This window comes from Parafrankia sp. FMc2 (assembly GCF_041008525.1).
GTDB lineage: Bacteria > Actinomycetota > Actinomycetes > Frankiales > Frankiaceae > Parafrankia.
This window is the reverse complement of the sequence record NZ_JBFLUG010000010.1, coordinates 1-54,748: the sequence shown is the minus strand read 5'-3', so window position 1 is coordinate 54,748 and position 54,748 is coordinate 1. Positions and strand designations below refer to the sequence as shown.

Sequence of the window (54,748 nt, the reverse complement as noted above, 5' to 3'; positions counted from 1 at the left end):
TTCTCGGTCGTCGCGCGCCGCACGTCCTCCCAGCCGCTGCGTCGTGCGAGTCCCCGGGCGCCTCCGCGCCACCTCTCGACGTCCAGCCTCGCGTCATCGTCACCGATGGCCGGGAAGGTCGCTACCTGGCATGGCTGGCCAGGCTCTCGACGGCGCCAACAACGCGACCAGCCGCGACCGGCCGGTGGGCCGGCCGCGGCGTTCCGCGGTGCGGTGCGGGGTGGATCTGGCGCGGAGCCGAGGCTCAGGGCATCGCTGGCTCGCCGCCCGTCAGCGCGGCGGCCTGCCGCCGATGCGTGCCCGCCTCCTCCAGCCGGTTCTGCCGCTCCAGAGTCCGGGCGAGCACCATGTGCGCGTAGGGCTCGACCGGGTCCTGCGCGAGGACGGTGCGCAGCTCGGTCTCGGCGTGGTGCAGCTGGGCGGAGTGAAAGTAGGCGCGGGCGAGCAGCAGTCGGGCCGCCAGGTTGCGGGGCTCCTCGGCGACGACACCGGCCAGGATGCGGGCCGCGCCGGCGAAGTCCTGCGCGTCGAAGAACAACGTCCCGCGCTGGTACTCCTCGGCCAGGGTTGTGTGTGTCATGAAGTTCGTCGGTCCCTTCCCGGCGTGGTGGTGTTCTCTCAGGGGCTGGGTTCGGCGGCGGGGACGAGCCCCATCCGGCCGGCGTTGTAGTCCTCGATGGCCTGCACGATCTGTTCACGGCTGTTCATCAGGAACGGCCCGTAGTGGGCGATCGGCTCCCGCAGCGGAAGCCCGCCCAGCAGCAGGATCTCCAGGTTCGGGGAGTCCTCCGGCTGCCGGTCCGCGGCGCCGACGGTGACGGCGTCGCCCGGGCCGAACACGACGAGCTGGTGCGCCTCGACCGGCCGGCGCTCCGCCCCGGCGTAGCCGCGGCCGGTGAGCACGTAGGCCAGCGCGTTGAAGTCCCGGTTCCAGGGGACGTCCAGCCGCGCTCCCGGGCTCACGCTGGCGTGGGCGTAGGTGATCGGAGTGTGCGTGACCCCGGGACCGCTGTGGTCGCCCAGTTCACCGGCGATGAGCCGGACCAGCGCCGCCCCGTCGTCGCTGCGCAGGAGGGTCAGGCGGTTCCCGGTGATCGCCTGGTACCTCGGCGGGGCGAACTTCGACGCCGCTGGCAGGTTGACCCACAGCTGAACCCCGTGGGAACGGCCCCCGGCGCGGGCGAAGGCCGTCGTCGGCACCTCGTCGTGCAGGATCCCCGCCCCGGCGGTCATCCACTGGGTGTCACCCTCGCCGATGATTCCACCACCGCCGTTCGAGTCGTGGTGCTCGACGACGCCGTCGAGCAGGTAGGTCACCGTCTCCATGCCACGGTGCGGATGCCAGGGTGCGCCTACCGCCCGCAGCGGGCCGTAGTCGACCGGGCCCAGCTGGTCGAGCAGGAAGAACGGATCGGCGAGGCGCGCGTCGACCCCTCCGGGGAACGGCCGCCACACCTCGAACCCCGCCCCCTCGACCGCGTGGTGCGCGTCGACGACCTGCGCGACCGGCCGGGCCACGGCCTCCGCCGGCGGCCGGTCGATGCGCGGAAGGACCAGCGGATTGTCCACAGTGATGGCAGGCATCGGATCTCCTCGGCGGCCAGACCGACATTTGGTTGACGTGTCATGCACACGCCCCAACCGCTGTGCGGTCGTGGACATTCCGCCGGTCGTTGGCCGCCAGGAGGACGGTGGGGATACCTGCTCTGGACCGGCTCAGGCTCTCTGGTGGCTGGCGAGGGTCTCCAGGCCGAGTGCGAGGAGACGATCAGGGTCGACGATGGCGTGGATCCCGGCTATCCGTTCGCCGGTCACAGCGAATCCCATGACCGAGGTCGGCTGGTCGTCGATCGTGATCAGTGCACCGGCGGCGCCGTTGACCAGTGCGGGGTGGATGACCGCCGTGGGCTGGGCGAACATGAGCGCCCTGCGGGCGACGGCGGCTGCTCCGCGGACCACTGCCGAGGCCTGCGGCCGGGCGGCGCCGCCGTCGGCGCGCAGGACGATGTCGGGATCCAGCAGTTCGACCAGGGCGGCGAAGTCGCCGTCGCGAGCGGCGGCGAAGAAGGCCTTGACCACCCGCCGCTGGATGCTGTGGTCGGTGTCCGGAGCGGATGCGGGCACGGGTGGGCCCAGCTCCCGGACCCGTCGGCGGGCCCGGCTGGCCAGCTGGCGGGCGGCCGCCGGGGTGCGGTCGACCATCGGCGCGATCTCGTCGAACGGAAGCTCGAACATGTCGTGCAGGACGAAGGTGAGCCGTTCGGCGGGCGTCAGGGTGTCAAGCACGATGAGCAGTGCGAGCCCGACCGACTCGGCCAGCAGTGCCTCCTGCTCGGGCTGCTGGGTTCCGCCGGCCGGGTCCGGGGAGACAACCGGATCCGGTATGTGGACGCCGATCGGGTCCTCGATCCGGATTCTGCGTGCCCGCAGCCTGTTCAGGCAGATTCTGCCGACGACGGTGGTCAGCCAGCCACCCAGATTCTCGATCCTGTCGGCATCGGGCCGGTTCAGCCGCAGCCAGGCATCCTGCACCGCATCGTCCGCCTCGGTGAGGGAACCGAGCATGCGGTAGGCGATGCCGCGAAGGCGCCTGCGATGTTCCTCGAACCGCTCGGCAAGCCTCTCAGCTTCTTCCATCTGTCACATTCCTCCGTCGACACGTGTCGTAGGGAATGACCGATGGCAGTCGGCCCGTGTGACAGGGAAGGGCGAGGAGATGTCAGCGATGCTACTGAGGACCAGGGTGAAGGCCGACAGGGCCGCCGAGACCGAGGCAGCTGTGAGGTCGCTGTTCGCGGCACTGGAGGAGGCTCGGCCCCAGGGCATTCGCTACACGTCCTGCCGGCTTGCGGACGGTGTGACCTACGTGGTTCTGCTGCAGATCGAGGAGGGCATCGACAACCCGCTACCGAGGATGCCCGAGTTCCTGCAGTTTCAGGAGAACCTGAAGGAATGGCTTGCCGAACCGCCGGTGCCCGACCAGGTGGCGGTCATCGGGGACTACCAGTCCTGACCGATGCCGGCCAGTCGTCACCTCGCCACCTCGCCGTCCGGCGGTCGGGATCCTTGGCAGTGTTGGCGACGACGGGCCCGGCTCTGCCAGAGTCGGGCCCGTGACTGAGGATCTTCCCGGCGGTCTGGTGCTTCGCCAGCCCCACGTCGATGATCATCTTCGGGTTCTCGCCGTCATGGACGGCTGGTGGGCGAACTTCGGAGGGGACGCCGGGTCCCTCCAGCGCAGCCTGCTGCTCCCGAGGTTGTTCTTCCAGCATTTCACCGACAGCAGCTGTCTGGTCGAAAGCGCCGACGGCCGGCTGGTGGCGTTCCTCGTCGGCTTCGTGTCGCAGTCCGATCCCGAGGTTGCGTACATCCACTTCGTCGGAGTCGACCCGGCGCTGCGCCGCCGTGGTCTCGCCGGGGGTCTCTACCGCCGGTTCTTCCGGCTTGCTGCAGCCCGGGGCTGCAGCCGTGTCCGGTGCGTCACCAGCCCTGGCAACGCGAACTCGCTGGCGTTCCACACGGGACTCGGCTTCCGGATCGACCCCGGCGAGGTCATGGTCGACGGCGTCGACATCCAGCGTGACTACGACGGACCGGGGCTTCATCGCATCGCCTTCACCCGGACACTCACCGACCAGATGTAGCCGACACTACGAAGAGCTCGCTGACCTGCCCGTCGACCCCGGCGGCACCGGATCACACCCACGGCCTGGAGAAGCGCCGCCGGCAGGCCGGGCCCGCGGGTCAGGCCCGTGTGCCCGGGTCAGGCCCGTGTGCTCGCGACAGTGCGGGCCAGGATGCCCAGGGTCGCGCGCAGCGCTGCCTCCGGGATGACCGGGAAGATGCCGGACCCTCGGTAGGCCTCGTCGATCTGGCTCCAGTCGTAGTAGGAGGTGACCGCCGTTCCGATCTCGCTGGGCGCCAGCCGGTAGCCGTAGAGGTGGCGCAGCGGCGGGTCGATGGCCCCGCTGATGGTCCACTCGAGGAGGGCGTCGGTTTCGAACCGGGTGATGGTCACGGTGACGTCGTACTTCCCGAGCGGGTAGTCGTTGAGGGACTCCCGGTCCATGTGGACGACGAAGCTGTCACCGACGCCCGTCACCGGAGTGCCCTCGGCGGACTGCAGCATTCCGGAGCTGTCGATGGCCACGTGGCCCTCGGGGGTGCACAGCAGCGCGAAGATCTTCGCGGGAGGTGCGGCGATCTGTCGCTCGACCTCGAACCGTTCGGTAGCCATGGTCTGCAGTCTCCCGGTGGCAGGGGTGGCGTGCGGTGTGGGCGATGTGCCCAGGGCATGGTGACGGAGACTGGTGGTCCGAGGCCAGCCGTCGCGGATCCACCGGCACCCGAAGCGCGGCGGCGCTGGGTGGCGGCTGATGTGGGTGGTGGGCCGGGCCGACTCCGCCTGGGCCTGGCGGCAGGGGGACGGGCCCGCGGCTGGGGGACGGGCCTTCTGGGTGAGACGGCCCAGGAAAGGCCCGGCGCGGGTGGGGCGGACGAGTTGGCCTGTACGCCGGGTTCTGTGATGGGGGGTCCGGTGACCTGCGGAAACACCCGATCATGCCTCTGACCTGGCCTTTTAGTCTTTCTGGGTCTTGCGTGGTCTGACGGGGGTTGCCGACTGAAACGGCCCAGAAACGGCCCGGAAGATCGTCACCCACTGTGTGGGCTGTCTGGGGCCGAATCGGGGCCGGTCACGATCCGCTGCCGCGCGGCCTACCGGAGAGATGCGGGTCATCGGCGCCGCCGCCGGGGTCCGGCCTTGTGGGGTAGCCGGCCGCGGACCGCGGTGAGCGTGTCCAGGGTGGCCGCTGACAGGACACCGGCAGGGTGGGCCCCGGGCATGGGGCGCTCGTCTGCGGTGCCGCTGCCGTCCGTCTCGAGGCCGCCGCTGGTAACCGGCTCGGCGTCCGCCTCGAGGCCGCCCGCGACGGCGGGCACCTGGACCTCGTCGGCGCCGTCCGCCGTGCGGCCCGCCTCGAGGTCGGCGCAGACCGGGCACGGGCCAGGCAGGTCACGCCGCGGCCTGGACCACGTCCGGATGGCACCTGGGACACGGGTTACCCGCGGGCCTGCCGGTGTCCGTCCGGTAGGCAACGTTGGCCTGCATCACGGCGGGCGCGTGGCCCGCGTCCCCGCCGCACTGCCCACACCAGGCAGGCGCCTCCCCGCCGGCCGCCGGGGCAGATGCGGACATCCACCCGGCCGGGACGGGTTCGTCCGTCCACGACCCGCACAGCGGCTCCGGCGGGGTGTTGCTGGCGGGCTGCCCATGCTCGTCGACGACGGTCACACCGCTGTTGTCGACCCGCTGCCCGCCGTCGGTAGCCTCCGCGGCCGACGCTGCGAACTCGGCGATGATCCGGCCGGTGCGCTCCTGCTTCGTCTCGCGGCGGTTGTGGCTCATGTGCATGGGCCAGCCGGTGCCCGGGTCGATCTCCGGGGTGTCGCGTTGCGGGTAGTCGAACCGGCCGCGGCCGTAGGCGCTGCCCGCGCAGTGGTCACACGGCTGCCGTAGCCCGTGCTGCTTGCACATCGCGGAGCTGCCGGCCGGCGGCGGAACCATCGAGGGCAGGAACCGGGCCGGGGCCGCCTCGACCGCGGTCCGCAGGTAGGCCACCGGGTCCGACACCGTGCGCGTGCTGCCGTCTTTCGTCCGGAGGACCATCGCCACGCCCTTGCCGGCAAGGTCTCGGTCGATCGTGCGCCCGGTCACCTCGTGCACCAGGTCGACGAGCACCTGGACCAGGTCGACGGGTGAGGCGGCGGCGGGAGCCTGCCCGGCCGTCTCCTTGCTGCCCGGGGTGGGCCCGGCCGGGCTGGTGTCGGTGGTGGGCAGCGGGGGGTGTGGGGCCGGCGGGGCGGTACCCGCCACAGCGGCAGCCGTGCCGGGATCACCGTCCTGCGGGTTATCCACATGATGATTTTGGTCGCGCGTGCGCGTGAGATCATCATCATCAAGTTCTGAAAACTGATCTTCTCTACTGGTGTTCTCACCCTGGTCTTCTGATTGAAGTACCACTGACCGAACTTCGGTGGGCCGTACGTCGGTCGACCGAAGTTCGGTAACCGGTAGTTCGGTCGGAGTAGTCGCAATGTCACCCTTGGGAGTTGCTCGGATGACCCATGGCGCCCACTCCCAACGGCCGCGCGCCACCTGGACCCGTGCGCGGTCGAGGTAGCCGGCCGTTTCGAGGCCCTTCAGCGCGGCAGCGACCCGCTGTCGGCTCCATCCGGGGAAGGCACGCTCAACGGTCTGCGCGTTGACGGTGGCCAGGTACTCGGGAGCGTGGGAGAGAAGCCAGATCAGGATCATCCGGGCGTACCCGGTCAGCTCCGGGTGGCTGATGATCGCGTTGGGTATGGGGGTCCAGCCGCTACGGGCAGGCGGGTTGGACGCACCCGGGGGTGCGCTGGCAGCATTCGCCACGGGTTGATGGCCCTTCTCATACAAGGGTTGTCGATCAAGGGCCGGTTCGGGTGTTACCAGCACCCGGCCGGCCCGCTTCACGTGCGGGGCAGTCTGAGGATCAGCGGACTCCGCGGATCACGACCTTCACTGTCGATGTCGAGACGCGGGCCGCTTCTGCGATCTCGTCGACGGTGTGACTGGTCGACCGTCGTACATCTCGGATGCCCTCGTCGCGTTCGCGGCGCGCGTCATCGAGCGCGCGTTCCGCCGCCTCCACCTTGTCCGCTAGCGCGCCGAGCGCGCCGAGATCAACGAGTTTCGTCATGCGCCCGATGGTAGCGGGTGTTCGGGTACATGGATATGTGGATGGGTTGTGTAGACGGATACCGCCCTGTCCGGTAGCGTCCTACCTGTAACGCAAGGCGGCCCCGAACCGGAGTCATCACCTCCGGCCGGGGCCTACGGACCCACCTGCCATAACAGGGAGACCCGCATGTTCATCGTCCCCAACCGCCGGCCGATCCGCCAGCGGCTCGCCCACACGGCCCGCCGGATCGCCCTCGTCGCCGCGGTCCGTGTCCTCGACCGTCTCGAGGCCGCCGCCGGCGAGCAGACCACCCCGGCCGCCCCCGCCCTCGTCGAGGCGGCGGCCCCCGCCGTCGAGACCACCCCGGCCGGCCCCGTCCTGCTCGCCGCGGCCGAGCTGCCGAGCGTCGAGACCATCGAGGCGGCCGCCGCCGAGTACGCCGATGCCGCCGAGCAGGCCCGGCAGGGCGACCGCGGCAAGCGCCGCGCGCGGAAGCTCCTCGACCTGCTCCCCGCCGGCACCTACGGCCGGGCCACCGTCGAGCGGATCACCTCCGCCCGGCAGACCCCGGACATGGACGAGATCACCCGGGTGTTCGCCGAGCTTGGCCGTGACGTGCCGATGCGGCCGGTCGCGGACTCGCTGCGCGTCACCCTCACCCCCGCCGCCGTCGAGGCCGTGGCGGTGGCGGCATGAGCAGCCGACTGGTGTCGAGCTTGTACATCGACCCGACCGACCTGGCGGCGCGGTTCGAGCCGGCGACCTTGCGGGATCTGCCCCCGGCCCTGGTCTTGCCGGGCGAGATCCGCATGTCCGCCTCGTTCGCCGCGGAGGACACGGCGGCGGCCGACTGGTTCCGCGGCCTGGCGGCTGTGGCCGAGCAGGCGGCGGCCTGGCACGCGGCCCGCGCGGGCGGTGCCCTGTGAGCGGCCCGGCCGGGCTGCCGGCGGCACTGCTCACCCCGTCCGCCGTCGAGCTCGACCAGGCCCGTGCGCAGATCAGCCGTCTCGCTGGCGGCGGCTACGCGGCCACCTACGGCGCGCTGGGTGCGATCGCGGCCGGCGCGGCCGGTGAGGCGATCCGGGCGCTGCGTCTGGGTGACCTCGACGGCGCCGGCCGGGTCCTGCGCCAGCTGGCCGCGGCGGACCTGGCGGCCTGCGAGCTCCGTGACCGGCTCGCCGCGGACACCACGGTGGTCCAGGGCGATCCGGCCCTCGGTGGCCTCGACGAGGTCGTGGCCCAGGGGGTGGCCGTCGCCGCAGACACGGACCGGACGCCGGAGGTCCGGGCCCGGGCCGCCACCACGGCGGACGCCATCGTCCGCACCGTCTGGATCTTGACTGGCCGGAAGATCAGCAAGGAGTGGGGCCGATGACCTGGGAGATGACCAGCCGGGAACGGCGGATGGCTGCGGCCGGGGCGTTCAGCGACGTCGTCGGGAAGCTGCTGCTGCCGCACACCGACATCTACGACGCGCTGTCGGATGAGTCGGTCAAGGCCCTCGACCAGCTCGCCAGCGCGGTCTACGCGGCGGCGGAGGCCCTGCTGGACCGGGACACGCGGGCCAACTACGCGGCGGCCGGCATCGAGGACCAGGCGCCGGACCTGCGGCCGGAGATCAGCGCCGAGGATGCGGAGCTGCTCGCCGAGGTCGCCGACACCATGTTCACGAACGCCGTCGGTCGCGGGTGCCAGGAACGGACCGCGGCCCGGGTGGCGGAGCAGGCGGCATGAAGCCGGCCGGCCGTGTGGAGCGGTTCCTGGCGGCGGCGTTGCCGTTCGCGCTCGGCGCCGCGGTGTTCGTGATCGCGTTCTGGCACATCGTCGAGCTCGCCCGGTGGGCGGGTCAGCCGGACTGGGCGGCGCTGCTGATCGCGTCCACGGGTGAGTGCATGGCCGTCGCGGCGATCCTGGAAATCCTGGCCCGACGGCGTTCGGGTGACGGGGTGTGGACGCCGGTGCTCGTGCTGGTGGCCGCGGTCGGGTTCTCCGGCGCGGTCAACCTCGCCGCGGCGCTGGTCGACCGGGACGGCGCCGGACGGCTCACCGGCGAGCCCGGGGCCTGGCGCCCGGTCATGGCTGTCTGGCCGGTGATCGCGTTCGCGCTCGTCGCCGCGTTGAAGGCCACCCGCGGCGGCGCGGCCATCGAGGTCGAAGAGGAGGTGAGCCCTGCCGTTCCCGCGGCGGGGCCCGCCCCGTCCCCCGTGACCGTCGAGGTGGCTCCGGAGCCACCTGCACTGGCTCCCCTGCCGGCACCGGAGCCACCTGCACTGGCACCGGTGCCAGTTGGGGGCACCACTGGGCGAGCCAGGGTGGCCGAACTCGTCGCCATGCTGCCCGCGGACGACCCGCGGTCGGAGCGGCAGGTGGCTGCCGACCTGGCGCCGATGGCGGGCATCTCGCCGAGCACGGCCCGGCGGTACCTGGCGGATCTGCGCCGGCCGGCGGTGGCCGCGTGAACGGCATCCGTGCGGATCTGCGGTCCGTGCCGTGGCTGGTCGCGGTCGCGCTGGTGGGTCTGGCGGCCGTCGTGCTCCTGCTCCGTGCGGCTGGACTCGTGGTCCTGGCGGTCGTTGACGGGGCCGAGCGTTTCGAGGCGGCCGTGTCCGGGGCGGCCGGTGTCCGGCCGTTGGCGGCATCCGTGGTGGTGCTCCCGGGGCGGTGGGAGCAGTGACAGAGCAGGCGGAGACCCTCGTGGGTGAGGTCGTCGCGGGCCCGTGGATACCGCAGCCTGCCCCCGAACCGGCCCCGGTGGCACCCGCGCCGGTGGTGCCGGCCGGGTCGCTGGTGGACCCGATCCGGCTGCCCGCGTGGGCGACGGATCGGGCGGTGCGCCGTGCGACCGCGCGGCGTGCCGGCACGCTGGCCGGACGGGCCGCGACCCGGTCGGCGTGGCGGGCACCGACAGCGGTGTTGCGGGGCAGCTGGCGGGCGGGGCGGTTCTGGTGGTCCTGGGTGCGCGCCGAGGACATCGCCACCGAACTGCGCGACGACGCGGGCCGGTTGGGGAAAGAGATCTTCGTGATCCGGGACCACCGCAAGGCCCGGTGGATCATCACCGGCGGTGCGGCTGGTGGCGGGGCGGTCGCTGAGCTGGTGGCCGCTCTCGCCGTGGGCGAGTGGGTGCCCGCGCTGTCGGGTGCGGTGATGGTGACCGCGGCCGGTGTCGCCGGACGTAGGCGGCCCGCGGCGGGGCCAGGTAGCCCGCTGGCGATCGAACCGGACACCCGCGTCGACCTGGCACCCGACCATCTCAACGGCGCGTTCCGGGCCGCGGGTCTCCTCAAGCCGGCGGCCGGGCTGGTGTTGTGCGCGCCGATCGTGCGCGACCGGCTCGGCCGCGGATGGGAAACCGTCCTCGACCTGCCGCGCGGCGGCGGGAAGACAGCGGCGCACGCCATCGAACGCCTACCCGTCATCGCGGCCGAGCTCGGCGTCGACGAGATCCAGCTGCTCATGCGCCGGGTCCGGGCCCACGACGGTGGGCACGGCCGGCGGCTGTCGCTGTGGGTCGCCGATGACGACCCGTATCTCGGCCCGCCGACCCCGTCGCTGTTGATCGACGTCGAGCGGTTCGATTTCTGGCGGGCGGTGCCGTTCGGGCAGGACGCCCGCGGCAACCGCGTCGAGGTCGCGTTGCTGTGGCAGTCGGCGTTCTTCGGTGGGCTGCCGCGGCGAGGGAAGACGTTCTCCATGCGGCTACTCGTCGCCGCGGCGGTGCTGGACCCGTGGTGCCAGCTGTGGTTGGCGGACGGCAAGGGCGGGGCGGACTTCCGGGCCATCGCCGGTGTCGCGCACCGGTACGTCTCCGGTGCCGACCCGGACGACCTGGCCGCGTTCGAACACATGCTCGACGAGCTGATCAGCGAGATGTCGCGGCGGTTCGCGTTCCTGGCCACGCTGCCGGCGGCGGCCTGCCCGGAAGGCAAGCTCACCCCGGAGATCATGCGCCGGTACAACCTGCCGCTGATCCCGCTGATCATCGACGAACTACAGGAGTACTTCGAGGCCTGCGAAGAGGAGAAGGACCGGGCCCGGATCGTCGGGAAGCTCGCCCGGATCGCCCGCCGTGGTCCGGCCGCCGGCATCATGCCGGTCTACGCGAGCCAGCGACCCGACGCCAAGTCCGTGCCGACCAAGCTCCGGGAGATCGTCACCTACCGGTACTGCACCCAGGTCACGGACAAGACCAGCTCCGACATGGTGTGCGGCGACGGCAAGGCACGCGCCGGAGCGGACGCCTCGACGCTGTCCGAGGAGCACCTGGGCGTCGGAGTGCTGGTCACCGGACCGGCGTCGTTCGTCACGGTCAAAGCCGACCTGCTCGACAACCCCGCCTTCGAGGTCATCTGCCAGCGTGGGCGGGCACTGCGCCTGGCCGAAGGCACCCTCACCGGGCAGGCGTGCGGCGACATCGCCGCGGCGGCGGCCGGCGTCGGCTACGTCATCCCGGTCGTCATCGGCGATGTCCTGGAAGCGTTCGGCCAGCGGGCACGGATCTGGACTGAGGACCTCCTCGTCGAGCTCTGCAACATCGACGAGATCACCTACGGCGACTTCGACGGCACCCGCCTGGCCGACGAGCTCGAGGCGGCCGGCGTGGTCCGCACCCGCAAGCAAGTCAAGATCGACGGCGAGAACCGGGCGGGCTGGTACCGCAGTGACGTCGAAGGCGCGATCCCACCCGACGTGCTCGCCGCACGCCCGGTAGAGGCCCCCCGCCCTACCCCGACCGCCGCCGAGGACCCGACTACCGCCGCCGGGGCCAGCGGCCCCATGTAGTGGGCCCCCTCTACCCCGGTAGACGGCCCTGTAGTGGCCGCTGACCTGCGAAGTAGCAGGGGTAGAGGGTCAGGCGGCCGGACACGCAGACAGGCCCGTCTCCGGGTGGAGGCGGGCCGCTGTCGTTGCAGGTCGGGAAGGGTCCGGCCCGCGCGCGGGCGGCGGTCAGGCCTCGTCGCGCCATCCCTGCCGGTTGGCGTCCAACCAGGCCTCGACGTCGGTGCGGAGCCACAGCCGGACCGTGCCGTCGGTGCTCGTGAACCAGGGTGCCGGGAAGTCGCGGTCACGGGTGATCGTGTAGCCGCGGGTGCGGCCGACACCCAGCCACGCCCGGATGTCGCCAAAGGTGACCAGGTCGCGCGGTCGCGCGCAGTCGGCTCCGTGTTCCTCCGTGCTGGCCACAGGATCGGACTGTGGGACGGGAACCTACGTCGACGACGTCAGCACTGTGCATACGTTCACTGGCGCGCTACCGTGCCGGAAACGAGTGAGCCCCACCGGTTGAGGGACCGATGGGGCTCAGTGGCCGACCTGTACGAGAGGACCGACCCGTGACCCCATCCTGCCCCGAAGCAGACGACCTGTCGCCCACGCCGGCCCCACCCGCACCGCCGGCCACGGAGCCCGGGTTCACCATCCGGCAGAGCTACACGGACGGCAGCGTCCGCCTGGCGGCCGATCTCGGCGTCTCCGCCGGCCGGCTCGTGGACCGGATCGCCGTGTACACCCCGATCGCCGCGGTCCTCACCGATGCCGTCGTCGAGGGTGGGCGGCTCCTGCTGACGTTCAGCCGGCCGGCGTGAGCGTCGAGGACCGGGCCACCGCGGGGATGCGGCTGCACACACCACCGACGATGTACGGGCTGGTGGTGACGGACTGGCGGGCCCGGCCGGTGCGGCTGGTGGGCTGGTTCGGGTCGGAGGCCGCGGCGCAGGCATGGGCGGCGCGGGAGAGGCTGACGGGGGTGCTGGTGTTGCCGTTCACCCTGCCGCGGTAGGCGCTGGCGATCGTCACGTGACGTACGAGCGGCCCGCTCCTTGGGAGGCGAGTGGCCCTACCGGGTGTTCTTGGCCGCCCATGCGGTGTTCCCGGCTTCGTACGCAGCATCCTCGGCTTCGCGTTCACGCAGGAAGGCGTCGAGCCTGGCGTACTCCGGATCGTCGGGGCCGACGATCAGCACACCGTCGCCGATCATCCTGGAGTTGGGGTCCTCGGCGCGGCGCATCGTCTGGATACGCCCATCTGGCAGCCTTCGAGTGATCATCGGGTCAGGGTAGTGCGGAGTTCGGGCGTGGCAACGGCCCGTCTCCGGTGTGGAGGCGGGCCGCTGGCGTTGCAGGCGGGAAGGGTCCGGCCCGCGCGCGCCGGGCCACCCAACCCATCACGCCAGCCGGCCAGGATCGGCGCTCTCCGTAGCTCTGAGCAGCTCGCCTACAGCCCCCGGAACGGCCACGGCCCGCCGGTGGCGGCCGGCGGGTCGGTGGTCCCGCCCGGGCATACGGGGAGATCAAGCCGGCGGTATCTCGCCGCGCCACACCAGGGTGTGATCGTCCTCCGGTCCGTGCACCGGTGCCGAGCCCAGCAGGGAACGCCGGTCGGTACCTGTGTCACGACCCACTCCGGTCGGCCGTCACTCCGCGGCAGGCATAGCACCAGCCGGATCATCCGGTCGCGTTCGCGGCCGCCGGTGCTCGACAAGCTCCGCCTGCGGCGGCAGGGGGCCGAGTTGGCGCAGCTGCGTGACCAGCTCGCCCATCCGCCGCCCCCGGGCGACCGCAGCCGGGTCGGGTACAGCAGGCTCGTTGACCGGCAAGGCGGCGAAGCGGGTGACACGCAGCTCGCCCACACGCCGCCGCAGTCGGACGAACAGCTCGTCAACGTCCGGTCTACGCCACAGCAGGACCATCCCCCACCGGTCGGCGTCAGCCCGCCTGGTCGCCGCGGCCTTCTGCTCCCGACGTGACCGCGGTGCCCTCTCGACAGCCCTCCCCGCGCCGGCCACAGCCGGCGGGACATCGTCGACGGCACCGGACGGCAATCCCAGCGCGGACACTAGGAGGCCGTAGGCCAGGCGCTGCTGTCGCTCCTCGCTGGCGAGACGGGTCCAGTCCGGGTTGGTCGGTGACCTGACGACGGCCAGGGTGCGGCGCAGCGCCGCAAGACGATCCGCCGTCCGGCACATCTCGACCACCAACAGCTCCTCGTGCGGGTCGAGGATCAGATTCCGCTCGTCGAGCCAGCTGGTGATCCGCACCCACAGGCTCCGCCCGTGGCCGTCGAGGTCACGCGGCGCACGGGGACCGCTCATTACCACCTCTTTCTGATCACGGACCGCGCGCCAAGCATGGCGCGCGCAACGCAGAGCTGTGTCCGCCGGGCTTCCGGCCGGAACCCAAGACTTATGACTACTCTACGTGTCAATAATATTACGTTGAGGTGGGGGGGCCGCCAGGATGGCCGGGTTCGGGCTCGAGGCCGGCGGTGGGCCGGTGACGCGGTGGGCACGGTCAGCGGACCCGGCCGTACTGACGGCCCAGGTCGTCGAGCACCACCCGGAGCTCCTCGATACACATCCGGCCACCCGGACGGGGCCACCCGGCGCAGTACGGCTCATGCTGGCCGCGCGCCGGTGCCCGCATCACCACCCCCGGGAACGCCTCCGCCATCGCGTAGCCGGGCCGGTGTACACGGAACTGGTGGTCGTCCCGTCGTTCCGGCTCCGGCGGCGGCGAGTACTCGCCCCAACCCTCGGCGAAGCCGACGAGGCCAGGCACGCGGGCGACCTCGACCGGGTCCATCTCCAGCCGCAGGGCCGCCTCGACGATCCGACTCACCCGCCATGCGGTTCTACGCTCGCCGAGCGTCTTCGTCTCCCGGTCGAACGCCCGGTGGAAGTCGTCGAGGATCATCCGCGTGTTCGCAACCTGCCGGGCGTTCGGGGACGCGCCGCCGTGCGTGCGGCAGACCCGGCCGCCGCGGATCGCATACGCCCGGCACGGTGAGCCGTCCGTGCGCCGCGCCCTACACGGCACCGCCCATCTCACTCTCGGCATCCGACATGCCCTCTTTCCGCCACCACATCGGTGGGATCGATGGGAACGGTTCCATAGGTCTCGGGCGCGCACGCGCGTCGAGGGCCCGACCGCCCGCACAGTCCAGGTTCGCCCGTGGGTCAGTCGTCGGCCAGGTGCGGCCGATGCTGGGAGATCCACGCCTCGACGTCGCACACTGCCCAGTAGCGGGTGCGGCCCTCCCGCGCTTCGGGGGTGGGGAAACCGGGCTGGTGGGAGAGCTGCCGGGCGCGCTCCCGGCTCACACCGAGCCGCCGCCCGATCGCCCCGGTGGTGATCAGGACGTCCCGCGCGCAGACCGGGATGTTGCCGTGGATGCGGCGGATGGGCCGGCGGACCGCCGGGTTGTCGATCGGCCATGTCGGCAGGTACGGCCGGCCGGACGGGCACGCCCGGGTTCCGCGCTGCGGGGGGAACGGGCCGCGCGGCAGACCCTCGCTGTCCGGCAAGGTCCAGTCGAACACCCACCAGTACCGGCGCCAGGCGGTGGTCACGGACAGGCCGAGCGTGCCGGCCGCGTCGCGGATCGATGAGCCTGCGGCGACGAGGCGGAGCACGGCCAGGCCCTCGTCGAGTTTCACGTGGGGTGGGGTCTGGCGGAGCAGGTACGGGACGGGCCCGGCTCGGCGCCGTGCGGAGATCATGGTGCCGTTCATGATCGCGGGTGTTTCACCTTCTACGGGGTGCCGGTAACGCAAGCGGGTTGATGCGGCGGGCTGGTCATGCGTCGCGGCGTGCGACCACGACGCCCTCGACGATGTGCGGTGCGGGTCTGCCGCGTCGGGCGTGCTGGTCGGGCCAGTTCCCGGCTTGGACCCACCGGTCGCGGGTGTGGGTGCCGCCCCACCAGGTGAGTGCCCCGGCGCGGCTCGCGTCGGACAGGATCCGCCGCGCCGAGGAGGCTTTCAGTCCGCCGCCGGCGAGCCGCGCGGCGAGTTCGACCTGGTCCCAGCGGTGTGCGTGCCCGTCGGCGAGTACGGCGGCTATGGCGGCCCAGGCGGCGGCGGTGCGGGGGGTCACTGCCGGGTCCGGAGGCCAGAGTCTGGTGCATCCGGCTGTCTGCCTGCTGTCGGTGCCAGGTACGGCGACGGGCTGTGGAGGGGTGCGGAGAGGAACCAGCGCGGTCACGTGGGTCACCCGGCTTTCTGGGTGGCCGTGGGAGCGGGCTCGCCGGTCCACAGTTCGCGGCCGAGCGTGTCGGGGAGGAGCCGGCCGGGGCGGGCCGGGTGTCGGGGTAGCTGTCGCCAGAGCCGGCCGTCGAGCAGGGCGATCGGATTGTTGACTGGGCCACCCCAACCTTTGAGGTAGAACGGCACGCGCCGGGCGATGCAGGCGTCTCGGATGTCGCGGACCCAGGCCTGTTCGATGGGCCGGTGTCCTTCGCCGAACTCGCCGAGGACCGAAACCGTGTCGATGCCGTCGAGGTTGAGGCCGTCGAGGGGGCCGATGAGGGGTTCTGCGGCGAGCCAGCGGATCGCGGCGGGGACCTGGCGGAGGTGGTCGAGGCGGTTGAGGTAGTCGGCGTTCTCGACGGATACCCCGGTCCACAGGTTGTCGGGCCAGGGCAGTTTCGGGGCGAGTCGGGCCATGCGTAGAGAGCGGCGGGTGCAGAAATGGAACGTGTGCCGGGGGCATGCCGCGATCACTTCGAAGATCCCCTTCAGGTAGGGGAACGGGATCCGCGCGTGGAACAGGTCCATGCCGACGCCGAGGAAGAAGTTGGTGGGTTCTTCGTAGGTGAGGGGCAGGGTGAGGAGGTGGGTGTGCAGGGTCATACCGAAGCCGGGTCCGGAGGTGACGGGGTGGCCGTCGTGTTGGAACAGTTCGTGGCCGGCGGCTTTGAGGTTGGCGGCGTCGGCCATGTCGACGCAGTGGTCGCAGCCGGGTGAGATGCGGTCGCAGCCGAGGACGGGTTGCCAGTCGTAGCAGGTTGGTCCGGTCGTGACGTAGGTGATCATGTGGATGGTTCCTCGATGTGGTCGTGTGGGCGTCCCGGCCGGTCCGGGTGGAGCCGGCCGGGACGGGGGCGGCTACTTGCGGTGAGGGCTGGTCTTGGTGTCCTGGACGCCGCGCGTGTTCTGCACGGGCACCGGCGGTACGCCGTCGACCAGGCGGGCGGAGCGGGTCTCCAGGTCGCGGTGCGGGCCGACCGGCTTGTGTAGGGGGTGGCCGTGCCCGAGCCGGGTGCCGGCGACCCGGGACACCGTCCACTGGACGAGCACGGCCGGGTCGGGGGCGATGTGGTCGGCGCCGGCGATGCGGACCACGGGCCCACCGACAAGCCTGTGTCCCGTTCCTGTGGCGTGCTCTTCGTCGTTGTCGAGGTGCAGCCCGTGGGTGTCGAGGAGGGATGCGGCGGAGCGGATGGCCTCGTCGTAGCTGCGGCCGGCGTCGAGGAGGGCGACGAGGGCGTGTTGCGCGGCGGTGAGGGCCTCGGTAACCGCCCGGCCGGCAGTGTCGATGTCCTTGCCTGCGGCGGCGATTGGTGCGGCGGCGTTCTTCTCACGGCCAGGCCGGCCGGCCCGGTCGTCCATCCACTGGCGGTGTCCGGCGCGGGCCTGGTCGAGGTCGTGCTGTGCGGTCTGGAAGCGGTTGCGGGTGTGGATGGGGGCCCGTTCGACAGTGGGGTCGACCGGGGCGCCGGCGGCGTAGGCGGTGGCAGCTTGGGCTGCGAGAGCGTCGACATCAGCCTTGGCTGCGTTGACCGCGGCCTCGGCGGTGGTGACGTCGTCGGTGGTGACGGTGGTGATGGGCACGGTGTCCTCCTTGGGGGTTCGGGGTGGGGCCCGCCCCAGCCGTCACCGGGGCGGGCAGGGCGGTCAGGTGGCGGACGCGGCCAGGCGTGCGGCGTAGTCCGGGCAGCCGCCGTAGTGCTCCACGCGCAGCAGGTACACGCCGTCGACCTGCTCGACGAGCGCACCGGCACCGCAGTCCTCGCAGTACTCCGGGATGACGTGGCCGAGCATCAGGTCCAGCACCGACATCAGCGCGGTGGTGCCGTCCGGCTTCGTGCTGTCGGGCATGTCGCGTCCTTCCGGATAGGTTCGGGATGCGGCGCCGTGGGTCCGATCCACGGCGCCGCGCCGCGTTGCGGGTCAGATGCGGGTTACGGTCTCGGCGACGATGGCCAGGCGGCCACGGCGGGTGCCGTCCTGCTCGAGCGGGGTGTCGGCGGCCTCGGCCGCGTCGATCAGATTGGTGAGGCGGCGGACCAGCTCTCGTGCCGCGTCGGCGGTGTCCTCGAAAAACGGATGCCCGCCGTCACCGATCTTGATCCACGGGTGTCCGTTCCGAAGCTCGGCTTCGGCGACCCACGGGCCCTCACCGTCGTTGATGTCGACAGTGCCGACGGGGTGGATGGCCGGACGGTGGGGCTCGCGGCCGAAGGTGGCGCGGAAGAACCGGGCGGCGTCCCGGGCGGAGGCCTCGGCGCGGACCGTGGAGAGCAGCAGGCTGACCGTGTCGTAGACGCGATCGTCGTAGGCGTCGCCACCGCCGGCCGCCCGGACGATGGCCTCGACGGCGTCGCCGACCGCGGCGAGGCGGGGGTCGTGGCGGTGGTGGCAGTCCGCGCACAGCGTGCTGTCGACGGTGGCAGTGGCGGTCTCGGCGTGGCGGTGGACGTGGGTGGGGGTGGTCGTCTGGCCGCAAATGGTGCAGGTGTGGGCGACACGGTCGGCGGAGATGCCGAGTCCGCCGCTGGCGATCGTGTGCATGCGATCCTCGTTCCTGGCTGGTTCGCTGGTAGGCGGCGCCGTGGGTGGTCACCCACGGCGCCGCTCGGGGGTCAGAACAGGGCGTCGGCGGGCCGCGGTGACACAGCCCAGACGGGACCGACGTCCGCGGGCACGACTTCGCCGACGAGCGGGTTCAGCCGGGACAGCAGCACGTCGATACGGGTGCCGATCTCGTCTGCCCGGTCGCGGGCGTAGAGCCTCGTCGCGCAGCCATCGCAACCTGAATCGTCGTGCCCGTACCCGCCGGGCCCGTCGCACCAGGGCAGTCCCCACCAGCCCAAGGCGACGAACACCCGGCCGGTTAGCCACGCCTTGCGCTCACCGCGGAGGGTCTTCACCTCCACGTTGATCCGCATGGTCTCCGCCTTGATCCGGCGTTCCTCCGCCTTGATCCGGCGTTCCTCCGCCTTGATCCGGCGCGCCTCGACCTTCTCGGCCTTGGTGGTGTTCACGATCTACACTCCGTTCTGGTTGAAGTTCGGGAGCGCGGCGCCGTGGGGTCCACCACGGCGCCGCTCGCGTTGGTGGGTCAGGCAGTGAGCAGGGAGAGCAGGGTGTCGCCGTGGCACGGCTCGCCCGGCTCGCACGCGCACGCCAGGTCGTAGCCGCCGAGCTCCCGCAGCTCGTACAGGACGCGTGCGCGGTCGTAGGTGGCGGTGTAGCAGTCGGGGTGCAGCGGGTGCGGCGTGCGCATCACCCAGGGGCCCTCACCCGACAGCCAGTTGCGGTGGCGCTCGACGGCGCCGGCCTGGCCGTACTCGGCGACCGTGAACGGGTTGCCCCACCGGGACGGCCGGACGATCTTCTTCGTGAGGGCGGGCAGGGTCTGCCCCCGGCGGAGCTGGACCCGCTTCGCCTCCGCAGGCGGGCGCGGCCCGGGACGGTGACACAGGCTGGGATGGCCGTACCTGGCGAAGTACTGCTCCGCGAGTTCGCGGCTGTCGATCACGTTCTTCTCCTTGGTCGTTGGTCGATGTCCGGTCGCGCTCCCACCGGCGGCCCGCGGGGCCTGGCCGTCGAGGTCATGCGGCCTCGTCGCCGAACTCCAGCGGCATCTGGGCGGTGGCTGCCGCGGCGGCGTCGGCGAGCACCTCGAGGGCGGCCGGGCGTAGGTGGGTGGCGCATCCGCTGCCGAGGCCGAGCGCGCGGGATCGGGGTCGGTGAGCGGGCGGGAGCACCGGCGGCAGACCGCGGGGTCGGGGGCGGGCATGGCGATCACTGGTTGGTCTCCTGTCCGGCTCCGGCGGTGAGCCGGGCGAGCTTGCGGCGGTTCCTGGCATCGACACCAGCCGACCTGCGGGCCCGCTTCTGCCGGTCGGCTGCCCGGCGGGCATCGCCGCGGCGGCGGGCGGTGGCGATCTGCTGCTGGACCCGGGCGAGGCTCTCGGCACGGATGCCGGCGGCGGTGGCAGGTAGTGATGGGCGCCGGTCGCCGTCGAGATCGGAGTCGTGGGTGCCCGGGGCACCGACTGATGATCGAAACGTTGTCGACAGAACGTTGTCGACACGTTGTCGACACGGGGCGGTGTCGACAACGTTTGGCCGGTTTGGCGATCTTTCGATGCCTGGTATCACTGGCTTTTCTGTCATCTCTTCCTGTCACCTCCCGACGTTGTCGACAGTGTCGACAACGCCCGGATTCGGAGGGGCAGAGAGACTCACGCGGGGATCTCGGGGGGCGTAGACGACCATCGTCTCGGGGCCTCCGCCGGGTGCCGGCTCCTTACGCACCGTGCGCGGGAACAGGGCCCGGTACTCGTCGAGCACCTCGTCGAGCTGGGCGGCCTTCCGGATCCCGCACGGCTTGGCGCGGCCGATGTCCCGGCGGGTGACCCGCCCTCCCCGCTCGGCGACCCACCCCGCGAGACGATCAGCGACGCTGATCAACGTCTCCTCGCGGCGCGAGGTCGCGAACATCTCCGTGGTGCCGCCGAGCACCTCCCAGACGCCGATCGCGTAGTCGACGAGCGCGACCGCGCCGGTCATGGCCTCCGGCGGTATCGGTCCGCCTCCGCCCGGAGCGTCCAGCTCGGAGAGCACCAGGGCGACGCGCAGCGCCTGCCGGTCCGCCTTGGACGCGGCCCCGGCGACGGCGGCAGAAACGTCGGTGCGGCGTTCGGTGTCTTTCCATCGGGCGACGGCACCCCGCCACGTCCGGTAGGTGGCGGTGTCCAGGTGCCAATCCCGGGGCTGCGACAGCACGGATGTCTTGCGTACCCAGGCGTCCCATTCGGTCGCCGGCGGGGTGGGTGTGGCTGTCACCGTGCCTGGCGAGTAGTGCGGCAGCCACCGGGCGCGGGCGCCGTCCTCGTCGTCGCCGAGCAGGTTGACGTACTGCGGCTGGATACCGCCGACGATCGGCGCCGTGGGTGCCGAGACACGGATGCTGACGTCGGAACCCACCCGGTCGTAGCTGACTGCGGCGCCGTCCCAGATCGACAGCCACCGGGCCCGGTCTCCGCCGTCCCCACCGCTGCGGTACCGGCCCATGCCGGCCAGGTGGGTACGCAGCTCGTCCACGGCGGCGGCGCACCGGCCGCCGGTCGTGTCCATGACCCGCATGAACATCTCGAGGGTGACGTCATCAACGGTCCACCGCTGACGTGCCGGCCGAGGTGGCCGCTCCTTCTTGGGCGCGGACTCCCAGTCCTCGATTTCGCGGCGCCACATCTCGTACGCCGCTTCCTCGACGTCGTCCAGCGGCGCGCGGGCGATCCGCAGCGCGGGTGACTTTCCGCCCGAACGGGGAGCGACCAGCGGCACCCACACCCCCGACCGCTCCACCCACGACGGGTACTCCGGATTCGGCAGAAGCCGCGCAGACATGACGCAGGTCGCGCCCACGCCGAGCCCGGCACCACCTACCAGCGCATCGGGCAGGCCCGTCGAGGTGGCGCGGTCGAGCAGGTCGCCGAGGGCACCGACCGACATGGCCTTACGCGGATACACCGGCATCGGGGGTGCGGATGCCGCCTGCTCCTCCGCCGCTTCGGCGTCCGCCCTGTTCATCGCGTCCCTGATCTCGTCGTCGGACGGCTCGGTGGCGGTCAACGCCCGGCCTCGTCAAGGGCGCGGCACACGATCCGGGCGGCCTCGTCGATGGCGAGCCCGGCACGGATGGCGGCGCGGATGAGGGGGGCTGCCGCGGCGTCACGCTCGACCTGGCCCGCGACCTGACCGGCGGCCCACTTCAGCCGTCCGGCCACAGAACCGCGCGGGTGCGTGAACTGCCCGGTGCCGCCGTCCCGGACGAACTCGGCGAGCCTGACGGGGTCGGCGCGGTCCAACGGCGGCGCGATCGCACGCCACGCGGCCGCCTGGTCTCCGCCGTGGTGCAGGTGGGCGAAGACCTGGAACTTGCTCAGGCTCGCATCCGGGTCGAACGTCGAGTTACTGGTGAACACGTGCAGGTAGGTGTGTTCGCCGTCGTGGCTGACGGCGGACCAGCCGGAATCGGTCTTGCCCGGCCGGACCCAGCGCCGTTCCCCGTGGCCAGCGTCCCAGCAGCAGCGCCACCCCGCCGGCTCCAGCAGCTCCGACCAGTCCGTCTGGGCGGACCACCGGTCGGTGACCTGCGCCGCGCCTCCGGAACCGTCCATCGGCGCCGTGGCTGCCAGCACCCGCGGTGCTGACGGGGTGGGTGCCGGCTCGGCGGGTGTGAGCTGCGACGTCGGCCACGGTGCCACGAATCCGGCGACGTCACCGGCGAACAGGCCGTCGACGTTCCCGGACCAGACGTACCGCTGGCCGGTCGGGTGGATCGACGGTGGCGCGACGACCTGTCCGCCGTCCGCCTTCACGTCCAGGCCGCGGCCGAGGGAATGAGCCCTGCTCGTGACCTTCACCCCGGGGTGGCGGTAGTAGAAGTGGACCCCGTCCGACCCGGTGACGACCATCGCCGTACCGGGCAGCAGGCCCACCCGCGTCTCCAGCTCGGTCAGCGACTCGGCACCGCCGGAGCGCGGGTCCAGGTCGAGCACGGCGAGCCCGGACCGCGGGCCGGTCGCGATCCCGACGTTGGCGTCCGGCCAGCGGGCCCACCACCCGCGGATGACGTCCCGGTCGGTGCTGGCCGCGTTCGTCCAGTCGGGCAGGATCGGCCGCTTCCCCCGCGGCAGCAGCGGCACGACGGGCCAACCGAGGCGGGCGTACCGCAGTGCGGCACCAAGGAGTTCGTGCGTCGTACGCTGGACGCGATCTGCGCCGTCGCCCGTGTGCCGATCTGTCCGAACGCGGTCCCTGCCGAGGGGGCCGCGTTCGTCGTTCTGGGACGTCATCCGGCGGCCTGTTCCGCGTAGAGCCGTGCGACATAAGCGTCGATCTCACTCTGCGCGTAGATCAACCTTCGACCTTGACGCACCGCCCGCGGGCCCTCACCGCGGTGCCGCATGGTGTACAGCGCACCCACGGTGGTCCGTAGCTGCTCGGCGGTTTCCTCCACGGTCCGCATCGGCCCCGTTGGCACCGGGGCGAGCGCCTCAGCACGTCGGCGCCGTACGTCAGTGCCGGTTGCGCGGCCTGCCTTTACGGCGGTCACGCCGGCACCCGCGCCGGGCTAGTCGATCGGCCGCGATTCACGGCGAAACGGCCGTCGAGGAATCGTTCGGGGGATGCCGACTCGCCAGATGGCGTGCAGGCAGGTGAAGATGGCACAGGCCATCGCCTCTCGGAGTCGCATTCAGGTTGTGGTGGTCTCAGGCCGGTGAGGGGTTGCAGCCCCTCACCGGCCGTCTCAGTTGTGGCCGCGGTCAGGCCGCGGCACGGAGGGCGGGCGTTGTCACGCTGCGTCCCCGAAGGCGGCGGCGAGCCGCGCAGCCCGATGGCGCGCGCCGACCGGCGCCGTGTTGATGACGCGCAGGACCTGGGCCTCCCATTCGACGGCAGCGTCGTGGAACAGATCACCCTCGGGAAGGCCGAGGTACTCGGAGACCTTCCGCCGGAAAGGCGCCGTGGTCGGCCCACCGGATAGGGCGGTGGAGACGGTCTGCTCGCAGTAGCCGAGGTCTGCGGCGAGCGTCCTCTGGGAGATCCCCCGCGTCCGGAGGATGGCGTGGGCGGGATGCCTCGTTCGGGGTGGCATGCCCTAGTTGTACAGGCGCTTCGGGGCGAACGCGAGTCGAACCGAGCCCTGATCACGCCCTGTAACTCAAGCAATGTTAGATACCGCCTAACGTACGTCGGCATATGTTGCAGGAGGTGTGACGCTTCCTGGCGTCAGATGCGACATGGCATTGCTTCACAGGCATAGGCCGGACTGGACCGGACTAGATCAGACTAGGTTCTTTTAAGCTCATCTGAGCTCATCTAGCGCCGCAATGCGATGCCGTAGGACCCTTCGCGTCGTCGACAGGTCCTACGGCATAGGGGTTCGTCATGGATGGAGGTTTTGTGGCGAAGGCCACAACCCGTACATGATCGAAATTACCGTGAGTGACCGGGGTTCGGGACGGTATTGCCTGGCCCTAATGCCTGTGCCGTCCCACCGCCGGCCCCCGAGGGCTAGGCGGCTGGCGGCCTCTCGGGCCGGCAGGACAGATTTAGACGACGTAAGAGGATCGGGGGAGGCGTAGTGGCTCGCATCAAGGACCGTTGGTTCAACGCGAAGAAGGGCCCCGATGGGGAGCGGGTGAAGTCCGCGCGGCACGGCAAGGGTGACCGCTGGCAGGTCGAGTACCTCGACGACGCGGGGAAGCCGCACTACCCGACCTTCGCGAAGCGGGTCGACGCCGAGCGGTTCCTGTCCACCGTCGAGGCGGACAAGCTCCGCGGGACGTACGTGGACCCTGACAAGGGCAAGGAGCTGTTCCGGGCGCGCGCCGAGGCCTGGCAGCGAGACCAGGTCCAGCACGCGCCGAGCACGGCCGAGACTGTCGCCTCCGACCTGAAAAACCACATCATTTCGACCTTCGGTGACCGGCCGATCGGGAAGATCCGCCGGTCGGCAGTGCAGTCCTGGGTAACCGAGCGGTCTGCTGTCCTGGCCCCGCGGACGATGCACCGGGTGTACGGCTACCTGGCCACGATCTTCCGGTCGGCGGTCGCGGACGGGATCATCACCGCGACGCCGTGCCTGAACATCAACCTCCCGCCGATCACGAAGACCAGGGTCGTCCCGCTGCCGACGATGGCCGTGGAGGCACTCGTGGAGGCGGCGCCGGCACGCTGGCGTGCTGCGTTCGTCGAGGCGGCCGGCACCGGCAAGCGGGAGGGGGAGATCCTCGGGTCCACGCTGGACCGGGTGGAGTTCCTGCACCGGCGCGGCCGGGTCGACCGCCAGGGCCAGACGCCGAACAGGGGGAAGCCCTACCTTCGACCGCTGAAGACGGAGGCCTCCGAGCGGACGATCCCGTATCCGCAGGTCGTCATCACCGCGCTGTCGGAGCACGTGCGGCAGTTCCCGCCCGCGCTCGTCGAGGTGGACGAGTACACCGAGCGGGCGGCAGGGGCGACGCCGCGGCGGGTGCAGGTGCGCCTGCTCTACCCGGGCGACGATGGGGGGATCATTCGCCGGAACCGGTTCATTGATCGGGTCTGGAAGCCGGCCGTCCGCCAGGCCGAGGCCGCGTTGCGAAAGCGCGCGGCGGACCTGCGCAAGGTCAGGCAGAAGGATGAGGCGGACAAGGTCGACGCGGTGGCCGACCGCCTGGCGGCCGGGGTCGACTTCCACGAGATGCGCCACTACTACGCGAGCTTGCTGATCTTCGCTGGCGAGAACGTGAAGGTGGTCCAGGCCCGGTTGGGGCACAAGAGCGCGATGGAGACCCTCGATACGTACGGTCACCTGTGGCCCGACACCGAGGACGCCACCCGGACCGCTGTCGACGCGGTGCTCGGGACGGCCCTCCAGACTGAAACGGCCCAGGAACGGCCCAGCGTGGGCGCCTGAACCTTCCGGTGCAGGTCAGAGGCGTAAAGCGGACGAGTTGGCCTGTACGCCGGGTTCTGTTCCGGGTCGCCTTGCGGCTTGCCGGTGACGGTCATCCATCTAGGACCGCCGTTGCCGACGGCCTCGTGCGGTCTACCCGCAGGCTTGGGCGGGCAGCCCTCGAACGCCTGCGCAGCCGCGGCCGTTACCGGCCGGGCATCTTGACCTTGCTCCGGGTGGGGTTTACCGAGCCGCCCGGGTCACCCCGGGCGCTGGTGCGCTCTTACCGCACCGTTTCACCCTTACCGGCGCCCAGGGGCACCGGCGGTCTGTTCTCTGTGGCACTGTCCCGCGGGTCACCCCGGGTGGGCGTTACCCACCACCCCGCCCTGTGGAGCCCGGACGTTCCTCGGCGGCGCCGGGACTCGCGCCCCGGTGCCGACGCGACCGCCCGGCCAACTCGTCCGCGGGACTCAGCATATGGCACCCGCCGTCCTAGACTGCGTGCACGGGTGTCAGCGCCCGGATCGACGGACGCCTTGCCGGTCTGGGCCGGCCAGGTCGGCCGGGGTTTGCCGGGGTTTGCCGGGACGGACTGTGCAGGGGGCGGGCGATGACGGCACCACAGCAGCCGGGCGGTGGCGGCGAGGCGCCGCGGGCCGTGGCGCCGGGCCAGGTCCCGCCGGCGGTGGGTGGGGCAGCCGCCCCGGCCACCACCACCGGGTATCCGTCGCCCTCGGCGCCACCGGTGCCGGGCCGGGTTCCTCCGGGCGGGCCCGCGCCGGCCCCGGGCACCGGGCCGGCCGCCGCCGGTGGCGGTTCCGGGCCGGGCCGCCGCGCCGGAGTCGCCTACACGACCTACGCGATCACGGTGCTGATTCTGCTGATCGCGATTCTGGTGATCGTGTTCGTCGTCAAGAACGACCAGCGGCTGAGCATCTGGGTGTTCGGTTCCACGCAGGAGATGTCGGTCGCCGGCGCGCTCGCCGCGGCAGCCGCGGCGGGGCTGGTCGTGGGCCTGCTGATCGGCGTGATCCCGCAGATCCGCCTGCGCCGGGAGCTGCGCCACCTGCGGCGGGACAAGCGCGCCGGCTGAGCCGGCCGCGGCTAATGCCCGCGGCGCACCCAGTCGTCGTAGTCGACGGCTTCCTCGCCGATGGTCGTGTCGTCACCGTGACCGGTGTGCACGACGGTCTCGGAGGGCAGGCTGAGCAGCTTTCCGCGGATCGAGGCAAGAATGGTCGGGAAGTCGGAAAAGGAGCGCCCTGTTGCGCCGGGGCCCCCACGAAACAGCGTGTCGCCGCTGAAGAGAACCGGGTCGCCGTTGATCTGCCCGTAAAGGCAGACACCGCCGGGGGAGTGCCCGGGAGTGTGCAGCACGCGCAGCTCCCCGCCGGGGATCGGGATGATCTGACCGTCCCGCAGCGACGAGTCCGGCGAGCGCTGCGGGTAGACCTGGCGCCACAGCGCCGTGTCGTCCGGGTGCAGCGCGATCGGGGCGTGCACCCGGTCCGACAGCTCGGCGGCGGCGTTGATGTGGTCGTTGTGCCCGTGCGTCGCGATGATCATCGTCACTCGGCGGCCGTCGGCCGCGGCCTCGATGATGGACGGGTCGTGGGCCGCGTCGACGACGACGATCGTGCGTTCGTCGCCGACGAGCCACACGTTGTTGTCCACGGTGAACGTCTGGCCGTCGAGGGTGAACTCGCCGCGGGTGATGACTCGGTCGACCCGCTGGCCACCGCTGACCGTCACGTGGACTCCTCTCCGTGCCGGTTCCGGCTCCGAGCGCCGGCCGGCCCGACCGACCGTACCCGCCCGATCTGGGGGGCAGGTACAGCGCTGGTCAGTCTCACCCGTCCGGATTCACCGGAACGGCGGGCGTGTGTCCGCTCCGCTAGATCAGGACGACGCTGCGCAGGACCTCGCCGCGCTCCATCCGGGTGAAGGCCTCCTCGACGTCGCCGATGCCGATCGTCTCGGTGACGAAGTCGGCCAGGTTCAGCCGCCCCTGGCGGTGCAGGTCGGTGATGATCGGGAAGTCCCGGGTCGGCAGGCAGTCGCCGTACCAGGACGAGGCCAGCGAGCCGCCGCGGCTGAAGACCTCGATGAGCGGCAGTTCGACGGTCATGGACGGGTCGGGCACCCCGACCAGCACGAGCCGCCCGGCCAGGTCGCGGGAGAAGAAGGCCTGCCGGTAGGTCTCGGGCCGCCCGACCGCCTCGATGACGACGTCCGCGCCGTTGCCGCCGGTCAGCGCCCGCACCGCCTCGACCGGGTCCTGGGCGCTGGCGTTCACCACGTCGGTGGCGCCGAAGCGGCGGGCCCACTCCAGTTTGCGGTCGCTGACGTCGACGGCGATGATCCGGCGGGCGCCGGCCACGGCCGCGCCGGCGATGGCCGCGTCGCCGACGCCCCCGCAGCCGAACACGGCCACGGTCTCGCCCAGGCCGACCCGCCCGGTGTTCACCGCCGCGCCGAAGCCGGCCATGACCCCGCACCCGATCAGGCCCGCGGCCTGCGGTGGGACGTCCGGGTCGACCTTGACGCACTGCCCGGCGGCGACCAGCGTCAGCGGGGTGAAGGCGCCGATGCCCAACGCCGGCGACAGCGGGGTGCCGTCCTCCAGCGTCATCGGGTTGGCCGCATTGCGGGAGTCGAAGCAGTACCAGGGCGCCCCGCGCAGGCAGGAACGGCAGATCCCGCAGGGGGCGCGCCAGGCGAGCACGACGTAGTCGCCGGGGGCGACGGACGTCACGCCCTCGCCGACGGCCTCGACCGTGCCCGCGGCCTCGTGGCCGAGCAGAAAGGGGTAGTCGTCGTTGATGGCGCCTTCGCGGTAGTGCAGGTCGGTGTGACAGACGCCGCAGGCCTGCACCCGCACCCGGGCCTCGCCGGGGCCGGGCGCCGGCACGACGATCCGGGTGAGGGCCACCGGCACGCCCTTCCCTGCGGCGACGACCGCCTCCACCGTCACTGCCTGCGGGCCCTCGGTCATGGCACTCCCATTCGTCGTGGCTGTGTCGCGGGTGATTTCGGCTCAGCCAACACCCGCCGGTGACCCGCCGGCAATGTCGCCCTGGGTGTCGCTCGTCAGGTGCGGAAGCCGCCGGGGTCCGGTACCACCGATATCAGCGCGAAACGCACCGGGTGGGCACCGAAGTTCGGGCCGCACATGCTCCGTGGAACACGACACGCCGACGGGCGGACCCCGAGACCGCTGATACCGGGTCCGGGTCGGTACGCTCCAACCGGTCCGTTTCTGCTCGTCACAGGAGGAGATCTCCGCCGAAGACGCAGTAACAGCCGACAGACAGCAAGAACAGCAGGAACCGATCCGGTAACAGCCCGGGGCTGTCCGAGCAGTCGTGAGGAGCAGGTACTTCGTGGTCCGTTCCGACTCCGCGGTCTCCGGTCCGGGGGGCCGCCGCTACTACGGCGAGGTGACGGTCGGCGAGCCTCGCCTGTCCGAGGACGGCCGGCTGGAGGTCGGCGGCGAGGACAACGCCGACGAGGGTGTCGGCAAGCCGGGCCCGACCGGCCGTCCCATGCCGGCGTTCCCCGTGCCGGCCGCGCTGACGTCCCACGGCCCCGCCTGGGTCGTCGCGATGTGCAACCAGAAGGGCGGGGTGGGCAAGACCACCAGCACGATCAACCTCGGTGCCGCGCTCGCGGAGTACGGCCGCCGGGTGCTGCTCGTCGACTTCGACCCGCAGGGGGCCCTCTCGGTGGGCCTGGGTATCAACCCGATGCAGTTCGACGTCACCGTGCACGACCTGCTGCTCGGCGGCGACGCCGACATCCAGGACACCATCGTCGAGACCCAGGTCGAGGGTCTTGATCTGCTGCCAAGCAACATCGACCTGTCGGCGGCCGAGGTGCTGCTGGTCTCCGAGGTCGGCCGGGAGCACAGCCTGGCCCGCACGCTCGCCCCCGTCATGGACGGCTACGACGTCATCCTCATCGACTGCCAGCCCTCGCTCGGTCTGCTCACCGTGAACGCGCTCACCGCGGCCGACGCGGTCATGGTTCCGCTGGAGTGCGAGTACTTCGCCCTGCGCGGGGTCGCACTGCTGCTGCAGACCATCGACAAGGTTCGCGAGCGGCTCAACTCCCGTCTGGAACTGGCGGGGATTCTGGCGACCATGTACGACGCGCGGACACTGCACGCCCGCGAGGTGCTCGCCCGGGTTGTCGAGCGTTTCCCGGACGAGGTATTCCACACGGTGATCAACCGCACGGTCCGTTTTCCCGAGACGACCGTCGCCGGAGAGCCGATCACGACGTATGCACCCACATCGGTCGGCGCGGCCGGATACCGTCGTCTGGCCCGTGAGCTGATGGCCCGTTACGCAACACCGCCGGCCGTCGGCTGAACCACCGCCCGGGCCGTTCCCGCACCGCCCCATCGCCCCGGCGGTGTGCGGGCGGCACGGCCCGGGCGGTGACCGGCGGGCGGTGGTGTGGGCGGCCGGGGGGTGCGGTCGTGTGGGGAAGGGACCCGGTCGGCGGGTCCCGAAGTGGGACAACCGATCGGGGACGGAACAAACGCCGTGCTGTTTCACCTTGCCGAGCCAGCGGCACTGCTCGGGATCGTGCTCGCCTTCGTCATCGGCATCGTCGCGCACGACGCCGCGCAGATCCTCGCCGCCCGGCTGGCCCGGGATCCGGTGCCCCGTCGCTCCGGGCGGCTCACCGCCAGCCTCGGGACGCAGCGGATCAGCCCCTTCAGCTGGGTGGGCGTGCTGCTCGGCGGGGCCGGCTGGGCGGAGCCGATCCAGATGAACGACGTCTGGCGCAGGCGCCGCTTCCACGTGGCCGCCGCGCTGCTCGCCGGGCCGCTGGCCTACGCCCTGCTGGCCCTGGCGGCCCTCGCCGGCGCCCGGGCGCTGACCCGCCGGGTGCTGATCGACACCGGTGACCGGGCGGCGGAGATCGTCGGCAGCACCTTCGGCATCGAACTGCTGCTGTGGATGGCGATCACCTTCGCCTCGCTCTGCATCCTGAGCCTGGTACCGGTCCCCCCGGCGGACGGCGGGCGCATCCTGTTCCTGCTCGGCCCACAGTCCGACGGCTGGCGCCGGGCCAACCACCGGCTCACCGACAGCAACATCGGGCTCGCGATCCTGCTCGCGGTGATCATTCTGCCGGTGCTGTTCCCGGGCTTCCCGTCCGTGCTCGGTCAGCTGGTCTTCCCGCTCCTGCGCGGCCTGGGCTCGCTGATCGGCATCGACCTGCCCTGACCGCCGACATGGACCTCCCCGGACCCGGGGCTGACGGAGGCCCCGACACGCCTGGACCCGCCGCGGACGGCCCCGCGGCGGCATCCACCGCCCGCGGCGGGCGCACGGTGCCGTTCGTGGTGGAGCTGGAGAACTTCTCCGGGCCGTTCGACCTGCTGCTCTCGCTCATCGCCAAGCACCGGATGGACGTCACCGAGGTGGCGCTGTCGAAGGTGACCGACGAGTTCGTCGCCCACATCCGGCGGCTGGGGGACCGGTTCGACCTGGGGCAGGCGACCGAGTTCCTGGTGATCGCCGCCACTCTGCTCGACCTGAAGGCCGCCCGGCTGCTTCCCGGTGCGATCTCCGACGACGAGGCCGAGGACCTCGCGCTGCTCGAGGCCCGCGACCTGCTCTTCGCCCGGCTGCTCCAGTACAGGGCCTACAAGGAGGCCGCCGCGATCTTCACGGCCATGATGGCGCTGGAGTCGCGGTTCGTCGCCCGGGCCGTCCCGCTGGAACCCCGGTACGCCGCCGCGCTGCCCGAGGTCCAGATCACCATCGGTCCGTCCGAGCTGGCGGTGCTCGCCTCCCGGCTGCGGGAGCCGCCGCTGCCGCCGCAGGTGGCGACCGACCACGTGCACCTGCCGCGGGTCAGCGTCCGCGAACACATGATCGCCGTCATCGGGATGCTCCGCGAACTGGGGTCGGCCTCGTTCGGGGTGCTCTGCGTCGGCCTGCTCGAGACGATCGAGATCGTGGCCAGGTTCCTCGCCCTGCTGGAGCTGTTCCGGGAAGGCCGCATCGACTTCGAGCAGGAGCGGCCGCTGGGCGAGCTGATCGTCCGCTGGGTGGCCCGTGCCGAGGACGAGGGTCGTCCTGTCGGTGCCTCGCTCTACTCTGGCGAGGACGAGCCGGACGTACCCGGACCCGACCCCGCACCTGAGTACGACCCGGGTCTGCCGGAGGAGGCGGGGGAGGGCCTGCCACCGCAGGAGGACCTGGTCGAGCTGGGCGGCCGGCCCAGGAGACCGAGACGACCGAGGAGATCGACCGCGTGACCGAGGAAGCCACTCCGGCCGGAACCGGCGTCGCGGACGTGCCTGTGTCCGCGTCGGAGTCCGCGTCGGAGTCCGAGCCCGCGGCGGAGCCGGTGGCGCCGGTGGCGCCGGCTCCGCCGGCGGGGGGGAAGGCGAGGCGCCCGCCTGCGGGCGCGGAGCCGGGCCGCCCGTCGGACACCACGCTCGTCGAGGCGGTGCTGACAGTCGCCGAGCGACCGGTGGGCATCGCCGAGTTCGCGACCGCCCTCGACATCCCCGCCCGCCGGGTCGAGCGGCTGCTCGCCGAACTGGCCGAGCGGTACGAGCGGGAGGAGCGCGGCTTCCGGCTGCGGCATGTGGGCCGCGGCTGGCGCCTCTACACCGCCGACGAGTGCGCGCCCTGGGTGGAGCGCTTCGTGCTGGCGGGGCAGTCGGCGCGGCTGTCCCAGGCGGCGTTGGAGACCCTCGCGATCGTCGCCTACCAGCAGCCGGTCAGCCGGGGTCGGGTCGCGGCGGTGCGCGGCGTCTCGGCGGACGGGGTCATCCGCACCCTCACCGCCCGCAACCTGATCGAGGAGTGCGGTCACGACCACGAGTCGGGCGCGATCCTGTACCGGACCACCGACTACTTCCTGGAGCGGATGGGGCTGCGCGGCCTTGACGAGCTGCCGCGGCTGGCACCCCTGCTTCCCGGGGTGGCCGATGTCGATGACATCGTGGCGTCATGAACAGCACCGCATCCGACTCCTCCGGCGCAGCCCCCGGCCATGACCGCCAGGCGTCCGAGGGCATCCGCCTGCAGAAGGTGCTGGCGTCGGCCGGCATCGGGTCCCGCCGGCACAACGAGGAGCTGATCGACGCCGGGCGGGTCAGCGTCGACGGCGAGATCGTGCGCGAGCAGGGCCGCCGGGTCGACCCCGAGCGCGCGGTGATCGAGGTCGACGGTGAGCGCATCGTCACCCGCGCCGGCCTGACGTACCTGGCCCTCAACAAGCCCCGCGGCATCCTCTCGGCGATGTCCGACGACCGGGGCCGCCCGACCATCGCCGACCTGCTCACCGAGTTCGGGCCCGGCCTGTTCCACGTCGGGCGGCTTGACGGCGAGAGCGAGGGCCTGCTGCTCGTCATGAACGACGGCGAGCTCGCCCACCGGCTGACGCATCCTTCCTTCGGGGTGGCGAAGACCTACTACGTCGAGATCAGCGGCCCGGTACGCAAGGATCTCCCGCGCCGACTGCGCGCGGGCGTCAAGCTCGAGGACGGTCCGGTCTCGGTCGACTCCGCCCGGATCATCGACGTCGCCGCGTCCCGGGTGATGATGGAGCTCGTGCTGCATGAGGGCCGCAAACATGTGGTGCGCCGGATGATGGAGAGCGTGGGGCACCCGGTGCACCGGCTCGTCCGGGTCTCGTTCGGGCCGGTGACGCTCGGCACGCTGCGGGCCGGCCGGGCCCGCCACCTCACCCGGCACGAGATCGGGGCGCTCCACAAGGCCGCGGGGCTGTGACAGCCGGGCCTGCGGGTGGGGCGGGCCGCTTCGCTCCGCCCTACGTGCGGCCCGGCGTCGAGGCCTCGGTGGCAGACCCGCCCGCGTGGGACGACGCGCACCTGCCCGAGCTGCGGCGGGTGGCGGTGGTCGGGTCCGGGCTGATCGGCACGAGCATCGGGCTCGCCCTGACCGCCCGCGGCGTCGAGGTGCTCCTGCGTGACACCGACGAGGCCCAGGTCAAGTTCGCCGAAGCGATGGGTGCCGGGCGGCCCTGGCAGGGCGAGCGGGTCGACCACGCGGTGATCTGTACACCCCTGCCGACGGTCGCCGCCGAACTGCGGGAACTGCAGCGGAGCGGGCTCGCGGCCACGGTCAGCGACGCCGGCAGTGTGAAGATGCGCCCGCTGGTCGAAGCGGTCCAGCTCGGGTGTGACCTCGGCAGCTGGTGCCCCGCCCATCCCATCGCCGGCCGGGAGCGGCACGGGGCCGTGTCGGCCCGCGCGGACCTGTTCGCCGAGCGGGTCTGGGCCGTCTGCCCGGTGCCGCACACCGGGGCGGCGGCGGTGGCGGCCACCGCCGCGCTCGCCCTGTCCTGCGGTGCCATCCCGGTGCGCACGACACCGGAGCGGCACGACGCGACGATGGCCGTCGTCTCGCACGTGCCGCAGCTCGTCGCGAGCGTGCTCGCCGGCACCGTGGTCGGTCTCGACCCGCACGACCTGCCGTTCGTCGGCCAGGGCTTCCGGGACACGACCCGCCTCGCCGACAGCGACGCCGGGCTGTGGGCCTCGATCATCGAGGGGAACCGGTCGCACATCGCCGAACGGGTGCGCCGGCTGGGGCGGGAGTTCACCCACCTCGCCGACGTGCTGGCCGAGGGCACCCGTGACGAGGCCGTCGCCGCCGTCTCGGGCGCCATGGGCCGCGGCCATCACGGCCGGGCACGGCTGCCCCGCAAGGCAGGCGCGCAGGCACTCCCGTGGGGCTGGGTCGGCGTGGTGCTCGACGACCGCCCGGGCCAGCTCGCGGCGCTGTTCGCGGTGATCGGCCAGTGGGAGGTGAACATCGAGGATGTCGGTCCGTTCGAGCACAGCCTCGACGCCCCGGCCGGCATCGTCGAGATCGCCGTCGACCCGGCCGGTGCGGACGGCCTGGTCGAGCGGCTGACGAGGGCCGGATGGACGGCATACCGCCGTTCGTGACGGACCAGCGAGTAGCCTGATCCGGGTCGGCCACCTGGCAGGTGCCGCAGGGACCAACGGCCTGTGATCCGGGCCGTCGGCGTGCAGGTCGGGCGCCGCCGGCCCGGTGAGGACAGGAAACAGCGAGTCGACAGACGCGCGTCCGGACGGAGGAGACGGGTGAGCCCCGACGACGGGTCCGCTTCGCCGGGGGTTACGGCCACCGGCAGCCACGACGAGGTACTCAGGACGGAGCAGCAGAGGGGCGCGGAGCAGAGCGCCGTACAGCCCTCCTCGGTTCCCGTCCCGGCCCCCGCCGGGACCGGCACCGCCCCGTTCACCCCGACCGGCCTGGTGGTGGCGGTCGACGGCCCGGGCGGCTCCGGCAAGAGCACCGTCTCCCGGGAGATCGCGCGCCGGCTGGGCCTGCGCTACCTGGACACGGGCGCCATGTACCGGGCGGTCACCCAGGTCGCCCTGGAGCGGCGCATCGACATCGAGGACCCGTCGGCGGTGGCCGAGGTCGCCGAGCGCACGGTGCTCACCGTCGGCACCGACCCCGACCGGCCGTCGATCGCGGTCGACGGGGTCAACGTCGACGAGCAGATCCGCACCCGGGCCGTCACCAACGCGGTGAGCGCGGTCGCCGCGGTGTCCGCGGTCCGCTCCCGGCTGGTCGCCCAGCAGCGGGAGATCATCGCCGAGTCGCTCGCCGCCGGCGGCATCGTGGTCGAGGGTCGCGACATCGGTTCGGTCGTCGCGCCGGACGCCCCCGTCAAGGTCTTCCTCACCGCGTCAACCGAGGTGCGGGCCCTGCGCCGGTCCCGGCAGCTGGGGGAGAAGGGCGTCGACGACGTCGCCCGCACCCTCGCCGAGCTGGACCGCCGCGATGCGCTCGACAGCACGCGGACAGCTGATCCGCTGTCCGTTCCGGACGGTGCCATCGTGCTGGATTCCAGTGCGCTCTCCGTCCCCGAGGTGGTGGACGAGGTCCTGCGCCAGAGCCAGCACCTGCTCGCCACGACCCCATGACGACCGCCGACCACCCCCTCGACTCCGCGCCCGCGGCGGTGCCGCCGGGCCCCGCAGCCGCGCCGCAGGTGCCGCCGGCACCCGCAGCCGCGCCCGCGCCGGCCACGCCGGTTGGCGCCGCGATCCCGGAGACCGGGGCGGCGGAACCCGATCAGGCGCAGACCGGTCTCGCGAAGCCCGGCGTGCCGGAGGGGGCGGCGGAGGCATCGGTGGCGCGGGTACGGCCGGCCGAGGTCTCCGAGGTCTCCGAGCTCGCCGCGTCCCGCCCGGCCGGGCGTCCCGTGTCGCGGCAGGCGCAGACGGGGCCCGCGCACCGCGGCGCCGAGTCGAAGCCGTTCAACGACATCACCCACCGGGTGCTCAAGCCACCGGTGCGCCAGGTGCTCAACCACCTGGTGATGAGCGTCACCCACGAGGGCTGGGAGAAGGTCCCGCGGGACGAGCCGCTGATCTTCGCGGGCAACCACAGCAGCTGGATGGACGGCCCGCTGGTCGTCATCGAGGCGCCGCGCACCGTGCGGTGCCTGGTGAAGTCCGAGATGTACAAGGGCATCGTGGGCCGGCTGCTGATGTTCGTCGGCCAGATCCCGGTCGACCGCGGGCGCCCGGACCGGGCCGCCCTGCACACCGCGCTGGACGAACTGAGCCGCGGCGGGACCATCGGGGTGTTTCCCGAGGGCACCCGGGGCAGCGGTGAGATGGCCGCTGTCCAGCACGGCATCGCCTACCTCGCTGTGCACGGCCGGTGCCGGGTGCTGCCGGTGGCCTGCATCAACACCGGCGCGGCGCTGCCGCGGGGGGCGCGCTGGCCGCGCCGCTCGGTGAAGGTCCGGGTGGTCTTCGGTGAGCCGTTCGAGGTGGAGGTGCCGGCGAACCCCCGTTCCCGGCGGGCGCTGGCCGCCGTCGCGGAGGACATCCGGGTACGCCTCGCCGACCATCTGGCAACAGCGCGTGCCGGCGCCGCTCTGGAATCGCCCGGCGCGGAGTAAGTTCTACCGGATCGCTGTTTGTTCCGGGTGCGCCATTACCGTCACTGGAGTACTACCTTCACGGGAGTACTAGGCCCGCCGCCCGCGGAAGGACAGCTCGTCGTCCCCCACCGAGATGTCCAGCTCACGCGGAGTACAGCAGATCATGAACATCGAAGACCTCGCCGCCGCCGTGCACGATGACGCCGTGGGCGGGGCCGGCCTGCCCACGCAGGGCGAGCCCGGGCTTCCGGGCGGGTCGTCGACCGGCGGCCAGCCCGTCCTCGCGGTCGTCGGCAGGCCCAACGTCGGCAAGTCGACGCTGGTCAACCGTATTCTCGGGCGCCGCGCGGCCATCATCGAGGACGTTCCAGGCGTCACCCGGGACAGGGTCGCCTACGACGCGGTCTGGAACGGGCGGCGGTTCACCGTCGTCGACACCGGCGGCTGGGAGCCGGACGCCCGCGGCCTGGCCGGGCGGGTCGCCGAACAGGCCCGGGCCGCGATCGACACGGCCGACGGGGTGCTGTTCGTCATCGACGCCACCGTCGGGGCCACCGACGCGGACGAGGCCGTCGCCCGGGTCCTGCACCGGTCGGGCCGACCGGTCGTCCTCGCCGCGAACAAGGTCGACGACGCCCGCGCCGAGGCCGACGCGGCCGCGCTGTGGAGCCTCGGCCTGGGGGAGCCGTATCCCGTCTCCGCGCTGCATGGCCGCGGCAGCGGTGACCTGCTCGACGCTGTCCTCGCGGTGCTGCCCGAGGCGCCCCGGGAACAGTTCACCGAGGAGGACGGGCCGCGGCGGGTGGCGCTGATCGGCCGGCCGAACGTGGGCAAGTCCAGTCTGCTGAACAAACTGGTCGGCTCGGAGCGCTCGCTGGTGGACGACGTCGCCGGCACGACCCGCGACCCGGTCGACGAGCTCGTCACCGTCGGCGGCGAGACCTGGATGTTCATCGACACCGCCGGTCTGCGGCGGCGGGTGAAGGAGGCCTCCGGCGCGGAGTACTACTCCTCCCTGCGCACCGCCGCGGCGCTGGAGGCGGCGGAGGTGGCCATCGTGCTGCTCGACGCGGACGAGCCGGTCACCGAGCAGGACCAGCGGATCATCAGCATGGTCACCGAGGCCGGTCGCGCGCTCGTGCTGGCGTTCAACAAGTGGGACCTGCTCGACACCGAGCGCCGCCTCGACCTCGAGCAGGAGATCGTCCGGGATCTGGGCCGCGTCGCCTGGGCCCCGCGGGTGAACATCTCCGCCCGCACCGGGCGTGCCACCGACCGCCTCGCCCCGGCGCTGCGTACCTCGCTCGAATCCTGGGGCACCCGAATCCCGACCGGGCGGCTCAACTCCTGGCTCGGCGAGATCGTCGGCGCCACGCCGCCGCCGTCGCGGAGCGGGAAGATCCCCCGGGTCCTGTTCGCCACCCAGGCCGGGGTGCGCCCGCCGCGGTTCGTCGTGTTCACCACCGGTTTCCTGGAGCCGGCCTACCGGCGTTTCCTGGAGCGGAAGCTGCGGGAGGACTTCGGCTTCGCCGGCACCCCGATCGAGATCTCGATCCGCGTGCGGGAGCGCCCCGACCGCCACCGCTGATCTCCCGCCGCGGAGACAGAAGGAGTCGCCCGATGCTCGTCCGGCGCGAGGAACCGCGGGATGTCCAGGCTGTCCGCGAGGTGGCAGCCGAGGCGTTCGGTGAGGTGGGCCGCCCGGCGGCGGTGCCCGCCGAGGTCACTCTGCTGGACGAGCTGCGCCTGAGCGGAGCCTGGCTGCCCGCACTCTCACTCGTCGCCGAGAGCGCCACCGGTGAGGTCGTCGGCCACGTTCTGTGCACCCGTGGCCGGGCGGGCGGGACGCCCGCGCTGGCACTCGCGCCAGTCGGTGTCCGACCGTCGCACCAGCGGCGGGGCGTCGGCCAGGCGCTCATGCACGCGGTGCTCGGCGCGGCTGACGCCCTCGGTGAGCCGCTCGTCGGCCTCCTCGGTGACCCGGCCTACTACGAGCGCTTCGGGTTCCGCCCTGGCGCCGAGCACGGCATCGCCGCGCCGGTGCCCGAGTGGGGCCGGCACTTCCAGATCCGGACTCTCGCCACCTGGCAGGCATCGATCAGCGGCGTGTTCGTCTACCCGGAGCCGTTCGACCACGTCTGAGCCGGCCGGGCAGACATCACAGAACCGCCGGAACGTCTCCCGAGCGAGGCGTCAGGCCGGGGGCGGGACCGGCGGCACGGCCCGGGCGGGCGGGGCCGCAGCGGAAGCCGCGGGCGCCCCCGGACCCCCCTGGGCCCCCTGTGCCGGCTGGGCCGGTGGAGGTGCTGACGGCGTCGCTGCGGCCGGCCCGGGTACCGCCGGGACCGGGGTGGTGGCGCCGGGCACGGCAGGCGAGACGGTGCCGGTCGGCACCGAAGGTGTCCCGGCCGTCCCGGGTGCACCGGGTGCACCGGGTGCACCGGGCACCCCTGCGGCCGCGGGAGCGGGCGGGTTGTTGGCGTGTGCGTAGACGATCAGATTGCTCAGGTAGTGGTTGGTGTTGTCGTCGAACGCGCCGGAACAGGTGATCAGGCGGAGTTCGGGCCGGTTCACCGGCCCGTACACCCGTTCGGTGGGGAACTCCGTCTTGGTCACGTCCTCCGTCCGGTCGACGGTGAAGGTCGTGGTGAGGCCTGTCGGGGACGCGACCTCGATCTGGTCGCCGGGCCGGAGCGCACGGAGGCGGTAGAACGCGGCCGGCCCGCTGGTCGAGTCGTAGTGGCCGACGAGGACGGACGGGCCGAGAGCTCCCGGCGCCGGGCCCTTGTCGTACCAGCCGACGTCCTGCCACTTCTTCGGGACATCCAGGGTCCCGTCGGCGTTCAGGCCGAGCCGGATGATCGGCGCATCCAGCCCGATGACCGGGATCCGTAGCCGCGTCGGGTCGGTCACCACGACGGGCGGCAGTGTCGGCACGGGGGTCGCACCGGAACCGCCGGGCACGGCCGGAGCTCCCGCTTTGCCCGCAGCGGTGCCCAGGTCGCTGATGGCGACCCGCTCGGTGTCGGATGGCCGGTCGGAGCCGACGTCCGCGAGGCGGAACCCGCTTCCGGCGATCAGCACCACGCCTGCGACCAGCAGGAGACGGGAGAACGTCATCCGTGCCGGCTGCGGTCCTGCCGTTCCACGTCTCACGGCGCTCTCCGTCCTCCGGGCGGCTCCCGGCACGACATCCAGGAACTACGCAACGTGAGGTTATCGGCACGCTGGGATGCGAGGCGTCATCGCTCGCGGCGGCGCGCGGGAGTGTGGGAGTGCGGCTGGCCACATCGGCCGAGGGTGGGCGATGGGCTCACCGGGCGCGGCTCGGGCCATGTCCCGCAATGGAAGACCACAGTGTCCGCCGCTCGGTCGCTGTCTGCTCGGAGCTGTCGCACCACGCCGTCTCGCTGCGTCCCATCCGGACGACTCCTCGTTATGGTGTCACTCGCAGTGACCAAGCCATAACCATGTGTGAGAGAGGGGACCAGATGAAGAAGGGAATGGGACGGAGCGCCGCGCTTCTCGCCATGTCGAGCGCGGCCTCCGTCATCCTCACCTTCGGGCCGGGTATGACGGCCGCGCACGCCGACCTCTTCGATGACAAGGGTGGGTGTGACGACAGGAAGTCCGAGGAGCGGTTCGGCGACGACAAGGCCGACAGGGACGGCGAGATCAAGGACGACAGGGTCGCCCGGGCCGCCGTCGACGACAAGGACAGGGTCGACGGCGACAAGGTCGACGAGGGCAAGGACGACGACTGGTTCGCCGACAAGGACAAGGACGGCGACTGGTTCGACGACAAGGACAAGGACAGGGACTGCGCGGTCGGTGGCGGCATCATCGCCGGTGGCGCTGTCGGCGTCGGCGTCGGTGGCGGTGCTCCGGCCGGCGGTGTCGGTACTGGTGGCGGCGGCCTCGCGGGGGACAACTCCCCGCTGCTGCCGATCGCCGGGGCCGGCCTCGGTGCCCTCCTGATCGGCGCGGGGATGCGTCGCCGCGGTCACGGATCCATCTGATCGGTTCTCCCCCAGGGAAGAGCACGTGGGTCGGCCGGTGTGGGAACCACACCGGCCGGTCTCGCGTGCCTCCTGGTGCGCCGGATCTGGAATGCCGTCCCCGGACCTGGCGTCCCGGTGTGGGCGCCGGGTCCGGGGCCCCGCCGGCCGCCGACGATCAGCGGTGCGGTAAAGTCGGCGTCCCGGCAGTGCTTCTCCGTGGGTCTGGTTCGGCCAGGCGCGGGCAGGCGCGGCGGGGTGCACCGCACCCGGTGTCACACCGGGAGGCGGCCCCGCCCCGGCGGGATGCCGGATCTCCGGTAGGGTAATGTTGGGTAGTACGGGACGTGGCGCAGCTTGGTAGCGCACCAGACTGGGGGTCTGGGGGTCGCAGGTTCAAATCCTGTCGTCCCGACAGGAGGAAAGCCCTCTCTGCCGTTCGTGGCAGTGGGGGCTTTTGCTTTTTCCGCAGCACCGTTCACGGCCGTCGCGTTCCCGCGTTGTCGGGCCTGCGGTGGTGTGCCACCGCGTCGAGACCGCGGTCCCTGCTGCCGGAGTTCTTCGTAGCCGGATCGTGGCTGGCCAGCTCAGGTGTGCTGCCCGTCGACCGCCCGGACATCCGGAGTGCCCTGGGCCGGTCGGGCCGGGGATCCACCCGTTCGCTGGTCCATCCCGGCTGCACCCCGGATGCTCCGGGGTGCCCCTGTGCGGCACGGGTGACACTCCACCAAGGTTGGTGCGGGATGTGTGCGTTGCCCGCGCATTCTGTTTCGGGCGCATTGCCGGGCTGCGGCGCGCCGGTGTTCCGGCGCCACCGTCCGGCGCTGCACCGGACTGCTCGATGATCGCCGTGGGCAGCCTCGGCGGCTTGGACCGGCGCGATGCCGGCGGCCCCCGGGCAGGCTGAATTCCTATACCAGGCAGGCGTCGGTGCTGCCGCCCGGGGTACATGGGCGATCGCCGGCGGCCGTGTGCGTGCGGGTTTGATCCGACGGAAAGTAAGCGGGCATTTCCGCATAGTGATCACATCGCAGGGTGGGTGATTGTTGTGAGGGGGGTGATTGTCGGGCATGTGCCGAAGTCCACTATCTTCAGCTTCGGCACCTGTGTGCAGAACTATTCGAGAGTGCCGAGCACTGTCCGATGTATGTAAAGCGTCGAGCCGATGCGCCGTGTCCCGTCCCCGGCTCGACTTCCCCTCCGAGCAGGTGGGGCGGGACAAGGGCCGTCAGCGGTCCCGGTGGGCGGGTGGTCGCCTCCCGGTCGGCTGGATGACGGACCCGGTTCCACCGGCCAGCCCCGGGCCGGCGGGACGGCGCGCTGCTGTATCCGGCAGCGCGTGTTGCAGGCGCCGGAGAGAGAAGGACACGCGTTGCCCCGTCGCGGAATTGCCTGGCTGCCCGAGGACTGGGACCAGTTCGTCAAGGGGCGGTCGCGCTCCTCGAACGTCCGATCCGGCACCAGCTCCCGGCGGGGTGCCTCCCACCCGCCGCGGCGGGCCGCGACGATCGCCGCGTTCACTACCGGAACGCTCGCCGCCTCCACCGCCGCGTTCGCTGCGACAGTGCCCTCCACTCCGGAAGCCCCGGCGTCCCTGGAGCCGGGCGCGACCCAGACAGCCTCCGTGCTCCCCGGTCAGGGCGGCGGCGCCGCCGACTCGCCGGAGGCGACGGCGGCGGCCGTGGCAGCGCCGCTCGCGGGTGCCATCGCCGCCCCTGACCCGATCTTCACCCGAGTGGCGCTGTCCGCGGACAACTCCACCGTCGCGCCGAACGCGCCGGTCGTGCTCACCGTGCGGGCCCAGGAGGCCAGCGGTGCCCCGCTGGGTAACCAGCAGGTCCGCATCGTCGTGGTGAACGGGCCGAAGTGGCAGACGTCCACCGCGCTGACCACCGACGCGGCCGGCCAGGCCCAGGTCACCGCGCGCCTGCTGAGCACCACTACGATCACCGCGGTGTTCGACGGCACGAGCGCCCTGCGGCCCTCGGTGGCCGGCTCCGCGACGATCACCATCAAGGCGCCGGTGGCGCCGCGCCCGGCGATCAGCCAGGCGATCCCCTCGGTGATCCCGGGCAGCTCCATCGGGGAGAAGGCCGTCTACCTGGCCTCGCTGCAGAAGGGCAAGCCGTACGTGTGGGGTGCGGAGGGGCCCTACTCGTTCGACTGCTCGGGCCTGGTGCAGTACGTCTTCAAGCAGCTCGGGCGCTCGCTGCCGCGTACGGCGCAGGGGCAGTACAACGTGTCGACGCACGTCCCGCAGTCCGGGAAGCGGCCCGGCGACCTGATCTTCTACGGCACCGAGGGCAACATCTACCACGTGGGCATCTACGCCGGGAACGGCTATATGTGGGCCGCGCCGCAGACCGGCGGTGTCGTCTCGCTGCGTCCCATCTACAGCTCCACCTACAAGGTCGGCCGCATCATGTGACCGGCGGCGGCCCGCTGCCGCCGCCCTGGCGGTGCCCGTCCTGCCCGGCGCGCCCGGCCACGATGACCCTGCCTGCGCTTATCCGCTAGCGTCTGGGGGACGACCCGCGTCCGCCAGGTCGGCGCGCGAGCCGCTGGGGACTGTCAGCCCTGTGGGCGCCTGCCGGCGCCAGCGGCTGTCACGGCTGTTCGCGCGTGGCCGGGTCGGGGAGGAGGCACTCGGCGTGACGGCGGCTACGCAGGCCTCCGACCGGATCTGGACCATTCCGAACCTGCTGTCCGGCCTGCGCCTGCTGGGTGTCCCGCTGTTCCTGTGGCTGGCCCTCGGGCCGGAGGCGGACGGCGCCGCACTCGGGGTGCTCGCGTTCGCCGGGGTCAGCGACTATCTGGACGGCAAGCTCGCCCGGGTCCTGAACCAGACCAGCCGCCTCGGGGTGATGCTCGACCCGCTGGCGGACCGGCTTTACATCCTCGCGACGATCATTGCGCTTACTCTGCGTGACATCGTCCCGCTGTGGTTCGCGCTGGTGCTCGTCGCCCGGGACGCCGTCCTGCTGGGGCTGGTGCCGATCCTGCGCCGCCTCCACGTCGGCACGACGCTGCCCGTGCACTATCTCGGCAAGGCGGCCACCTTCAACCTGCTGTACGCCTTCCCACTGCTGCTGCTGTCCGCCGGCGACTCCTGGCTGGCGACGGCGGCCCGTCCCGTCGGGTGGGCGTTCGCCATCTGGGGTACCGCCCTGTACTGGTGGTCCGGTCTCCTGTACTTCGAACAGGCCCGCCGGCTGGCCGTGGAACAGCGCGCCCGGCCACCCGCCTCCGGACCATCCGGATCGGCCGGACCATCCGGATCGGCCGGACCATCCGGATCGACCGAGCCGGCCGCCGGACCGGTGCCCGGGAAGATCGGGAGGTAAGCCTTGAGAGCCGTCGTCATGGCGGGCGGCGAGGGCACCCGGCTGCGGCCGCTGACCGCGAACCTGCCGAAGCCGCTGCTGCCCGTCGTCAACCGCCCGATCATGGAACATGTCCTGCGGCTGCTCAAGCGGCACGGGTTCGACGAGACCGTGGTGACGGTCCAGTTCCTCGCCGCCATGATCCGGAACTACTTCGGGTCGGGCGACGAGCTGGGCATGCACCTGTCGTACGCCACGGAGACCACCCCGCTGGGTACCGCGGGCAGCGTGAAGAACGCGGAGGACGCGCTGCGCCACGAGCGGTTCCTGGTGATCAGTGGGGACGCGCTGACCGACATCGACCTCACCGCGCTCGTCGCCTACCACCGGGCCCGCGGGGCGCTGGTCACCGTCGCGCTGCGGTCGGTGCCCAACCCGCTGGAGTTCGGCATCGTCATCGCCGGCGAGGATGGGCGGATCTCCCGCTTCCTGGAGAAGCCGACCTGGGGGCAGGTGTTCTCCGACACGGTGAACACCGGCATCTACGTGATGGAACCCGAGGTGCTCGAGCACGTCCCGGCCGGGGAGGCCGTGGACTGGTCCGGCGACGTCTTTCCCCGCCTGGTGGCCGCCGGTGCCCCGGTCTACGGCTACGTCGCCGGCGGCTACTGGGAGGACGTCGGCACCATCACCAGCTTCCAGCGGGCGCAGGCGGACGTCCTGAACCGGCAGGTGGACGTCGAGATCGGCGGGTTCGAGGTGTCCCCGGGCGTGTGGATCGGCGAGGACGCGGACGTCCATCCCGACGCCATCCTCAAGGGGCCGCTGGTCGTCGGGGACTACAGCAAGGTCGAGGCCGGCGCCGAGCTGCGGGAGTTCACCGTGCTCGGCAGCAACGTCGTCGTGAAGCGGGGGGCGTTCCTGCACCGCGCGGTTGTCCAGGACAACGCGCTGATCGGCCCACGGGCGAACCTGCGCGGCTGTGTGATCGGCAAGAGCACCGACGTGCTGCGTGCCGCGCGGATCGAGGAGGGCGCGGTCATCGGGGACGAGTGCGTCATCCAGGAGGAGGCGTTCGTCTCCCACGATGTGAAGGTCTACCCCTTCAAGACGATCGAGGCCGGGGCCGTCGTCAACACCAGCGTGATCTGGGAGTCGCGCGGGCAGCGCTCGTTGTTCGGGCCACGCGGGGTCTCCGGCCTGGTCAACGCCGAGATCACCCCGGAGCTGGTGGTGCGCCTGGCCAGCGCCTACGCCACCACCCTGAAGAAGGGCACCACGGTCACCACGGCCCGCGACGGCTCGCGTGCCGCCCGCGCTCTCAAGCGGGCGGTGATCAGCGCGCTCACCGCGGGCGCGATCAACGTGCGGGACCTGGAGGTCGCCCCGCTGCCGGTGGCGCGCTTCGACGTGCGGACCTCGGATGCCGCCGGCGGCATCATGCTGCGCTCCAAGCCCGGCGACGCGGAGCGCATCGACATCGTCTTCCTCGACGCGGACGGCCACGATCTCTCCCCGGCCGCGCAGCGCAAGCTCGACCGGGTCTTCACCCGCCAGGAGTTCCGCCGCGCGTTCCCCGGCGAGATCGGCGACCTGCGCTTCCCCGCCCGCACCGCCGACGTCTACACCCAGGATCTGCTCGACCGCGTCGACACCAGCGGCCTGGCCGAGGCCGACCTCAAGGTGGTCGTCGACCCGTCCGGGGGAGCGGCGTCGCTGCTGCTGCCCACCCTGCTCGGCCGGCTCGGGGTGGACGTGCTGACCGTCAACGGCCGCCTGGACGAGACCTACCCGGAACCCGGTGCCGCCCAGGAACGCCGGGCCCTGGACCGGCTGGGCGCGCTGGTGGCCAGCTCGCGGGCCGCCTTCGGGGTGCGCTTCGACCACATCGGAGAGCGGATCACCATCGTCGACGAGCGCGGCGACCTCATCAGCGACGAGCGGGCGCTGCTGGTCATGCTCGACCTCGTGGCCGCGGAGAACCGCGGATCGACCGTCGCCGTCCCGGTCGCCACCACCCAGGTGGCCGACCAGGTCAGCCGTTTCCACGGGCTGACCCTGCGGCGGATCCCGATGTCCGGCGCGGGACTGTCCAAGATTGTGGAGAGCGAGCGGGTGGTGTTCGCCGCGGACGGGCGCGGCGGCTTCGTCGTCCCCGAGTTCGCCCCGGTGATCGACGGGCTGGCCGTGTTCGTCCGACTGGTCGCGCTGGTCGCACGCACCCGCCTCACCCTGAGCGCGATCGACTCCCGGATTCCGCCGGTCGCCATGGTCCGCACCTCGGTACCGACGCCCTGGGCCGAGAAGGGCATGGTCATGCGGCGCGTCGTCGAATCGGTCGACAGCGGCTCCGGGGCGCGGGTGGACACCACGGACGGGGTACGCATCGTCAGCCTCGACGGCTCCTGGGTGCTCGTGCTGCCCGACCCGTCCGAGGCCGTCACCCATCTGTGGGCCGAGGCGGCAGACCTGGACGACGCCGAGGCCCTCATCCGTCGGTGGAGCGCCGTGGTGGCCACGGCGCTGCCGGTGGACGCCCCCACCGGCCAGGCCTGACCGGTGGCGACCGCGCTGCCGGCTGACGTGCCCAACGGTCGGCCCTGAGCGACGCGGCCCTGAAGCGGGCCCGGACCTGGGTGGCCCGCATATCAGCGGTGCGGACGCGGGCGGCGTGGACACGGGCGGCGTGGACACAGGTGTGGATGTCGCGCCCGTGTCCGGGGCGGAACGTGCCCCGACCGGCGCGGCACGGGGGGAAGGCCCGGCCTTCAGGCCGGAGAGGACGTCAAGATGCCAGGTGTGCACGTACGGACACGGACCCACCCGCCGGCACTGTCCCCCGCGCCGCCGGTCGAGGATCGGCTGGTGACCCACAGGCAGGAGGCCTCGCCCCACGGGCAGGTGACCTCGCCCCTCGGACAGGTGACCGCGATGGCGCTCGACCCCGCCTATGCGCGTGCGGCCGCCCGGTCGGCCGCCCGGTCGGCTGACCGGCCGGCCGCGTGGGGGCCGGCCTCTCACCGGAGTGTGCGGCGCCGCCTGCTTCTTCCTCTCGTGCTGCTGCTCGTGGGCCTGCTCACCGCGGTGAGCCTGCAGGCGGCGGCGCAGTCGGCGCCAGCCCGGGAGCGACTGCGGGACCGGCTGGGTGCCGCCTACGAGATCCGGTCGGAGCAGCGGGACGACCTTGCCGGTGGGGTGCGCGAGCAACGTTCCGTCACCGCCGACATGCTCACCCGACGGCGCCTGGCGGATGAGGCCTGGGCTACCGCGACGGAGCAGATCGGCACTCTCGCGGCTCCGGCCGGGCTGGCGCCGGCCCGGGGTCCGGGGGTCCGGGTGACGCTGGTCGACCCGCCGACCGGCCCGGCATCCGACGCGGGGAACCCGCGCCCGCTCGCGCAGGGCCCGAACAGCCGGCTCGCCGACCACGACCTGGCCGACATGGTGAACCTGCTGTGGAGCACAGGGGCCGAGGCGGTCGCGGTCAACGGGGTCCGGCTCACCGCGCTGAGCGCGGTCCGGGCCGCCGGCGACGCGATCCTGGTCGGCCTGATCCCGGTCGAGGCCCCCTACGTGATCGAGGCGATCGGTGCCCCTGGCACGATCGTGGGGCGAGTGGCCTCCGCGTCGGTCACGGTCCGGTTGCGCACCCGGGTGGGCGCCCCGCCGGACGCGGTCACCGTCGCGCGGCTCGACGAGGTCACGGTCCCGGCGGCGCCGGGACCGGACCTCCGATACGCCCGAGGGAGTGGATCATGACCCGTGAAGGCGCGATCACCGGACTGCTGGCACTCGTCGTCGGTGTCGTCGCCGGGCTGCTGGCCGCCCCGCGACCGCCCGCCTGGCTCGACCCGTACCTCCCGGTGGCGGTGATGGCCGCGGTCGACGCGGCGGTCGGCGGGCTGCGAGCCGCGCTGGAGCGGGTCTTCTCCGACCGGGTCTTCGTGGTGTCCTTTCTGTCGGACGTCGCCCTCGCGGTCGCCCTGGTCGCAATGGGCGACGCCCTCGGGGTCGGTGGCGCGATGTCGACGGCGGTGCTCGTCGTCCTCGGAATCAGGATCTTCACCAACGCGAGCGCGGTCCGGCGATCGCTGCTGAAGCCTTGACGGCCGACCACGAGGCCGTCGTCGGTGACGGCGCGGAGGCGGCAGCAGCTGGCGCGGAGGGAACCGCGGAGGGAACAGGGCCTGTCGCGGAGGCGACTGTCGGCAACACGACGCAGGGCGGCGGCGGTCTGGCGCGTCCGGTGTTGCGGATCGTCAGCGTCCTGCTGCTCGCGGGGCTGGGATTCGGCCTGGCCGTGATGATCAGATCCGCCGACCCGGCCGACCGTCTCGGCCGGCTGCGACCGGACGAGCTCGCCGCCGAGCTGGAGAACCTCTCCGCCGACGGGCAGCGCCTGCAGGACGAGGCCGGCGGCCTGCGTGCGACCCAGTCGGCGATCGCGGACGGCGCGCGCGGCGACGCCGACATCGACCGGGCCCGGCAGGAGGCCGACGCACTCGCCGTGCTGGCCGGGACCAGCCCGGCGACCGGTCCGGGGGTCACCCTGACGATCAACGACCCGCGGGGCACTGTCGAGGCATGGATCCTCGTCGACGCGCTGCAGGAACTGCGGGACGCCGGGGCCGAGGCCATCGAGCTGTCGGGCGTGCGGGTGGTGGCCTCGACCTACATCGTCGACGCGCCGGGCGGCGGCATGACCGTCGACGGCGGCCAGGTCGCCGGGCCGTATGTCATGCGGGCCATCGGGGATGCGCATACGCTCGCGCAGGCGATGAGGATTCCTGGCGGGGTGCTCGATACGGTAGCTACCCGGGACGGCGCGCAGGCCGAGGTCACGAACTCCGAGCGGATCGAGATCAGGGCCCTGCGCACCGCACCGAGCCCTCGTTTCGCCCGTCCCGCGGACTGATCGACAGCCCCGTGCGGACGAATCGGGGGCGTCGGGCCGTCGGCGGGCCGACGCGTCCGCGACAGGCCGGCGCCGGTGTCCGGTACCGGTGCAGTACCACGACCGCAGGAGGCGATTGCGCTGTATCCCGAGGACCTGAAGTACACCCGCGAGCACGAGTGGGCCCGGGCCGAGGGGACCACGGTGCGGGTCGGTATCACCGCGTACGCCCAGGAGGCACTCGGTGACATCGTCTTCATCTCGCTGCCGGAGGTCGGGGCGCCGGTCGCGGCCGGCGAGCCGTGTGGCGAGGTGGAGTCGACCAAGAGCGTCTCCGACATCTACGCCCCCGTCTCGGGCACGGTCGCGGCGCGCAACGAGGCCCTTGTCGCGGCGCCTGAGCTGGTGAACTCCGATCCGTACGGCGATGGCTGGCTGGTCGAGGTGACCGTCGCCGAACCGTCGGTGCTCGACGAGCTGCTGGATTCCACCCAGTACGGCGAGTATGTCAAGGAGCAGTAGCGCACCGCGATGACCGGCCGGGGGTGTGAGGCCTCCGCGGGCGGCCGGGCCTCGGCGGGCCGGGCCTGGGAGGGCCACGCCGAGGCCACGTCTGGCCGTTTCTGGAGGCCGCGGGGCGGGCTCCGGTGCCCGTCCGGGCGCGGGGTGGCGGTCGGGCGTCTGTCACCCGAGAATCCCTGCGCCGGACAATCCGTGTACGGACTGTGGTCATCGAGGCATTCTTTGGTGACGTGCAGTGTGCATGGCTGCCGTGCTTCGAGGTGGCGTGAGGGTTTGTCTGTTATGTCGTTCGGCGCTCCATGTCAAGGCGGGGATGCTCGCCGCGTGCGTCCGGTGACGCCACGCCGAACAATCGCCCGCCGCACCCTTTTCACGACGGTGCTCCTGATGCACTAGCCTCGGAGTGCGCCGTGACGGCCGCGGCCGCGGATGCTGCCGCGTTCGGTCGTCTGCGTGGGGTGATGTCCCGGATGCGTCGGGTCAGCCCCTGTCGGGCACCATTCCCGCTGCCGTGAGGGCGGCGGACCGAGCGGCCGGCCACCCGCCTGCGGGCGTCCGGCAGGAAGCGGACGAGACTGTGTTCTGCACGAGGTGCGGCCAGCAGAACCCGTCCGACGCGCTGTACTGCGCGCGGTGCGGGTCGCCTCTGGTGCGTCCGGGCGAGCCCGTGGCGCCGGAGCGCCCCGCGGAGCAGACCTCCACGCTGAATCTCGCCGCCGCGCTCTCCGGGATCGAGGGCGACCACGTCGACGAGTCGACCGAGCGTGACGCCGTCGCCGCGGTCGACGCGCTGCCGCCCGGGTCGGCGCTGCTGGTGGTCAAGCGCGGCCCGAACGCGGGTAGCCGGTTCCTGCTGGACGCTGATCTCACCACGGTAGGTCGCCATCCGGAGAGCGACATCTTCCTTGACGACGTGACCGTCTCGCGGCGGCATGCCGAGTTCCACCGCTCGCCGTACACCAAGGGCTTCTCCGTCCGCGATGTCGGCAGCCTCAACGGCACCTACCTGAACCGCGAGCGGATCGACTCGGCCGAGCTCACCGGCGGGGACGAGGTCCAGATCGGAAAGTTTCGCCTCGTCTTCCTGACGGGTGCGACCTATGGGGGGGTCGGAGCACGGTGAACGGGGCCACGGGGCGGTGAGCGGCGGCAGCGGCGCCGCGGCGGAGTCGATGCGGCCGTCCGCTTCCGCGGGTGACGCCCGGTCGGCCGTCGGCCGGCGGGGCACGCCCGCGCGGGCGGGGGACGCCGCGAAGACGCTGAACATCGGCGAGGTGCTGGACCGGCTGCGCGCCGAGTATCCCGACATCACCCTGTCGAAGATCCGGTATCTCGAGTCGGAAGGGCTCGTCGAGCCGGCCCGTACGAGCGCCAACTACCGCAAGTACTCGCTGGATGACGTCCTGCGCCTGCGGCACGTCCTGCACGCGCAGCGGGAGCGCTATCTCCCGCTGCGGGTGATCAAGGAGGAGCTCGCCGCGCTGGACCGGGGGGAGACCCAACTGCCGAGGACGGGTCCCCGGGCGGTGCCGGACCGGCCGGCGGGGCGTGGCCTGGACTCGCTGCTGGGGGCAGAGCGGATCCGGATGTCCCGCCGGGAGCTGCTGGCCGCGAGTGGGCTGGACGACGACGTGCTGGCGGAGCTGGAGAGCAACGGGCTCGTCGGGCCGATCGCGGGCGGCGGGTACTACGACGCCGACGCGCTGCTGGTGGCCCGTACCGTGGCCCTGCTGGCGGCCCACGGGGTCCAGGTCCGGCACCTGCGGGCGGCACGGGCCGCCGCCGACCGTGAGGCCGGTCTCATCGAGGCGGCGGTGGCCCCGCTGCGGTCGGGGCGCCTCGGCGAGTCCGACGGCCGGGCCGCGGAGACCGTCGACGAGCTCGCCACGCTGCTGGTGCGCATGCACGCAGCGCTGCTGCGTACCCGGCTTGCCGCCGTTCGCTCGGGGTAGGGCACGGGTAGTCACTACCCAAATGGTGCGATCATCCACGGAAAGTGAGAACCGACGGGCACGCTGACGCGGGGCGGTAGCGGGGATACTGTCTCCTCGTGGGGTTTTCTGGCTCCGGTCACAGCGTTCCGCCCTGCCCCACCTGCGCTAGGAGGTAGATCGGTGCATCGGCTGGACATCGTCGGCGTGCGTGTCGAGCTTCCGTCGAAGCAGCCGATCGTCCTGCTCAAGGAGGTGGGCGGGGAACGGTACCTGCCGATCTGGATCGGGGCGGTCGAGGCCACGGCGATCGCCTTTGCTCAGGAGGGCATCACGACCGCCCGGCCGATGACGCACGACCTGATGAGGGACGTGCTGCGGGCTCTGCAGACGGAGCTGACCCAGGTCACCATCACCGACCTGCAGGACGGCGTCTTCTTCGCGACCCTGGTGTTCGGCAACGGCGTGGAGGTCTCGGCCCGTCCCTCGGACGCGATCGCGCTGGCCATGCGCATGGGCGCGCCCGTGTACGGCGTGGAGGCGGTGCTCGCCGAGGCCGGCATCACCGTCCCCGAGGAGCAGGAGCAGGAACAGGAGAGCGAGCTGGAGAAGTTCCGGGAGTTCCTGGACACCATCTCGCCGGAGGACTTCAACACGCCGGGTTCGTGATCCGGAGACCGGTGGCCGGCGCGTCGCGCCGGGGCCTGGTGCCGGGGCCTGGCACCGGGGGCGGTGCCACGCGCTCCGGCGCAGCGGGCCCGCCCACCACGTGGGCGGCCCCGTGGGGCCGGGTCGGCAGGTCTGGCATGACCGACCCGGGGGCATGGGCGTGGCTGTGGGCCTGACACGCCGTCCGACCTGAGGCGATTCGTCCGGGTGAAACCGGACTCGACCGGCTGACACCAGCATGTCCGCTGGACTACGGACACGCTGCCTTGGATCATTGAAGGGGCGATGCCCCGCACCTACGGTCGGGCGAACCATCGCCGGGCCGGGCGGGGAGCAGGGGCTGTCCACCGCGGCGGGGGCGGTCGCGGCCGTGTCGCAGTGCTGCGGCGGCGCGTCCGTGGTGATGGGGTGGCGGTGGTGGTGCGACGACGGTGATGTGTGTGGCGTCGTCGGCGGGCGGGCCGTGAGGCTCCCGGACTGTCCGGAGGATGGGACTGGTGAAGAGTGGCACCTCGATGGGGGCAGCCGCGCGGGTGGCGCCGGACGATGAGGATCCGCACTGGGAGGATGACGAGCGGGCGACCATGATCGAGCAGGGTCAGCTCTTCGGAGACGAGATCCCGCAGCCGCCGGGCGACGACGTCGGCTACCGGGGGCCGACCGCCTGCGCCGCCGCCGGCATCACCTACCGCCAGCTCGACTACTGGGCCCGTACCGGCCTGGTGGTCCCGAGCGTGCGGGGGGCCAGCGGGTCCGGCAGCCAGCGGCTCTACTCCTTCCGTGACGTGCTGGTCCTGCGGGTCGTCCGCAAGCTGCTCGAAGCCGGCGTGTCGCTGCAGAACATCCGGGCCGCGGTCGAGCACCTGCGTACGCGTGGGGTGGCCGACCTGGCGCACCTGACGCTGATCAGTGACGGCTCGACGGTCTACGAGTGCACCTCGGACGACGAGGTCATCGATCTGGTCCGAGGCGGCCAGGGCGTCTTCGCGATCGCGGTCGGCCGGGCCCTGGAGGACATGCGCGGCCAGCTCGCCGAGCTGCCCTGCGAGCGGCCCGGCCAGCCGCCCGCGGCCCACCCGGGAGACGAGCTGGCGCACCGCCGGCGGCGCCGCAGCTCGGCCTGAGCAGGCCCTGCGGCCAGGCCTGAGCGGGCTCGGTGGCCGCCCACCGCCCGGGTGGCGGGCGGGCGGCGGCCGGGCGGTGGAAAACCGTTGGGGATCTGTCTGTGGGCTGTCGTACTGTGCGCGGGTGACCGATCAGACAGCGATCCTCGTCGAGGGCCTCCGCAAGAGCTACGGCCGGCACACGGCACTGGCCGGGCTCGACCTGAGCGTCCGCGCGGGCAGCGTCCACGGCGTCCTCGGCCCCAACGGCGCGGGCAAGACGACCGCGGTCCGCATCCTGTCGACCCTGCTCGCGGCCGACGGCGGGCGGGCGGAGGTCCTGGGGGTGGATGTGCTGCGCCATCCGGACAGGGTGCGCCCGCGCATCGGCCTGACCGGCCAGTACGCCGCGGTCGACGAGAGGCTGACCGGTCAGGAGAACCTGGAGATGTTCGGCCGGCTCTACCGGCTGCCGTCACGGGTCGCCCGGGCCAGGGCTGCCGAGCTGTTGGAGCGCTTCGCTCTCACCGAGGCCGCCGGCCGGCAGGCGAAGACCTACTCGGGCGGTATGCGCCGGCGCCTCGACCTCGCGGCGAGCCTGATCATGGCCCCGGCGGTGCTCTTTCTCGACGAGCCGACCACGGGGCTGGACCCGCGCAGCCGCCAGGAGATGTGGCGGGTGATCGCCGACCTCGTCCGCGAGGGCACCACGGTGCTCCTCACCACCCAGTACCTGGAGGAGGCCGACCACCTCGCCGACCGGGTCTCCGTCATCGACGGCGGCCGGGTCATCGCCGAGGGAACGACCGACGACCTCAAGCGCCAGATCGGCGGTGACCGGCTGGAGATCGTCCTCGCCGAGGGCGACGACACGGCGGCGGCCGCGGAGGTCCTCACCCGGCTCGGCAGCGGCACGGCCACCGTCTCCGCCGAGGACTGGCGGGTGAGTGCGCCGGTCGCCGGCGCCTCGGTGCTCGCCGAGGTGGTGCGCTCCTTCGACGAGCTCGGCCTGACCATCGTGGACGTCGGGCTGCACCGGCCGTCCCTCGACGACGTGTTCATGACCCTGACGGGCCAGGGCGCGACCTCCGACGACGCCGGCTCCACAGCCGGCGCGTCGGCCGGGGCCGCGCCCGAGGGGTCCGGCCCGGGTGGGCAGGGGCCACCTGCCGCGCCCGATCAGCGTTCCGGTGGCGACGAGCAGGATCTGGTGAAGGCATGAGTTGCCCTGTGTCAAGCCGCCACTTGCCGAGCTTGATCGGCGACCGTTCTTTGGTCTTGTTTGAGGACTGTCTGGAGTGCGCCGTGGGCGGTGGGGTCGTAGGGGACGCCGTCCTGCCAGCAGCGCCAGATGACGTTGACCCAGGCGCGAGCGAGGACGCGCACGGCGTGGGGATGGTCGTGGCCGCGGGCTCGGGCGCGCTGGTAGAGGTCGGCCGCCCAGGGGTTGGCGCGGCGGGAATCGCCGGCGAAGTCGCACAGGGCGTCGCGCAGCTGTTTGTCCGCGCCCCAGCGGAAGGTGACGGCTTTGACCTTGCCGGATTGGCGGGTGGAGGGTGCTACCCCGGCGAGGCAGGCCAGCGAGTCGGCGGTGGGGAACCGGCCGCGAGCGTCGCCGATCTCGGCGAGCAGCCGGGCTGCGCGGACTTTCCCGGCGCGGGGCAGGGAAGTGAAGACGGCGCCGTCGGGGTGGAGTTCGAGTTGTTCTGCGATCCGGCCGGCCAGGGCCTCGATCTGTGTGTTCACGGTTCGCAGGGTTGCGACGTAGGCGAGAGTGATGGCGGCGTCGACGGGGTCGTGGTCGCCGGTGTCGCCGTCGGGGGCGCCGGTCAGGCGGGCGTAGAGGGTTTCCGGTGGGGTGCGTCCGCTGTAGCGGGCCGAGTGCAGCCAGGCGGCCAGCCGCTTGACCGACAGCCAGCCGGCTTGGGCCTGGGTGGTGAATCGTTCGAGGAACCGCGGGCTGACGTCGGAGTCGATCTCGGAGAACAGTCCGGCCGCGGCGGGGAACACGATCTGCAGGTGAGCGCGGAGCTGGTTGGCGACCGCGATCCGGTGGGCGACGAGGTTGCGGTGGGCGCGGACGCTGCGGCGCAGCGCGGTGGTGGCGGCGCTGTCGCGTACGAGCGGGCGCAGCCGGCGGCGGTCGGTGCGCACGACGTCGGCCAGGACGTAGGCGTCGAACCGGTCGTCCTTGTTCCC

The 54,748-nt window shown here is 72.2% G+C and carries 65 protein-coding genes, 1 tRNA gene and 1 other RNA gene; 37 read left to right on the top strand and 30 right to left on the bottom strand.

The window, feature by feature from the left end; all coding sequences use genetic code 11:
* Window positions 1-244: 244 nt before the first annotated feature.
* The 3 genes from AB1460_RS06115 to sigJ form a co-directional block, all read right to left on the bottom strand.
* Window positions 245-580 carry a tetratricopeptide repeat protein gene (locus AB1460_RS06115; protein ID WP_368959629.1) on the bottom strand — a complete coding sequence of 112 codons (336 nt, stop codon included), beginning with the start codon at window positions 578-580 and terminating at the stop codon, window positions 245-247.
* A 38-nt stretch (window positions 581-618) separates the two neighbouring features.
* Window positions 619-1,584 carry a pirin family protein gene (locus AB1460_RS06110; protein WP_368959628.1) on the bottom strand — a complete coding sequence of 322 codons (966 nt, stop codon included), beginning with the start codon at window positions 1,582-1,584 and terminating at the stop codon, window positions 619-621.
* A 132-nt stretch (window positions 1,585-1,716) separates the two neighbouring features.
* Window positions 1,717-2,637 (bottom strand): RNA polymerase sigma factor SigJ, encoded by a 921-nt coding sequence (gene sigJ / locus AB1460_RS06105; protein WP_368959627.1) that lies wholly within the window; start codon window positions 2,635-2,637, stop codon window positions 1,717-1,719.
* 106 nt (window positions 2,638-2,743) lie between these two features.
* Here sigJ and AB1460_RS06100 point away from each other — a divergent pair, with 106 nt between their 5' ends.
* Together AB1460_RS06100 and AB1460_RS06095 are read left to right on the top strand one after the other, a co-directional pair.
* On the top strand, window positions 2,744-3,013 hold the full coding sequence (locus AB1460_RS06100) for a hypothetical protein (RefSeq protein ID WP_368959626.1): 270 nt from the start codon (window positions 2,744-2,746) through the stop codon (window positions 3,011-3,013).
* Window positions 3,014-3,113: 100 nt separating this feature from the next.
* Complete coding sequence (locus tag AB1460_RS06095) at window positions 3,114-3,644, top strand: GNAT family N-acetyltransferase (RefSeq protein WP_368959625.1); 531 nt, start codon at window positions 3,114-3,116, stop codon at window positions 3,642-3,644.
* Between the two features lie 119 nt (window positions 3,645-3,763).
* On the opposite strand, the gene AB1460_RS06090 is transcribed toward AB1460_RS06095, so the two are convergent.
* The 4 genes from AB1460_RS06090 to AB1460_RS06075 all read right to left on the bottom strand — a co-directional run bounded on the left by AB1460_RS06090 (window position 3,764) and on the right by AB1460_RS06075 (window position 6,737).
* Window positions 3,764-4,237, bottom strand: coding sequence for a polyketide cyclase (locus tag AB1460_RS06090; RefSeq protein WP_368959624.1), 474 nt, complete (start codon window positions 4,235-4,237; stop codon window positions 3,764-3,766).
* Window positions 4,238-4,734: 497 nt separating this feature from the next.
* Entirely contained in the window at window positions 4,735-4,941 is a 207-nt protein-coding gene (locus AB1460_RS06085) for a hypothetical protein (protein WP_368959623.1), read from the bottom strand.
* Between the two features lie 73 nt (window positions 4,942-5,014).
* A complete protein-coding gene (locus AB1460_RS06080) occupies window positions 5,015-5,917 on the bottom strand; it encodes a hypothetical protein (RefSeq protein WP_368959622.1) in 903 nt (300 codons plus the stop codon).
* Between the two features lie 613 nt (window positions 5,918-6,530).
* Window positions 6,531-6,737, bottom strand: a complete 207-nt coding sequence (locus AB1460_RS06075) for a hypothetical protein (protein ID WP_368959621.1) — start codon at window positions 6,735-6,737, stop codon at window positions 6,531-6,533.
* A gap of 168 nt (window positions 6,738-6,905) precedes the next feature.
* Between AB1460_RS06075 and AB1460_RS06070 the strand changes: the two genes are divergently transcribed.
* From AB1460_RS06070 to AB1460_RS06040, 7 genes are read left to right on the top strand one after another with little or no spacing between them, the layout of a single operon-like run.
* A complete protein-coding gene (locus AB1460_RS06070) occupies window positions 6,906-7,415 on the top strand; it encodes a hypothetical protein (protein ID WP_368959620.1) in 510 nt (169 codons plus the stop codon).
* Window positions 7,412-7,645: a hypothetical protein gene (locus AB1460_RS06065; RefSeq protein ID WP_368959619.1), complete on the top strand. Its 234-nt coding sequence runs from the start codon at window positions 7,412-7,414 to the stop codon at window positions 7,643-7,645. Before AB1460_RS06070 ends, AB1460_RS06065 begins: the two co-directional genes overlap by 4 nt.
* The gene (locus AB1460_RS06060; RefSeq protein ID WP_368959618.1) at window positions 7,642-8,094 is read left to right on the top strand and encodes a hypothetical protein; all 453 of its coding nucleotides are present in this window, start codon (window positions 7,642-7,644) and stop codon (window positions 8,092-8,094) included. The genes AB1460_RS06065 and AB1460_RS06060 overlap by 4 nt, the downstream gene beginning before the upstream one ends.
* The gene (locus tag AB1460_RS06055) at window positions 8,091-8,453 is read left to right on the top strand and encodes a hypothetical protein (protein ID WP_368959617.1); all 363 of its coding nucleotides are present in this window, start codon (window positions 8,091-8,093) and stop codon (window positions 8,451-8,453) included. The genes AB1460_RS06060 and AB1460_RS06055 overlap by 4 nt, the downstream gene beginning before the upstream one ends.
* Window positions 8,450-9,178, top strand: coding sequence for a hypothetical protein (locus AB1460_RS06050; RefSeq protein ID WP_368959616.1), 729 nt, complete (start codon window positions 8,450-8,452; stop codon window positions 9,176-9,178). Before AB1460_RS06055 ends, AB1460_RS06050 begins: the two co-directional genes overlap by 4 nt.
* Window positions 9,175-9,393, top strand: a complete 219-nt coding sequence (locus AB1460_RS06045; RefSeq protein ID WP_368959615.1) for a hypothetical protein — start codon at window positions 9,175-9,177, stop codon at window positions 9,391-9,393. The genes AB1460_RS06050 and AB1460_RS06045 overlap by 4 nt, the downstream gene beginning before the upstream one ends.
* Entirely contained in the window at window positions 9,390-11,501 is a 2,112-nt protein-coding gene (locus AB1460_RS06040; RefSeq protein WP_368959614.1) for a cell division protein FtsK, read from the top strand. The genes AB1460_RS06045 and AB1460_RS06040 overlap by 4 nt, the downstream gene beginning before the upstream one ends.
* Before the next feature lie 165 nt (window positions 11,502-11,666).
* On the opposite strand, the gene AB1460_RS06035 is transcribed toward AB1460_RS06040, so the two are convergent.
* Window positions 11,667-11,903: a hypothetical protein gene (locus AB1460_RS06035; RefSeq protein ID WP_368959613.1), complete on the bottom strand. Its 237-nt coding sequence runs from the start codon at window positions 11,901-11,903 to the stop codon at window positions 11,667-11,669.
* A 149-nt stretch (window positions 11,904-12,052) separates the two neighbouring features.
* On the opposite strand from AB1460_RS06035, the gene AB1460_RS06030 reads away from it, so the two are divergent.
* Together AB1460_RS06030 and AB1460_RS06025 are read left to right on the top strand one after the other, a co-directional pair.
* Entirely contained in the window at window positions 12,053-12,304 is a 252-nt protein-coding gene (locus tag AB1460_RS06030) for a hypothetical protein (RefSeq protein ID WP_368959612.1), read from the top strand.
* Complete coding sequence (locus tag AB1460_RS06025; RefSeq protein WP_368959611.1) at window positions 12,301-12,498, top strand: hypothetical protein; 198 nt, start codon at window positions 12,301-12,303, stop codon at window positions 12,496-12,498. Before AB1460_RS06030 ends, AB1460_RS06025 begins: the two co-directional genes overlap by 4 nt.
* 57 nt (window positions 12,499-12,555) lie before the next feature.
* Here the strand turns inward: AB1460_RS06025 and AB1460_RS06020 are convergent, their stop codons facing one another.
* The 17 genes from AB1460_RS06020 to AB1460_RS05940 all read right to left on the bottom strand — a co-directional run bounded on the left by AB1460_RS06020 (window position 12,556) and on the right by AB1460_RS05940 (window position 23,389).
* Window positions 12,556-12,696 carry a hypothetical protein gene (locus AB1460_RS06020; RefSeq protein WP_368959610.1) on the bottom strand — a complete coding sequence of 47 codons (141 nt, stop codon included), beginning with the start codon at window positions 12,694-12,696 and terminating at the stop codon, window positions 12,556-12,558.
* Between the two features lie 435 nt (window positions 12,697-13,131).
* Window positions 13,132-13,809 (bottom strand): hypothetical protein, encoded by a 678-nt coding sequence (locus AB1460_RS06015; RefSeq protein ID WP_368959609.1) that lies wholly within the window; start codon window positions 13,807-13,809, stop codon window positions 13,132-13,134.
* A 199-nt stretch (window positions 13,810-14,008) separates the two neighbouring features.
* Window positions 14,009-14,410, bottom strand: a complete 402-nt coding sequence (locus AB1460_RS06010) for a hypothetical protein (RefSeq protein WP_368959608.1) — start codon at window positions 14,408-14,410, stop codon at window positions 14,009-14,011.
* Between the two features lie 263 nt (window positions 14,411-14,673).
* On the bottom strand, window positions 14,674-15,228 hold the full coding sequence (locus AB1460_RS06005) for a helix-turn-helix transcriptional regulator (protein ID WP_368959607.1): 555 nt from the start codon (window positions 15,226-15,228) through the stop codon (window positions 14,674-14,676).
* A 64-nt stretch (window positions 15,229-15,292) separates the two neighbouring features.
* Window positions 15,293-15,592: a hypothetical protein gene (locus tag AB1460_RS06000; protein ID WP_368959606.1), complete on the bottom strand. Its 300-nt coding sequence runs from the start codon at window positions 15,590-15,592 to the stop codon at window positions 15,293-15,295.
* A gap of 113 nt (window positions 15,593-15,705) precedes the next feature.
* The gene (locus AB1460_RS05995; protein ID WP_368959605.1) at window positions 15,706-16,530 is read right to left on the bottom strand and encodes a DUF5131 family protein; all 825 of its coding nucleotides are present in this window, start codon (window positions 16,528-16,530) and stop codon (window positions 15,706-15,708) included.
* A gap of 72 nt (window positions 16,531-16,602) precedes the next feature.
* Window positions 16,603-17,328 (bottom strand): hypothetical protein, encoded by a 726-nt coding sequence (locus tag AB1460_RS05990; RefSeq protein ID WP_368959604.1) that lies wholly within the window; start codon window positions 17,326-17,328, stop codon window positions 16,603-16,605.
* A 63-nt stretch (window positions 17,329-17,391) separates the two neighbouring features.
* Window positions 17,392-17,595: a hypothetical protein gene (locus tag AB1460_RS05985; RefSeq protein ID WP_368959603.1), complete on the bottom strand. Its 204-nt coding sequence runs from the start codon at window positions 17,593-17,595 to the stop codon at window positions 17,392-17,394.
* Window positions 17,596-17,667: 72 nt separating this feature from the next.
* Window positions 17,668-18,288 (bottom strand): hypothetical protein, encoded by a 621-nt coding sequence (locus AB1460_RS05980; RefSeq protein ID WP_368959602.1) that lies wholly within the window; start codon window positions 18,286-18,288, stop codon window positions 17,668-17,670.
* 71 nt (window positions 18,289-18,359) lie between these two features.
* Window positions 18,360-18,761, bottom strand: a complete 402-nt coding sequence (locus AB1460_RS05975; protein WP_368959601.1) for a hypothetical protein — start codon at window positions 18,759-18,761, stop codon at window positions 18,360-18,362.
* 77 nt (window positions 18,762-18,838) lie between these two features.
* Window positions 18,839-19,258 carry a DUF4326 domain-containing protein gene (locus AB1460_RS05970; RefSeq protein WP_368959600.1) on the bottom strand — a complete coding sequence of 140 codons (420 nt, stop codon included), beginning with the start codon at window positions 19,256-19,258 and terminating at the stop codon, window positions 18,839-18,841.
* A gap of 73 nt (window positions 19,259-19,331) precedes the next feature.
* The gene (locus AB1460_RS05965; protein WP_368959599.1) at window positions 19,332-19,487 is read right to left on the bottom strand and encodes a hypothetical protein; all 156 of its coding nucleotides are present in this window, start codon (window positions 19,485-19,487) and stop codon (window positions 19,332-19,334) included.
* Window positions 19,488-19,524: 37 nt separating this feature from the next.
* Window positions 19,525-19,899 (bottom strand): hypothetical protein, encoded by a 375-nt coding sequence (locus AB1460_RS05960; RefSeq protein ID WP_368959598.1) that lies wholly within the window; start codon window positions 19,897-19,899, stop codon window positions 19,525-19,527.
* 9 nt (window positions 19,900-19,908) lie between these two features.
* Window positions 19,909-21,360, bottom strand: coding sequence for a DUF3987 domain-containing protein (locus AB1460_RS05955; RefSeq protein WP_368959597.1), 1,452 nt, complete (start codon window positions 21,358-21,360; stop codon window positions 19,909-19,911).
* Window positions 21,357-22,586: a bifunctional DNA primase/polymerase gene (locus AB1460_RS05950; protein ID WP_368959596.1), complete on the bottom strand. Its 1,230-nt coding sequence runs from the start codon at window positions 22,584-22,586 to the stop codon at window positions 21,357-21,359. Before AB1460_RS05950 ends, AB1460_RS05955 begins: the two co-directional genes overlap by 4 nt.
* Complete coding sequence (locus tag AB1460_RS05945) at window positions 22,583-22,759, bottom strand: helix-turn-helix domain-containing protein (RefSeq protein ID WP_368959595.1); 177 nt, start codon at window positions 22,757-22,759, stop codon at window positions 22,583-22,585. The genes AB1460_RS05950 and AB1460_RS05945 overlap by 4 nt, the downstream gene beginning before the upstream one ends.
* A 327-nt stretch (window positions 22,760-23,086) precedes the next feature.
* On the bottom strand, window positions 23,087-23,389 hold the full coding sequence (locus AB1460_RS05940) for a hypothetical protein (protein WP_368959594.1): 303 nt from the start codon (window positions 23,387-23,389) through the stop codon (window positions 23,087-23,089).
* Between the two features lie 489 nt (window positions 23,390-23,878).
* On the opposite strand from AB1460_RS05940, the gene AB1460_RS05935 reads away from it, so the two are divergent.
* The gene (locus AB1460_RS05935; protein WP_368959593.1) at window positions 23,879-25,195 is read left to right on the top strand and encodes a tyrosine-type recombinase/integrase; all 1,317 of its coding nucleotides are present in this window, start codon (window positions 23,879-23,881) and stop codon (window positions 25,193-25,195) included.
* A 29-nt stretch (window positions 25,196-25,224) separates the two neighbouring features.
* Here AB1460_RS05935 and rnpB read toward each other — a convergent pair.
* Window positions 25,225-25,637, bottom strand: an RNA gene (gene rnpB / locus AB1460_RS05930) — RNase P RNA component class A.
* Window positions 25,638-25,787: 150 nt separating this feature from the next.
* Here rnpB and AB1460_RS05925 point away from each other — a divergent pair.
* Complete coding sequence (locus AB1460_RS05925) at window positions 25,788-26,270, top strand: lipopolysaccharide assembly protein LapA domain-containing protein (protein ID WP_368959592.1); 483 nt, start codon at window positions 25,788-25,790, stop codon at window positions 26,268-26,270.
* 11 nt (window positions 26,271-26,281) lie between these two features.
* On the opposite strand, the gene AB1460_RS05920 is transcribed toward AB1460_RS05925, so the two are convergent.
* Both AB1460_RS05920 and AB1460_RS05915 read right to left on the bottom strand, forming a co-directional pair.
* Window positions 26,282-26,929 carry an MBL fold metallo-hydrolase gene (locus AB1460_RS05920; protein WP_368959591.1) on the bottom strand — a complete coding sequence of 216 codons (648 nt, stop codon included), beginning with the start codon at window positions 26,927-26,929 and terminating at the stop codon, window positions 26,282-26,284.
* 142 nt (window positions 26,930-27,071) lie between these two features.
* Entirely contained in the window at window positions 27,072-28,172 is a 1,101-nt protein-coding gene (locus tag AB1460_RS05915) for an S-(hydroxymethyl)mycothiol dehydrogenase (protein ID WP_368959590.1), read from the bottom strand.
* 388 nt (window positions 28,173-28,560) lie between these two features.
* Here AB1460_RS05915 and AB1460_RS05910 point away from each other — a divergent pair, with 388 nt between their 5' ends.
* From AB1460_RS05910 to AB1460_RS05865, 10 genes are all read left to right on the top strand, one after another.
* Window positions 28,561-29,550 carry a ParA family protein gene (locus tag AB1460_RS05910; protein WP_368959589.1) on the top strand — a complete coding sequence of 330 codons (990 nt, stop codon included), beginning with the start codon at window positions 28,561-28,563 and terminating at the stop codon, window positions 29,548-29,550.
* 177 nt (window positions 29,551-29,727) lie between these two features.
* Window positions 29,728-30,417, top strand: a complete 690-nt coding sequence (locus AB1460_RS05905; RefSeq protein WP_018635107.1) for a Zn-dependent membrane protease — start codon at window positions 29,728-29,730, stop codon at window positions 30,415-30,417.
* 8 nt (window positions 30,418-30,425) lie between these two features.
* Window positions 30,426-31,457 carry a segregation and condensation protein A gene (locus AB1460_RS05900; protein WP_368959588.1) on the top strand — a complete coding sequence of 344 codons (1,032 nt, stop codon included), beginning with the start codon at window positions 30,426-30,428 and terminating at the stop codon, window positions 31,455-31,457.
* Window positions 31,454-32,164 (top strand): SMC-Scp complex subunit ScpB, encoded by a 711-nt coding sequence (gene scpB, locus AB1460_RS05895; RefSeq protein ID WP_368959587.1) that lies wholly within the window; start codon window positions 31,454-31,456, stop codon window positions 32,162-32,164. Before AB1460_RS05900 ends, scpB begins: the two co-directional genes overlap by 4 nt.
* A complete protein-coding gene (locus tag AB1460_RS05890) occupies window positions 32,161-32,943 on the top strand; it encodes a pseudouridine synthase (protein ID WP_368959586.1) in 783 nt (260 codons plus the stop codon). The genes scpB and AB1460_RS05890 overlap by 4 nt, the downstream gene beginning before the upstream one ends.
* Window positions 32,940-34,127, top strand: coding sequence for a prephenate dehydrogenase (locus AB1460_RS05885; protein ID WP_368959585.1), 1,188 nt, complete (start codon window positions 32,940-32,942; stop codon window positions 34,125-34,127). The genes AB1460_RS05890 and AB1460_RS05885 overlap by 4 nt, the downstream gene beginning before the upstream one ends.
* Before the next feature lie 159 nt (window positions 34,128-34,286).
* Window positions 34,287-35,138: a (d)CMP kinase gene (cmk, locus tag AB1460_RS05880; RefSeq protein ID WP_368959584.1), complete on the top strand. Its 852-nt coding sequence runs from the start codon at window positions 34,287-34,289 to the stop codon at window positions 35,136-35,138.
* Window positions 35,135-36,127, top strand: a complete 993-nt coding sequence (locus AB1460_RS05875) for a lysophospholipid acyltransferase family protein (RefSeq protein WP_368959583.1) — start codon at window positions 35,135-35,137, stop codon at window positions 36,125-36,127. The genes cmk and AB1460_RS05875 overlap by 4 nt, the downstream gene beginning before the upstream one ends.
* A 145-nt stretch (window positions 36,128-36,272) precedes the next feature.
* Window positions 36,273-37,697, top strand: a complete 1,425-nt coding sequence (gene der, locus AB1460_RS05870) for a ribosome biogenesis GTPase Der (RefSeq protein ID WP_368959582.1) — start codon at window positions 36,273-36,275, stop codon at window positions 37,695-37,697.
* A 32-nt stretch (window positions 37,698-37,729) separates the two neighbouring features.
* The gene (locus tag AB1460_RS05865) at window positions 37,730-38,251 is read left to right on the top strand and encodes a GNAT family N-acetyltransferase (protein ID WP_368959581.1); all 522 of its coding nucleotides are present in this window, start codon (window positions 37,730-37,732) and stop codon (window positions 38,249-38,251) included.
* A gap of 51 nt (window positions 38,252-38,302) precedes the next feature.
* Here the strand turns inward: AB1460_RS05865 and AB1460_RS05860 are convergent, their stop codons facing one another.
* Window positions 38,303-39,265, bottom strand: a complete 963-nt coding sequence (locus tag AB1460_RS05860) for a class F sortase (protein WP_368959580.1) — start codon at window positions 39,263-39,265, stop codon at window positions 38,303-38,305.
* 335 nt (window positions 39,266-39,600) lie between these two features.
* Between AB1460_RS05860 and AB1460_RS05855 the strand changes: the two genes are divergently transcribed.
* The 14 genes from AB1460_RS05855 to AB1460_RS05790 all read left to right on the top strand — a co-directional run bounded on the left by AB1460_RS05855 (window position 39,601) and on the right by AB1460_RS05790 (window position 53,771).
* Window positions 39,601-40,128 carry a hypothetical protein gene (locus tag AB1460_RS05855; protein ID WP_368959579.1) on the top strand — a complete coding sequence of 176 codons (528 nt, stop codon included), beginning with the start codon at window positions 39,601-39,603 and terminating at the stop codon, window positions 40,126-40,128.
* Window positions 40,129-40,448: 320 nt separating this feature from the next.
* A tRNA-Pro gene (locus AB1460_RS05850) sits at window positions 40,449-40,522 on the top strand.
* A gap of 957 nt (window positions 40,523-41,479) precedes the next feature.
* Complete coding sequence (locus tag AB1460_RS05845) at window positions 41,480-42,535, top strand: C40 family peptidase (protein ID WP_368959578.1); 1,056 nt, start codon at window positions 41,480-41,482, stop codon at window positions 42,533-42,535.
* Between the two features lie 223 nt (window positions 42,536-42,758).
* Entirely contained in the window at window positions 42,759-43,451 is a 693-nt protein-coding gene (locus AB1460_RS05840; RefSeq protein WP_368959577.1) for a CDP-alcohol phosphatidyltransferase family protein, read from the top strand.
* Between the two features lie 18 nt (window positions 43,452-43,469).
* Entirely contained in the window at window positions 43,470-45,986 is a 2,517-nt protein-coding gene (locus tag AB1460_RS05835; protein WP_368959674.1) for a sugar phosphate nucleotidyltransferase, read from the top strand.
* Window positions 45,987-46,295: 309 nt separating this feature from the next.
* The gene (locus tag AB1460_RS05830; RefSeq protein WP_368959576.1) at window positions 46,296-47,189 is read left to right on the top strand and encodes a DUF881 domain-containing protein; all 894 of its coding nucleotides are present in this window, start codon (window positions 46,296-46,298) and stop codon (window positions 47,187-47,189) included.
* On the top strand, window positions 47,186-47,536 hold the full coding sequence (locus AB1460_RS05825) for a small basic family protein (RefSeq protein WP_368959575.1): 351 nt from the start codon (window positions 47,186-47,188) through the stop codon (window positions 47,534-47,536). The genes AB1460_RS05830 and AB1460_RS05825 overlap by 4 nt, the downstream gene beginning before the upstream one ends.
* A complete protein-coding gene (locus AB1460_RS05820; RefSeq protein ID WP_368959574.1) occupies window positions 47,533-48,345 on the top strand; it encodes a DUF881 domain-containing protein in 813 nt (270 codons plus the stop codon). The genes AB1460_RS05825 and AB1460_RS05820 overlap by 4 nt, the downstream gene beginning before the upstream one ends.
* A gap of 120 nt (window positions 48,346-48,465) precedes the next feature.
* A complete protein-coding gene (gene gcvH, locus AB1460_RS05815) occupies window positions 48,466-48,846 on the top strand; it encodes a glycine cleavage system protein GcvH (RefSeq protein ID WP_368959673.1) in 381 nt (126 codons plus the stop codon).
* 577 nt (window positions 48,847-49,423) lie between these two features.
* A complete protein-coding gene (locus tag AB1460_RS05810; protein ID WP_018635126.1) occupies window positions 49,424-49,969 on the top strand; it encodes an FHA domain-containing protein in 546 nt (181 codons plus the stop codon).
* Complete coding sequence (locus AB1460_RS05805; protein ID WP_420497204.1) at window positions 49,947-50,798, top strand: MerR family transcriptional regulator; 852 nt, start codon at window positions 49,947-49,949, stop codon at window positions 50,796-50,798. The genes AB1460_RS05810 and AB1460_RS05805 overlap by 23 nt, the downstream gene beginning before the upstream one ends.
* A gap of 162 nt (window positions 50,799-50,960) precedes the next feature.
* On the top strand, window positions 50,961-51,446 hold the full coding sequence (locus AB1460_RS05800) for a bifunctional nuclease family protein (protein ID WP_006540374.1): 486 nt from the start codon (window positions 50,961-50,963) through the stop codon (window positions 51,444-51,446).
* 497 nt (window positions 51,447-51,943) lie between these two features.
* Complete coding sequence (locus tag AB1460_RS05795; RefSeq protein WP_018635128.1) at window positions 51,944-52,570, top strand: MerR family transcriptional regulator; 627 nt, start codon at window positions 51,944-51,946, stop codon at window positions 52,568-52,570.
* A gap of 124 nt (window positions 52,571-52,694) precedes the next feature.
* Window positions 52,695-53,771: an ATP-binding cassette domain-containing protein gene (locus AB1460_RS05790; RefSeq protein WP_368959573.1), complete on the top strand. Its 1,077-nt coding sequence runs from the start codon at window positions 52,695-52,697 to the stop codon at window positions 53,769-53,771.
* An 11-nt stretch (window positions 53,772-53,782) separates the two neighbouring features.
* Here the strand turns inward: AB1460_RS05790 and AB1460_RS05785 are convergent.
* Window positions 53,783-54,748, bottom strand: a 966-nt coding sequence (locus AB1460_RS05785; protein WP_368959572.1) for a transposase, incomplete at its 5' end; no start/stop codon positions are given.

Excerpts from the sequence above, each read along its gene's own strand:
- AB1460_RS06070 (WP_368959620.1), top strand. The coding sequence starts at position 6,906 with ATGTTCATCGTCCCCAACCGCCGGCCGATCCGCCAGCGGCTCGCCCAC.
- AB1460_RS05980 (WP_368959602.1), bottom strand. The coding sequence starts at position 18,288 with ATGCACACGATCGCCAGCGGCGGACTCGGCATCTCCGCCGACCGTGTC.
- sigJ (WP_368959627.1), bottom strand. The coding sequence starts at position 2,637 with ATGGAAGAAGCTGAGAGGCTTGCCGAGCGGTTCGAGGAACATCGCAGG.
- AB1460_RS05865 (WP_368959581.1), top strand. The coding sequence starts at position 37,730 with ATGCTCGTCCGGCGCGAGGAACCGCGGGATGTCCAGGCTGTCCGCGAG.
- AB1460_RS06050 (WP_368959616.1), top strand. The coding sequence starts at position 8,450 with ATGAAGCCGGCCGGCCGTGTGGAGCGGTTCCTGGCGGCGGCGTTGCCG.
- AB1460_RS05985 (WP_368959603.1), bottom strand. The coding sequence starts at position 17,595 with ATGCCCGACAGCACGAAGCCGGACGGCACCACCGCGCTGATGTCGGTG.
- AB1460_RS05825 (WP_368959575.1), top strand. The coding sequence starts at position 47,186 with ATGACCCGTGAAGGCGCGATCACCGGACTGCTGGCACTCGTCGTCGGT.
- AB1460_RS05875 (WP_368959583.1), top strand. The coding sequence starts at position 35,135 with ATGACGACCGCCGACCACCCCCTCGACTCCGCGCCCGCGGCGGTGCCG.
- AB1460_RS06020 (WP_368959610.1), bottom strand. The coding sequence starts at position 12,696 with ATGATCGGCGACGGTGTGCTGATCGTCGGCCCCGACGATCCGGAGTAC.
- AB1460_RS06015 (WP_368959609.1), bottom strand. The coding sequence starts at position 13,809 with ATGAGCGGTCCCCGTGCGCCGCGTGACCTCGACGGCCACGGGCGGAGC.
- AB1460_RS06065 (WP_368959619.1), top strand. The coding sequence starts at position 7,412 with ATGAGCAGCCGACTGGTGTCGAGCTTGTACATCGACCCGACCGACCTG.
- AB1460_RS05925 (WP_368959592.1), top strand. The coding sequence starts at position 25,788 with ATGACGGCACCACAGCAGCCGGGCGGTGGCGGCGAGGCGCCGCGGGCC.
- AB1460_RS05835 (WP_368959674.1), top strand. The coding sequence starts at position 43,470 with ATGGCGGGCGGCGAGGGCACCCGGCTGCGGCCGCTGACCGCGAACCTG.
- AB1460_RS06110 (WP_368959628.1), bottom strand. The coding sequence starts at position 1,584 with ATGCCTGCCATCACTGTGGACAATCCGCTGGTCCTTCCGCGCATCGAC.
- AB1460_RS05960 (WP_368959598.1), bottom strand. The coding sequence starts at position 19,899 with ATGACAGAAAAGCCAGTGATACCAGGCATCGAAAGATCGCCAAACCGG.
- AB1460_RS06090 (WP_368959624.1), bottom strand. The coding sequence starts at position 4,237 with ATGGCTACCGAACGGTTCGAGGTCGAGCGACAGATCGCCGCACCTCCC.
- AB1460_RS06010 (WP_368959608.1), bottom strand. The coding sequence starts at position 14,410 with ATGATCCTCGACGACTTCCACCGGGCGTTCGACCGGGAGACGAAGACG.
- AB1460_RS05940 (WP_368959594.1), bottom strand. The coding sequence starts at position 23,389 with ATGCCACCCCGAACGAGGCATCCCGCCCACGCCATCCTCCGGACGCGG.
- AB1460_RS05805 (WP_420497204.1), top strand. The coding sequence starts at position 49,947 with ATGGGGGGGTCGGAGCACGGTGAACGGGGCCACGGGGCGGTGAGCGGC.
- AB1460_RS05900 (WP_368959588.1), top strand. The coding sequence starts at position 30,426 with ATGGACCTCCCCGGACCCGGGGCTGACGGAGGCCCCGACACGCCTGGA.
- AB1460_RS06005 (WP_368959607.1), bottom strand. The coding sequence starts at position 15,228 with ATGAACGGCACCATGATCTCCGCACGGCGCCGAGCCGGGCCCGTCCCG.
- AB1460_RS05950 (WP_368959596.1), bottom strand. The coding sequence starts at position 22,586 with ATGACGTCCCAGAACGACGAACGCGGCCCCCTCGGCAGGGACCGCGTT.
- AB1460_RS05995 (WP_368959605.1), bottom strand. The coding sequence starts at position 16,530 with ATGATCACCTACGTCACGACCGGACCAACCTGCTACGACTGGCAACCC.
- der (WP_368959582.1), top strand. The coding sequence starts at position 36,273 with ATGAACATCGAAGACCTCGCCGCCGCCGTGCACGATGACGCCGTGGGC.
- AB1460_RS05945 (WP_368959595.1), bottom strand. The coding sequence starts at position 22,759 with ATGCGGACCGTGGAGGAAACCGCCGAGCAGCTACGGACCACCGTGGGT.
- AB1460_RS06055 (WP_368959617.1), top strand. The coding sequence starts at position 8,091 with ATGACCTGGGAGATGACCAGCCGGGAACGGCGGATGGCTGCGGCCGGG.
- AB1460_RS06115 (WP_368959629.1), bottom strand. The coding sequence starts at position 580 with ATGACACACACAACCCTGGCCGAGGAGTACCAGCGCGGGACGTTGTTC.
- AB1460_RS06075 (WP_368959621.1), bottom strand. The coding sequence starts at position 6,737 with ATGACGAAACTCGTTGATCTCGGCGCGCTCGGCGCGCTAGCGGACAAG.
- AB1460_RS05855 (WP_368959579.1), top strand. The coding sequence starts at position 39,601 with ATGAAGAAGGGAATGGGACGGAGCGCCGCGCTTCTCGCCATGTCGAGC.
- AB1460_RS05915 (WP_368959590.1), bottom strand. The coding sequence starts at position 28,172 with ATGACCGAGGGCCCGCAGGCAGTGACGGTGGAGGCGGTCGTCGCCGCA.
- AB1460_RS05890 (WP_368959586.1), top strand. The coding sequence starts at position 32,161 with ATGAACAGCACCGCATCCGACTCCTCCGGCGCAGCCCCCGGCCATGAC.